Consider the following 57,671-nt stretch of genomic DNA (forward strand, 5'->3'; position numbering starts at 1 on the left):
GTTTGGTCAACTAGTTAACCCTTTCTGGCTTTTCTTCTCCATCCGGGCACTAGTTTGGTCAACTAGTTAACCCTTTCTGGCTTTCCTTCTCCATTCGGGCACTAGTTTGGACATCTAGTTAACCCTTTCTGGCTTTTCTTCTTCATCCGGGCACTAGTTTGGTCAACTAGTTAACCCTTTCTGGCTTTTCTTCTCCATCCGGGCACTAGTTTGGTCAACTAGTTAACCCTTTCTGGCTTTCCTTCTCCATTAGGGCACTAGTTTGGTCAACTAGTTAACCCTTTCTGGCTTTCCTTCTCCATTCGGGAACTAGTTTGGTCAACTAGTTAACCCTTTCTGGCTTTTCTTCTCTATTCGGGCACTAGTTTGGACAACTAGTAATTAAATTTAATTCATAGATAATTTTGTCCAAATTTTACTTTTTCTGGCCTAATCCCAATTAATCTTGCCAAATCCCTTTTTTTTCTGACCTAACTCATAAATAACCCGCTCTAACCTGTGCAAAACAAAGAGGCCGCCCAAAAAGTCACGATCATTCGACTTTCTGGACAGCCTCTATTCAGCCAATTCAACTGGATTTCTTTCCTAAATAAGCTTCCATAATTCGTGAATCATTCAGGAGCTCATTCGCCTTGCCCTCTGCTACTATCTTTCCTGTTTCTAGGACAAATCCGGAATCGGATATCCTTAACGCCTGCCTAGCATTTTGCTCGACCAGCAATACGGTCGTACCTGACCCATTAATCTCTTTAATGATTTTAAAAATATCGGATACGATGAGTGGTGCAAGCCCCATTGAAGGCTCATCTAATAGGAGAAGCTTTGGTTTGCTCATTATGGCTCTGGCGATTGCTAACATTTGCTGCTGACCGCCAGATAGCGTGCCTCCAAGCTGTTTTTCACGCTCTTTCAAGATTGGAAATCGCTCCATCATTTTGTTAAGATCTTTTTCGACTTCGTTATCCTTGCGGTGATAAGCACCCATCTCCAAATTCTCGAGCACCGTCATTCCTGCTAGTATCTGTCGCCCTTCAGGAACAAGAGCAATCCCTTTTCGAAGGAGTTGGTCGGGCCGAAGCCCTGTAACATCTTCACCAAGGAACTCTATTTTCCCTTTTTGGGGCTTCAATAGTCCAGATACTGACTTCATCGTTGTTGTTTTTCCTGCGCCATTCGCACCTAATATGGTTACGATGCTGCCTTCTTCAACTTGCAATGACACATTTTTCAAGACTTGAATCTTGCCATAATAGGCGTCGATACCACTTACTTTAAGCATAAAGCTCATCCTCCTCCTTCCCGAGGTAGGCCTCGATTACATCCGGATGATTTTGAATTTCTTCTGGTGTACCTTCTGCAATCTTTTTCCCAAAGTTCAGTACGGCAATCCGATCGCAAAGCTTCATGACAAGCGGCATATCATGCTCGATTAACAGTACTGTAATGTCTTTACTTTGGATTTTCTTAATTAAATCAAATAAATCACTTGTCTCGGTTTCATTCATTCCAGCTGCTGGCTCATCCAGTAATAGTAGTTCCGGCCTGCTAGCCAATGCCCTGGCAATTTCGAGCCTTCTTTGCTGGCCATAGGCAAGGTTTTCTGAAACGACTTCACTATAATCAGAAAGCCCAACAAATTCCAGGAGCTCTTCAGCTGTTTCTCTTATCTTGGTTTCTTCCTGACGCTGGGACTTTGTGCGAAAAACACTTCTCAAAACCCCGGCATTACTGCGGCAGTGTTCTCCAACCATAACATTTTCTGCAGCTGTCATTTGCGGAAAAAGCCGGATATTTTGGAATGTCCGGCAGATTCCTTTTTCAGTGATGACATGAGACTTCAATCCGTTAATATTCTCATTATTAAATAAAATTTCACCAGAGGTTGGAATAAACATGGATGTGATTAAATTAAACATGGTTGTTTTTCCAGCACCATTCGGCCCTATCAATCCGAAAATTTCTCCTTGATTGATGGAAAAGGTCACATCTGTCAAGGCGCTGAGACCGCCAAAATTTTTACATACCTTTTTGATTTCCAGCACCATGTTTATGCCCCCCTTTCACACGCTTCCTTTTGAACCAATTCAGCATATTTACATCAATTAAACCTTGCGGACGTACAGCCATCATGATTATAATGATCAGACCGTAAATCATGTATCTATACTCACTTATAAACCTTAGGACCTCAGGCATCAAAGTAAGGAAAAATGCACCGAATACTGGTCCCCAAATGACCTCACTGCCTCCGAATACCACAAATATCAAAATTTCAACAGCACGGTGATAGGCAAAATCAGCTGGGCTGATATAAGCAAGGATATGTGCATACATGGCGCCAGCAAAACCTGCAACTAAAGCTCCTTGAGCAAAAGCTAATACTTTATAATAGGTAATATTGATTCCCATTGACTCTGCAGCCTTTTCATCCAGCTTTATTGCAGCAAAAGCTCGTCCCACACGAGAAGAATGCTGTCTTCTGAAGAACCAGATAATAAAGATTGTAACAAGCAAAAGGAGGGTAAATATTGATAAAAAGATAAATTGATTATTCTGCAGCCCCAGCATGGATGGATTGAACCCAAAACCTTGCAAAGTGCTTAAAATTTCCCGGCCAATATGGGGAATTCCCGAAATACCGACAGATCCATTCGTTAACGTTTCCCAGTTGACAAAGACCACCCGAATGACTTCTCCAAACCCTAGGGTAACTATGGCCAAGTATACCCCTTGCAGCCGCAGCGTCGGAATTCCGATTAAAATTCCACAAATTGCAGCAACTAGTGCACCAGCAATGATACCGACTACGATTGGAAGTTCAAAATGAATCGTTAATAGCGCAGAAGTGTAAGCACCGATTCCCATAAATCCAGCGTTTGCTAAGGAAAGCTGACCAGTGGAAAGTGTAATGTAAACACTAATACCAAGAATAATATTGATTAACATAAAGGATGCGACTTGTAAGTAATATGGATTAATAAGTTCTGCAATCATTGTTTCACCTTCTTACGTTGAAATTTTCTGGCCAAATAATCCTTGTGGCCTAATGAGGAGAATAATGATGATTGCTAAGAATGCAATTGCATCACGATAGCCCGAATCTCCGTACACAACGATGAAGGTTTCTGCTAAACCTAAAATAAGTCCTCCTGCCATCGCTCCTCTTACACTGCCCATTCCACCTAGAATAATAATTGCCAGTCCCTTTAACCCCATTGAAAGACCCATTTGCGGAGTGACTGAGTTGAAAGCCATTCCTACGAGAATACCAGCGATGCCTCCCATTGCAGAAGCTATAATGACTGTCATAGTAATCGTTCTCTTCGTGTCCACTCCGAGTAGGCTTGCTGTTTCCAGGTTTTCTGCTGTCGCACGTAAAGCTTTACCAGCCTTCGTTTTACCAAGCCAAAATGAAAGTGTAAGCATCAATATAATCGAAATAACAAAAATGACAATTTGAACGAGGTACACGGTTATCGATCCAATTTGAAAATTAATTTCTGCAAAGCTAGCACGGAATGGGTGATTTCCAGCCCCAAATAAATGATGGGATAAATTCTCCAGCAAAATGGAAACACCAATCGTACTAATGAGCGGCGCTAAATGAGACACGCCTTGTTTATGTCTTAAAGGTCGTAATGCAAATCTCTCAAGCATGTATCCCATAATTGCTGTAATTACAATTGCCCCAGCGAAAGCCACCCAGAGGGGGGCTTTTAGACTGGATGTAATCATGACACCGATAAAGGCGCCAAACATAAAGATTTCCCCATGTGCCATATTAATGATGCCTAATACGCCGAATACAAGAGTAAAACCTAGAGCAACAATTGCATAAATGCTGCCCAGGGTAATACCGTTAATTAACTGTTCTATAAGCACGGTGTCTCACCTTCTAACATGATTTCATCACGATTTTTATTCAAAAACTACAAATTCCCCATCTTCTATAACTAATACTGTTGGATCCATTATTACATCTCCCTCTTCATCGAAAGAGAAGTTTCCTAAAATACCCTCAAAATCTTTTGTTTCTGCTAATGCATCACGAACTTTATCACGATCTGCCTCACCAGCATTTTTAATTGCATCAGCTAAAATATAAAGTGCGTCATAAGCCTGTGCAGCAAATTGGTCTGGATCATTGCCGTACTTTTCTTTGAATTTTTTGACAAATCCTTGTACTTTAGGATCTTCCTTTTCTCCATACCATGGAGTAGCTACGATTAGTCCATCTGAAGAATCACCAGCAATTTTAATTACTTCAGGAGAGTTAAATCCATTTCCTCCTACAAACGGTACATCAATGCCCATCTTTCTAGCCTGATCCATGATTACAGCACCTTCATTATATAAAGCTGAAGCTAGAATCAAATCTGGTTTATAACTTTTGATTTTAGTCAGTTGCGCATTATAATCTGATTGGCCTTTTTGAAATGTTTCAGTAGTTAAGATTTCTAATCCCATTTTTTCAGCAGTTGCTTTCATCGTATCGAATCCTGATTTTGTAAATACATCATCGTTCCCATAAATCAACGCTACTTTTTTCGCGTCATATTTCTCTATTGCTTTTTCCATAGAAGCTGGAATAGCTAATGCTTCTGGAATTGAATTTCGGAAAACATAATCCCCAATTTGCGGAATTCCTTCAGCGGTTGTCGATGTTCCAATAATCGGTACACCGCTCAAGTCTGCTTCAGGACCTACTACATTCATTTCTGTACTTAGCGTTGGTCCAATAATAGCAGTAACATTATCTGAATTAATTAGTTTTTGCGCAGCAGTTAAAGCTTGATCCTGCTTACCAGCGGAATCTTCAAAAATAAGGTTAAGCTCAACATCGCCTTTTTCATTAATTTCTTCTTTAGCCAGCTCGAGGCCTCCCTTAATCGCTTCTCCATAGGCAGCGCCAGAGCCAGTAATGAAAGAAACTACTCCTACATCTGCTTTCACCTTTCCATCGCTTGCGCCTTCGCTATCTCCACCAGCCTGCTCACTGTTTCCACCACATGCGGATAAAAAAAGTAAACTTGAAAACGCTGTTACTCCTACTAATTTCTTAAACATACCTTTCATTGCCTAGCCCCCTGTTGGAAATATTCAAATTTTCAAAACTATATTACTATTAAAATACAAATATATCGCAAAGTAAATAATAATATTTAATAATACAATCTATTCTCTTACACATTCTAACTGTAAAAAAAAACCTTCCTTTGTCCATTAACGACAAAAAAACAAGCTGATAATTGTTTTAAAAATATATTGATATAACTTCAATAACACTTTATTATTAATAAAGTGTCGGTTAGGTGTATTGATATAATTGATATAATTGATTTTTTCATTGCGTATACTATATTTTAACTAGCGTATACTCAGTAGAAAATATATGTCTAATTGGTATAAATAAAATTACATAATTGGTGGAACCTAGAATTGCAGATAACCCGAGTTTTTCTATAATTTTAACTATTCCCACCTAAAGGCGTTCCGAACTGACTTATATTTAACGGACACTTAATTAATTTGAAGGGAGAAACAATATGAATACTGGTATTATTATCTCACTAACGATCTATATGCTAGGTATGCTATGGATTGGATATTATTCTTACAAACGAACATCAAATCTTTCTGATTATATGCTAGGAGGAAGGACACTTGGACCAACAGTTACAGCTTTGAGTGCAGGGGCTTCCGACATGAGCGGCTGGCTGGTAATGGGGCTTCCAGGAGCCATGTATGCTACGGGCTTAAGCGCATCATGGATTGCTATTGGTTTAACAGTTGGTGCCTTATTAAACTGGGTGTATGTGGCACCAAGGCTTCGTACATATACAGAGATCGCTAACGACTCCATCACCATTCCAGGCTACCTTGAGAACAGATTTGACGATAAATCACGAGTTCTCCGCATGGTTTCTGGCCTTGTTATTCTGATTTTCTTCACTTTTTATGTTTCTTCGGGGATGGTTTCAGGCGGGGTATTATTTGAAAGCATATTCGGTATGAACTATACAACAGGATTATTAATTGTCGCTGGTGTCACAATCGCTTATACCCTATTTGGCGGTTTCCTTGCTGTAAGTTTAACGGATTTAGTTCAAGGGTTAATCATGGTTATCGCGCTTGTTCTCGTTCCAATCGTTACTTTATTCCATGTCGGAGGACTAGGTGATGCAGTTGATACTGCACGTTCGATTAATCCTGCTTACCTTGACATCTTCCGTGGAACCACTATATTGGGAATTATCTCTTTACTAGCTTGGGGTCTCGGTTACTTTGGTCAGCCTCATATCATTGTTCGCTTCATGGCAATTAGCTCGGTAAAACAAATTAAAAAAGCTACTGTTATCGGCATGGCATGGATGATTTTCTGTATCGTTGGCGCAATGTTTATTGGGTTTGTGGGAATCGCATTTTTTGCAAATACGAACCATGTATTAGACGATCCTGAAACTGTCTTTATCGTATTAGGGGAAATTTTATTCCATCCACTTATTACTGGATTTATTATCGCTGCTATTTTAGCTGCTATTATGAGTACTGTATCTTCGCAGCTACTTGTGACTTCAAGCTCTTTAACTGAAGATATTTATAAAACATTCTTCCGCAGATCAGCATCAGATAAAGAATTAGTTTTCATCGGAAGAACAGCCGTACTAGTCGTTTCTATAATTGCGCTAGCATTATCTTGGGAAAAGAATGCCACCATCCTTAGCCTTGTAGGGTATGCATGGGCAGGATTTGGTTCTGCATTTGGACCACTGATTATTCTAAGCTTATACTGGAAACGCATGACTAGCTGGGGTGCGCTTGCAGGAATGATTTCTGGGGCTGCAACTGTTATCATCTGGTCAGCTGTCGGTTTATCTGATACATTATACGAAATCATTCCAGGTTTCGCAGTAAGTTTAATTGCTATCGTTGCAGTTAGCTTAATGACTAAAAAACCTTCAAAAGCAGTTGAAGAAGATTTCGATAAGTATGAGAAAGCACTTAAATAATATTGGCAATATACACATGAGAGCCGGACATTCACTGTCTGGCTTTTTTTTTGTATAATAAAAGGTGCGAAAGTTTTTCAGGAATACAGGAGGGTGTCTTTTGGATTATCAAATAGAAAGAATTGAAGGCTCAACAAATATAGAAGAAATCGCAGAAATAGTGAGTATTCAATTAAAGAAGCCCGTCGTCATCGAAGACGCCCATTTTTCATTACTTGCTTACAGCTCATATTATACTGAGGACTATGATGAGGTTAATAAACAGACTATCTTTAATAAGCAATGGCCTGTTTCTATACATGAAAGGTTTATGGATGAAGGTATTATTGATCAATTAAGTCATTTTAAAAAACCTTTTCGAATAAAAGCAATGAAAGACATTCATTTAAATAAACGAGTGGTCGTTAGTGCTGTTTATCAAAATGAGGTATTCGGTTATATTTGGATTCAGGAAACGACTCCCCGTCTAAAAGAAAGGGAGCTCAAATACCTTCAAGATGCATCCTCTCATATTGCTTTTCTCCTTAATCAACAGAAACTTTTTAAGGAAGGGAAAAACGAGGAGGATCATTACTTTTATGAAAAGGTAATTGAAAATGCATTCCATTCCAAACATCAATTAAAGATTGAAGCAGCAAGCGCAAAAGTGACGCTGCCTAAAACTTTTATAGTGAATGTCTTTAAAATTGAGGAAGGCGACGAATCCAGTTTTGAAGAAGTAACCAATTCAATCAGACTCTTGGCAAATAATATGACTCACTCTACTTATATTTTCTTTAATAATCTAGAAATTATTATCCTATTAGCGAGCCATTCTTCTGAAGAGGACAGTCTGGCAAGCAGCGCAATTGAGTTAGCCAAGTCCACTATCGCTCAATATGACAAATATTCGATTCTTGTTGGAATTGGAAATGAATATTCATCTATTTATAAAGTGAGACAAAGCTACACGGAAGCATTGGAAGTAATTAGAACTTCTATGTTTTTTAATAAAGAGAAATCATTGCCGATAGAATATAAAAATTTAAAAACATTACGTTATCTAGAAACGATCGAACAGCATAATAAAGAAACGAATTATACAAATGAGGATATACTGATATTATTTAAAAAGGATCAATCCGATCAAACCAATTATTTGGGCACACTTGAACATTATTTAATGAATAATTGTAAAATAAAACCCACTGCAGAGGACCTTTTCGTTCATGACAACACCTTGAAATACCGTTTAAAGAAAATCACTCAACTGACGAACATCAATTTTGATGACTTTAATACGCGCTGCCAATTGTATATAGACTTACAGTTGCTTAAACGAAAACGCGCAATTGTATCTAAGCAATTATTATAGAAAAAGCCGAGATCCTCTAGGATCTCGGCTTTACCTTCTATTTAGTTCTCTTCATGTAAGTAAGCCCAAGCATATTGTGCATAAAGTTCTGCTCCTGTTACAAGCGCAGCTTCATCAATGTTAAATTTGCCGTGGTGATGAGCCCATTCTGTGTTCTTTTCAGGATTACCGCTGCCTACTAATGCAAAGCTGCCAGGTGCTTCATCTAAAAAGAAGCTAAAATCCTCTCCGCCCATTGTTGGCTTTTCATCGTATAACACTTCTTCTCCAAAGCTTTCCACTGCGACTTGTTGTACAAGTTTAGCGCTGAATTCTCCGTTGATTACGGCCTGGGTCCCTCTGATGTATTCAACCTCTGCTGTTCCGCCATAAGTAGCTGCGACCTGCTTGGCATAATGGGAAATCTGTGTTTCAACATGATCTTGCACCGCAGGATCGAAACAACGAACAGTTCCTTCAATCTTGGCATTTTCAGCGATGATATTAAATCTAGTTCCAACATCCATTCTCCCAACTGTCACTACCGCGCAAGCTTGAGGATCAATGGTTCTTGATACGATTGACTGAACATTCATTACAAAAGAAGAGGCGATCACTGCAGCATCGATACAATCTTGCGGCATCGCTCCATGTCCCCCTTGACCTTTGAAGTGAATATTAAAAATGTCTGCGGAAGCAAATTGAGGGCCCGGTGTACAGGCAACTTTATCGGTCGGCATCTGTGACCAAATATGAATGCCAAAAACATTATCCACCCCTGTCATCGCACCTTGCTCAACCATTGCCTTTGCACCTCTTCCAACTTCTTCGGCAGGTTGAAATATTAGTCTCACATTTCCCGGTAAATCACCCTTGATGTCATTTAAAGCTTTAGCAGCAATAAGAAGCATCGCTGTATGAGCATCGTGGCCGCAAGCATGCATTTTCCCTTCTTCTTTAGAAGCATACGGCAAATCTTTGTTTAACTCTTCAACAGATAAGGCATCCATATCCCCTCTTAACGCGACGGTCTTTCCAGGTTTTCCACCTTTTATCTCGGCAATAACACCTGTAGGCTCGGTCTTTTTATATGAAATGCCCAATTCATCTAAGTACTGACATACAAATGCAGTTGTCTTGAATTCTTCCCAAGATAGCTCTGGTTCACTATGAAACTTTCTGCGCAATGCTGTTAATTCACCACTTAAGCGAATGATTTTTTCTTTTATTTGTCTATTAACCATGACTCACTTTCGCCCCCGTTAATTTTTTTGCCGTTTCAAATAGAATTCTCACTGCAGTTGCAATATCCTTTGCATCCGACCATTCTTCAGGACAATGACTCAGTCCATCCTTACTTGGAATGAAGATCATCCCCGCTGCTGTAACATCAGCAAAAACCATTGCATCATGACCAGCACCGCTATGTATGGAGGTATGCTGTATGCCAAGGTCTGTGCTCTCTTCTTTTAAAATTGAGCGTACTTCTTCATTTAAATATTTAGGTTCCATATACAATTGCTGCTCTATCGATGTTTTAACCCCTGTTTTGTTTGCAGAAAGAATGATTTCCTTCGCCTTTTCCATCACATTGATCATTTTATCCTCAACAGTTGAACGAATGTCGATAGTAAAGACTACTTTATTAGGAATGACATTCGAACCGTTCGGAAAAACATTCAATTGCCCAACCGTTATCACAGTACCTGAGCCTTCTACAATCGCTAACTTCGGTAATTGTGTGATCGCTTCTGCTGCTGCGATGAGTGCATCAGACCTTGCGTCCATTGGAGTTGTTCCTGCGTGACCGGCTTTACCTTCAACCGTTACTTCCAATTGCGTCAATCCTACAATCGATTCGACAATGCCAATCTTAATCTCTTTTTCTTCTAGAATAGGACCTTGCTCAATATGAAGCTCTAGAAAGGCTTTGATCGACTGCGGATCTCTCTGCTTAGAAAGTGCGGGATTCAGTCCGATAGCTTTCATTGCCTCTACTGTTGTGATTCCTCCTTTATCTTTTAAGCGGGCAAAATCTTCCTCGCTTAATTTCCCTGTCATACCCCGAGAACCCATTAATCCTCCACCGAATCTTGAGCCCTCTTCTTCAATTAATGCAATCACTTCGAGTGGATATTCCGGTTTTATATTTTTCTCGAAAAATAATCCAGCGACTTCAAGCCCTGCAATCACACCTGCTGGTCCATCATAATCTCCTCCATGAGGGACAGAGTCAAAGTGAGAGCCGATTAGGACACTTGGTCCTTCTAACTCTCCTTCCAGCTTTCCAAATATATTACCAAAACCATCCTCACGTACGACAAGGCCATAAGACTTCATTACTTCTTTAATATAAGCACGGGCCTGTAAATCTTCCTTGCTGTACGTCAGGCGAGTGGTACCTTCGTCAGGTGTTGCTGTGAACTGACTTAACGCTTTAATATGATCTTCTATCTTTCTTTGTAATTCATCCACGACTATCACTCTCCTATATTTTATAAGAAACCGACGAATATCCCAGCTAGAATAACCGAAACAATGGTTACTGTTACAAATCCACCCACCAGCATAGGAGGAAGCATGTGACTTGTCAGCACTTCTCTTTCTTTTTCATCTTCTGTTAAAGCTTTAATGACCTCATTGGTAATAATATAGTCTGCTGGAAACCCATATAACGCTGTCAATGAAACAGCGAAGGCCATCTCTTTACTCACTTTCAACAACTTCCCCATGAAGAATGAGAACAAATACATGCCGATAACTGCCAGGACGATACATGCTATAAGGGGGTAAAGAATTTCCATCATCATTCCCGGTGTAGCCTGTTTAAGACCATCAAATATGAATAACATGAGCGCCATAATAGCAAATCCAAATCCATTTGCTTTTTGTAAAACTTGCTTTTCCAAAAAGCCAGCACTTGTAGCAATCACACCAAATAATAAGCAAAGAACAAATGGACTGACTGAGACAACCGGAGCGAGAAGCACTGACACTAAATAGGCTAAATAAGCAACTAGTGATAATCTAAAAAACTTAAAGAAATCAGTATTATACTTTTCTGGTAATCTTCTAAACAGCTTCAATTCTGGCTGCTCTGCTGACGCTGCCGTTTCTTTGTCCGCACGCTTTACAGCAAGCTCTCCATTGCGATATTTCTTAAGTAAGTTTTTCCCTTCTTTTTTTAACACAATCGATGTTAAGGGGTATCCCGCAAAGCCTTGCATGACATAAATGACGATAGCAAACACGGATAAAGATATCAGCCCAGCGTTTTGCGCTGCCTCAGACATAATTAAAGCGGAAACGATTCCTCCTACTAGTGGCGGAATGGCGACCACAATCGTTTCAAATCCAAATAAGAAGGTACCAATTCCGAATAAAACAACAATGATGCCCAGGATACCGGATAAAGCAATTAACACAGTCTTCCACTGATTTTTTAGCTCTTGAATAGATAGCAGTGTTCCCATATTGGTAATAAGCAAATACATAAGCATTGTTGCAACCGCTGGAGGTACACCTGCTATCTCGACAATATCACTCGGGAAGAATGTCCAATATCCTAGCAGAAACAGGACTGCACAAATAAAGATAGATGGAACCCATGCCTTTGTACGAACAGCTACTACGTCTCCTATAAACAAAATTCCTACTAAAATAACTAATGCTAATAACTGCGACACTTGCTTCACTTCCTTATTTTCTCTAATTAGTATTTCACTATAATATCACCAAAATTATCAAATTGAAAGATTATTTAATATTTTATCATAATTTTAAAAAATTAAATAAATTGCAAGCGCTTTAAAGCAGTCTATTTGCTTAACACTTGAAAATACAGGGATAAGTACGAAAAACTACCGAATAATTATTCAGTAGTTTTATTTTTTGTATTCATCAAATTACTCCCATTTATATATCATTTATTCCAATAAAAGCATACTTTTTGCAACGACAGCCAACTCCAACTTTTCAAGTGAATGGCAATATTCTTTTTTGATTTCTCCATCCACTTTCTTCTTATCATCCAAGAGATAATCAATTACAGTCGGTTCACCATACCAGTCACCATCTTCTGAAGCGACATGCATCCGATTATTCCATGCATATTGCAGTACTGGGCTATAAAATTTGCTTGCTCCTGTCCTTAATTTACCGTTTGAAAGCTTTAATTGATAAGGAAGGCTAGGATTATTTTCATATAACTGGCTGAAAATATGTGGCCAATAATCTTTTCGGGATCCTGTATGCTCATTGTTTACTGCCCAATGAACTACTTGCCTTAGCCAGGAAGCATTCTGAAACAACAGAGTGTACAGCCTTTTCCCCAATAGAATGCGCTCATTTAACTCATCAAATAAATGGACTGTTTGTCCGGTAAAATGAACGATACCGCTTTTGGTATATGGAAAAAGAATATGATTAAACGAAAAAAAATCTTGTAGCTTAAACTCCATCGTGTGAATCACCTGTTTTTGATAATACGGGTTATTGACTACTCTATCTTCTATATAATTTTGTTCATTGACAATGAGTGCTGTGGTTAATATATAGGGATCATGCCTTTCCCACAACTGATTCCATATAGTTTCCATGAAAGTAGAAACCTTTAAGGAGTGTAGCAGATGGTATAATGGTTTTCCTTTGCGCAAACTTTCCTCATACAATAAAAGTTGCGGAAATGCATCTTGAAAGATAAGCCAGTTCGCTCTTTCCATAAAACTAAAAAAAGCTTCTTGCTCTTTCTCTGATAACATTCTTCTTAATAACTCTCCTTTTAAATCCGTCATATTCCATCCAGCATTCCTTGATACCATATGAGCTAGAAATGACCAATGTATTGTAGGGTGTTTTATGTAAAAATCAAGATATGCTTTTGTTCGAGTGATATTATTTACATTGAGAGAAGCCGTCTTTTCTTTAATTAATGAGATGATTTTTTCCTCTTCTAATAAAAGTGTATCTTTCATCGAAACACCTTTATCATTTCTACGCAGTTCTTTTTTTAGCGCTTTAAGCTGGGGGGAAAGCTGCGAATGATGGAACCATTTTTTCAGAAAAAAGATAACAATTACCTCCTTCGCGAATGATGAATTTGTCCAATGAATAGGAATGTAAAAAGAATTCTTACGTGAAAGAGTGATAATTATATGAAGATAAATGATGGAATCAATCAACTGATAGACCAACTACGGGATGATCAATCACAGTATGGTTCTTGGGATTATCCTTTTGAATTTAGTATATCCCCAGATGCGTATATGATTATTTTATTAAGAACATTAGAAATTAATGATGAAGTCTTAATTAAAGACTTAATGGAGAGGATTTTAAGCAAGCAAGAAGCAAATGGTGCATGGAAACTATTTAAGGATGAACACAATGGAAATCTTTCTGCAACGGTAGAAGCATATTTCGCACTTCTCTATTCAGGCTATATAAGTAAAAAAGACGAACGTCTTAAAAAAGCAAAACGTTTTATCTTAGCAAATGGAGGGATAGAAGAAACCCATTTCCTCACAAAAGTAATCCTTTCAGTAACAGGACAGCATAAGTGGCCATCCTTCTTCCCGCTGCCCATTGAACTCGTCATCCTCCCTCTTGTACTTCCCGTTAATTTCTATAGTATATCTGTTTACGGAAGAGCAAACCTTGTTCCTTTGATGATTGTCGGCAATAAAAAATTTGGAATAAAAACCGAAAATAGTCCTGATTTATCTGATTTATACACGACTAGGGAAGATCCTTTTTTTAGCTGGTCCCGCTCCCATGAATGGCGTACATTGCATTCTGTCATACAAGAGGGCGTCAAAAAATTAATTGGCTTGCCAAAGGAACTGCATTTGCTGGCAATGAGTAGAGCAAAGCAATATATGGTTAATCGCATTGAGCCCGATGGTAGCCTTTTCGGTTATTTCAGCTCCACCTTCTTAATGATTTTTTCTTTACTTTCACTTGGACATCCCAAAAATGATCCACTTATTCAAAATGCAGTTAAAGGATTATATTCCATGCAAACAAAAATTAAGGGTCATACCCATATGCAATTTACAACTCCTACAGTTTGGAATACCGCTTTAATTAGTTATGCTTTACAAGAGGCTGGTGTTAAACCTTCAGACCCAATGATAAAAAAAGCAACATCCTATCTCCTGGAACGGCAGCATAGTAAATATGGAGATTGGGTAATTCACAATAAGACTGCAAAACCTGGAGGATGGGGATTTTCAAATGTAAACACCTTCCAACCGGATATTGACGATTCAACCGCTTCTTTAAGGGCCATCACCCGTGAAGTTCATGTAGACAATAAAGTAAGTCAATCATGGAATAAAGGGGTAAGGTGGATCATTTCGATGCAAAATGAAGACGGCGGATGGCCAGCATTTGAGAAAAATACGAATAGTAAGCTTTTAGCAATGATGCCCATACAGGATAGCGAGTTTATTCTTACCGATCCAAGCTGTGCTGATTTAACCGGCAGAGCAATAGAGTTTCTTGGTAAATATACAGACCTGTCAAAGGATGACCGCTCACTCACACGTGGAATTGAATGGCTAAATAAGAATCAAGAAAAGAATGGATCTTGGTATGGACGCTGGGGAATTTGTTATATTTACGGGACATGGGCAGCGGTGACAGGCTTATCAGCATCAGGTGTTTCTAAAAATGATTCTTCCATACGAAAAGCTGTAAAATGGCTGAAATCTATCCAAAACAATGACGGCGGATGGGGAGAATCTTGTTATAGTGATAAAAAGAAGACCTATGTTCCGCTTACTGTTAGCACGCTCACTCACACCGCTTGGGCACTCGATGCCCTCATTGCTGTCTCGGATAAACCCGATAAAAAGATGCAGGACGCTGTACGCTTTCTTCTGCGTTCTTTAAATCAGAATGATTGGAGCGAGGATTACCCAGCTGGCCAAGGGCTAGCTGGCACCATATACTTTCATTATCATAGCTATCGATATCTTTTTCCACTACTTGCGCTTTCACATTATCAGAGTAAATATAAAGAGATACTCGAATAAAAGCTTATGGAAAAAGAAAAACGACTGTTAAACTAAGTCGTTTAGATTGTTGATATTTGTTATGTCACTGACATCTTTGGTTTTTGAATGAATAGGGCAGTATTTCGATTTCACTTCCCCATCCTCTGCTATTTTTTGTTTGAGGTTGGGCAGTATTTCTGTTTTACTTCCCTTACTCCTCCTATTTTCCATTTAGATGGGGCAGAACCCGCTCTTAACTCTTCTTAATCATTTTCCTTCTCACCAAATGGTCAACCTATTTTTTCAATAGCAAAAACCTCCACTTCAGTTCTACATATTCACTAGCTGACTAACCGGAGTTGCATTCGGAGGCAATAAGTCTTCTAGTATACCGCATTCATATAGTTTACCCTCTGTTTGCTTTATAAATTCCGCTCTTGCTTTTTGGACAATATCTTTATTTTCCAGTAAATCATAAAGTGATAAAGCCATAGATTTTGCAGCCAGATGCATGCCTTTATAACCAATAGTGGAGCCATAAGAAGCTGTCGCTTGCCAAGAGTGCGCTTGAACTCCGACTGGTGCACATGAAAAGGACTATTTTACTGCTTTAGTACAAGCGCTTTCATTGCTTTATTGATATAGTTTTAACCATAAAAAATAACCTCTAGAATAATCTAGAGGCAGGAGGAATGACTTATTTTTTTATTTTAGAAAACAACTGTTTTATTTCCATGAACGATAATCCGATCTTCAACATGCCACTTAACCGCTCTGGCAAGCACACTTCTTTCGATTGAACGGCCCGTTCTTTTTAAATCTTCTACATGATCTCTATGATCGACTCTTTTAATATCCTGTTCAATAATTGGTCCTTCATCAAGCTCGTTCGTGACATAATGCGAGGTCGCCCCAATGATTTTCACTCCGCGATCATATGCGCGGTCATATGGCCTGGCACCAACAAAAGCTGGCAGAAAGGAATGATGGATATTAATGATTTTATACGGGTGGGCAGCTACAAATGCAGGAGTTAAAATTTGCATATATCTTGCTAATATAATCAAATCAATATCATACTCATCCAGAAGCTTCAACTGCTGCTGTTCTGCTTCTAAACGGTTATCCTTCGTAGCCGGAATATGATAGAAAGGGATATTAAGCGATTCCACCATCTCTCTCGCTGTCTCATGATTGCTTATCACAAGCGGAATCTCCATCATCATATCTCCATCTTGCCATTCAACTAAAATTTCTCTTAGGCAATGAAGTTCTTTAGAAACAAAGATTGCCGTTTTCTTTAATTCACTTACTAGTTGCAATCTCCACTCCATCACAAATTCATCTGCAATCGCTTGGAAATTGCTTTTCATTCCTGCAGCTTTCTCTTCCAGGTTGGGACATTCAAATTCAATCCGTATGAAGAAGCTTCCCCCTTCTGGATTAGTGGAGTACTGACTGGATTCAATGATGTTCGCTTCATATTGAAAAAGATACTTAGATACTGCCGCTACAATACCTCTTTGATCATGGCATTTAATGAGGAGTCTTCCTCTATTTTTTTGCCTTTCTTTATAGCGTTCCTTTTGAGCATTAATTACCAAGTTCATTGCTTACCCCTTTTTCTTTTTTATTTTGCATTTTATACTGTATGGTTTCAGGATTCAATGATTATATTCTATACAATCATTAGCCATTACTAAAAAAAAAGGATAGCAAGCAAAAATCACAGCGATAAAGCGGTTTACTTGAAATATATTTCTTTTCACTTATACTTGTATTGGAGACTGTCAACTTTCTCCTATTTTTGTCACAAAAACATGACTTTTGTGGGATTTTGTTAAAATTAATCGAATTCCTTTCCAAAGGAAGGTATAATTAAAAAATCACAGGAAAATAGTTTCATATAAGGGAGGATTTATCGATGGAATGGGTCTTAGCCATTTTACTTGGTTTAGCTGTCGTATTGCTCATTTTATCATTTGTTAAGGCAAAGCAAACGACCTCACAGCAGGAGCTACATATTGACCAAGTTTCTTTTTCCTTAATGGATGAAATTCATCAGTTACAACAGCAAATCAAACGCATGGAGATAGATGCTGAAATTACAGCAAATGAATCCGGAGTTTCTTCTCACACTTCTGATCATAGGATGTTGCTTCGTGAGATCATTGATCTGTACAGACGAGGCTACTCCTATGAGAGCATTGCTTCTAAGAAGAAAATCGCTGTCCAAGAAGCTGAAAGACTTCTAGCTCCATATGGGAAACACAAGGTTGAAAGGAGCAAAGTAGCCCAATGAGTGAAAAAACAATGCGCAGCTTTGCAGGCGGATTAATCGTTGCAGCTGTTATTCTAGGGATTACTTACTTCCTTGAGCCAAATGAATCGAAAAACACAGAAGCTGCTGAAAAAGCACCCGCAGAAGAACCGGTAGAAACAGCCAAAGCTGGTACAAGCATGAATGAAGAAGATATGAAAACATCTCTTCAATCAGCGGGTTTCATCATTCACACTGATGATGAATGGAAAGAAATAAACGATAGTCTTACTGAAGCCGAAAACATCAAGAATGAAAATACAAAGCTAAAAGACGAAGCAAAAAAAGCTGAGAAAAATAAGGAAGCTGATGGAGAAATTGTTTACCGCACAATGCTTACAGTTACATCTGGTATGACAAGTATTGACGTCGGAAAAGCACTTGAAAGCGCTAAAATCATCAACAAAGCAATGGATTTCTTCAATGCAGTTGAGAAAAGAAAGCTTGAAAATGACCTCCGCCCAGGTACTTTTGAAGTAGATAGCGATATGTCAGTAAATGAAATTGTCGATAAGGTATTCAAAAAATAAACGTTTAAGCACCTTTTATTCAGGTGCTTTTTTTATTTACCCTATTTTTCAAAGAATAATCTTATCCAAATAGATAAAAATAAAAAAATGAAATCATATCCTTTGGAGGTAAAGTGATGGCTATTTATGTATATCAAACCTTTGAAATTAAACAAGATCAATTTAAGGAAGCATTGGAAAATCTTCATAAGATGGCAGACTTTCGCCATGAACATTTCAACCATAAAGTTGAATTGCTCACCCCTATCTCCGGACAAGATCATACGTATACCCTTCTTACCACTTATGAAGGTTTAGCTGAAATGGAGCTGCAAAACAAAAAAATGTTTGATGATGAAGAATATCAAAAGATGATTAGTTCTTTCTTTCTCGAACAAATTGTTCAAGGCAGTATGCATACACAACTCTTCAGAGCAATGGCTTCGTCCTCTAATGGCTATGTAAAAAAAGATAGATCTTAATTTAACGATTTCAAGTAATAAAGTGAAAAAGCCCTATACAAAAGTTAGAATATTCTTTATAATATTCACGTTATCTCACAATAGCATATCGTATAGGAGCTGAAATCCCATGAACCCCACACAAGACAAGATGAAGAACAGTCTATTCATCCTTGGAATCATCGTTGTAGCCTTTAATCTAAGACCAGCTATCACTTCTATAGGTCCATTAATCAGTTCTATTAAGGAGGATATTGGATTATCCAATGGAACAGCGGGTTTATTGACCACTCTACCTTTAATTGCCTTTGCAATTATATCTCCTTTCGCTCCTAAAATAGCAAATAAACTTGGCAGTGAGATGGCTGTGCTGATTGGGTTAATGATTCTAGGTTCTGGTATTATGCTGCGCTCTTCCGGCATTCTCATTTTTTTATTTAGCGGAACGATTTTCATCGGGCTGGGCATTGCTATCTGTAATGTTCTGTTACCTAGTATAGTGAAAGAAAAGTATCCACTGAAAGTTGGACTGATGACTGGAGTTTATACTTTATCAATGGGAATCTGTGCAGGGCTTGCACCCGGTCTTAGCATTTCCTTAGTGAACATTGCTTTGGATTGGCAGTCAGCTCTAAGCATGTGGGCAGTCCTAACTTTATTAGCTATTTTTCTGTGGCTGCCACATGTAAAAAGAAAATCACGGACGCAAAAGAAAGCAACAATCCAAACCTCCATTTCGTCTTTATGGGGTTCTCCACTTGCCTGGCAGATTACTTTATTTATGGGTTTACAATCATTGATCTTTTTCAGTTTCTGCGCCTGGCTTCCAGAAATTCTCACTAGTCGAGGTCTTAAGCTTGAAACGGCTGGATGGATGCTAACTTTAATGCAATATGCAGGACTTCCTACGAGTTTCATTATACCTATCATCGCAACGAGGCTCTCTCATCAAAAAGGAATTGCACTTGGGATTGGGACTTTAATGATTGCCGGCTTGACTGGCGTATTCTTCAGCTCCAGCCTTTCTTTTATCATCATCAGCATCATTCTAGTTGGTCTGGCATTAGGCGCTGCGATTAGTCATTCACTCACTTTGATCAGTCTTCGAGCAATTAATGCTAAACAGGCCGCTGACTTATCAGGAATGGCACAGTCTTTTGGCTATTTGCTGGCAGCAGCTGGTCCTTTCTTAATCGGTCTTCTCTACGACCTTTTTCACAGCTGGACCATTCCGCTTGCACTGCTAATTGTGGCGGCAATCATATTTACTTTTGCAGGAATTGGAGCCGGAAGGGATCAGTTTGTTTCTGAAGAAAATAACGAAGCTTCAACGACAAGTGCCTAAAGAAAAAAACTCCTTCCATTTGGATAGGAGTTTTTCACGGACACCTTTCCTTTAAAAAGACGAGGACTAAAGTGGAGCAGTCCTCGTTACATTTATACCTATTTCACTGGAATCCAAATCTCTGAATAAAATTCGCTTGTATCAGAGCCATCCTCAGGATACACTTCCATCTCCGGTGTACCAGCATGTTCATAGCCGCTTGTCGGAAACCATTCAGAAAAGATTTTCTTCCATGTTGTTTGCATTGCTTCCGGCATCGGCCCCTTCACTTCAAATACGACCCATTTAGATGCAGGAATTTCTAATGTTTGGAACTCCCCTCCTCTGCCGTCAGTCGTTTCTACTGCTATCCAATAGTCAATCTTTCCTTCCTGCAAGTCTGGACCCTGGTCCACACATACTCCTAAGACACCCTTTATATGCCCATTATTAAATCGGCATAATTTGTCGATGGTACCATTAGAATTCACTTCATTCCAAAGCTTGGGTATTTCAAGTAGATTCTCACCGTTTTCCAATGAATAGTTCCGCTTCATACCGATTACGTTAAATTTACCCTTTTCAACCACATTAAATTTCACAGGTTCTGCCCCTTTCAATGTCACCTGAATCACCAGGCGTTCAAAAAATTGCTGCCTTCCCCTAAACTTTCTTGCTTCTGTAGGCGTCATATCATGCTGCCTTCGAAAAGCCTTTGAGAAGGCCTCGGGAGTGTCATAGCCGTATTTATAAGCAATATCAATAATCCTCTCATTTGTCTCAGACAATTCCTTGGCTGCAAGCGACAGCCTTCTCCTTCTTAAGTACTCGCTAACAGAACAATCTGTCAGCAGCGCAAAGGTTCTTTGAAAATGATAGGATGAAGAACCAGCCTGTTTAGCAACTTCCTCGATGTCTAAGTCTTCCAATAAATGTTCCTCCATATAATCAATTGCTGTTTGGATAAATTGTAACCAAGCCATAATTGTCACTCCTTGCATTCATCTTATCGTCTTTTATTTGAACAATCCTGTCTTTCTATGCTCACTTTTGTCAGGTTGGATATCACATTATTTAATTCCCTCTAAATTGTCCATTTCCTCTTTTCAACAGACTATATTGGAACAAGCTCAATCCTTAGTATTTCAATGAGTTTTATTATATATTTAGCTTAATATCAAAAGGAGGCGTTATTAATGAGTTCTCTACCTTTAATTGTGGATACAGACTGGCTGGAAGAAAGATTGAATGATCCTAGACTTCGCCTGCTTGATGCAACTACGTTTTTACAGCGTCCTGACAATGGTGAAGGCTATTATAAAATTTGGTCAGGGAAAGAAACATATGATAAAGGCCATATCCCAGGTGCGGTTTATGCAGATCTTTACCAGGAGTTATCCGACCCGAATGGCAAGCATGCTTTCACGATTCCTTCTCATGACTACTTTGCCAAAAAAATCGGCCAACTTGGTATAGGCGACGAGGAGACCTACGTAGTTGTCTATGATCAAGGGACTGGACCATCCAGCTGGGCTTCCAGACTTTGGTGGCAGTTAAGATTTGAAGGCTATGACAATGTCGCTGTTTTAGAGGGCGGTCTTAAAAAGTGGGCTGCAGACGGCAAACCTGTCTCAGATAAACAAGACACCTATCAAGAAGCCACGTTCGATTACAGTCGCAGACAAGAGCTGCTTGCAACGGCTGCAGATGTGAGAGCTGCGATTTCCGATGATAGCAAAGTTATTATTGATAGTCTTTCACCACAGGACTATGCCGGCGAAACGAACACTTATGGAAGAAGAGGCCATATACCAAGCAGTGTGAATATCTTTATTGCGTCACATTTAGACCTTAGTAAAAGCAAGCTCCTGGAAGATAGTCAGTTAAAACAGAACTTGGAACCAGCTCGAGTATTCTCAGACGATAAGCAGGTCATAACTTATTGTGGAAGTGGAATTGCTGCTACTTGGAACGCGCTTGTGTTACACAAGCTAGGAAAGAAAGATGTAGCAGTCTATGACGGATCATTAACAGAGTGGGCTGCAAACCCTGAATTGCCGCTTGAAACAAATAGTAAGTAATTAAGGATAATCCATCATGCATTTTCCTAAAGTTGAATATATCCCATGTAGGCGAAGATTTATGGGCCTCCATGGGATTTTCTATCTATTTTATAATTGGTCAATGATTTTTTTCGCCGTCACTTCTCCATTTTCAATACAATCAGGGATGCCTGAGCCATAATATGAACTCCCTGCCACAAACACTCTTGGATAATTGTTTTTTAAAACCGTTTCCATTCTTTCAATTGTCTGCGGATGATTAATCATATATGTCGGCATTTGGTTGGTCCATTTTGTTACCTCACTCGTAACAGGTTCCGCTGTAATACCTAGGCTTTTCGTAATATCCTGCATCGCAACCTTTAAAAGGTCTTCATCATTCATATGTTTCACTTCTTCAAATGAGGGATGACTGCTCTTATAAAAAAGCCTCACTAAAAGATTTCGTGATTTCGATGTATGCTCCCACTTACGGCTCGTCCATGTACATGCATTACATGACAGTTCGTTATTATTTGCAGTGATATAGCCGGTTCCATCTGCAGGTAGAACTTCATCAGGTACTTTAAAGCCAATATAAACACTTATTAACGAGCTATTATTGAAGTCCGAGAACACCTCGGTTATCCCATCATCATCGAAAAGCTTCACTGCTTCTCCATGTGGAATGCTTAAAATCACATGATCCGTGATGACGGTTTCCCCATTTCGGAAAAGAACGCGATAGCTGTCACCTATTTTTTCGAGCTCTTTCACCTGACTATTTTTTAAAATTTCAACATTCGTTAATTTCTGCTCATAGGCATGGATTAATGTGCTTAATCCATTTTTAAATGATAGAAATTTTTTATCTCCACTGCTTTGATACTTTTCTTTATTTGCTGCAAATCCGCTAATGATACTACCATACTCTTCTTTATACTCAAAGACACTCGGCAATGTGGAGGAGATGGTTAAATCGCTTAACTTTCCTGAATAAACTCCTGATAAAACAGGTGCAATTTGCTTTTCAACAAGCTCTTTTCCGAAATAAAACTCTAAAAACTCACCAATTGAATCATTTTTTGTGAAGCGATCACTTTTTGTATACAAATCCTTAAGTGCCTCCACCTTGCCTTCAGCAGATACAAGTGGACTGCTGGCTAACGATTCGATACTAGTTGGAATGCCAAATACCGAATCAAACGGAATTCCCTTTAATTCCCCATCTGTAAAAATGTATGAACGACCTGCAGAGTTATAAATAATCTCACCCTCCAGGCCAAGCTCTTGAAGAAATTTCATTGAAATTGCTTTTCGCGTAACGATTGAATCGGCACCTGTTTCCATAATAAAGCCTTCTTCTTCAACTGTACGAATCTTGCCTCCTAATTGTGCGGAGCCTTCAGCCAAAATAAGCTTGATATCGGAACGATTTTCAGTTTTCCATTTTTGTAGCTCATACATGGCAGATAACCCGGTCACACCGGCACCAATCACTAATACCGTTTTCACTATGTACACCCCAATTTTCTATATTTATCTTACCTAAAGTGTATCATATATATGATTTTTTTCTTGTTTAGACATTTTGCAAAATGATGAACAAAATCTGCCTATTACACCGTTTGCCTTCTTTTTTTAAGTCTGTTTTCGTATACTTTGTTGCTTTCACGATTGCGGTTGATTGATTTCCACTCCAGAGTGCTCGCTTTCTGCGGGGCGGGCGTTGAACATCCTCGTCCGCTTCACTCCTGCGGGGTCCCATCTGTCCCGCTGCTCCCGCAGGAGTCTCGCACATCCGCTCCAATCAACTTTTTTTCAATGGTTTGACATATCAAAACCTATGAAAAAACAACAATCTTTAGAAAAGATCCATTTTTAAACATACTACAAGCATGAAAAAAAAATATCAAATTATGTGTAGTGGTTTCTCATACTCCCTTCGTCTAATAGATTAGTATAAATATTATTTCAAAAAAGGTGGTCATTTAAGTTGATAGAAATAAAAGACGTTAGTCACTCCTTTGAAATTGGGAAAAAAGGGAGTAAAAATATTATTCCGGTATTAAAGAATGTATCTTTCTCTATTACTAAAGGGGAAATCGTTACTATCGTTGGACGAAGTGGTTCAGGAAAGTCAACCTTGCTTAATATCATTAGCGGCTTTATTAAACCGACAGATGGCGAGGTCTGGATAAACGATACGTTAACTAGTGTGTTAAATGAAAGTAAATTTGCGGATTTCCGCCTAAAAAATGTCGGATTTATATTCCAAAACTTTCAGCTCATCCCAAGTATGACAGCTTATCAGAATGTCGAGCTCCCTCTCATTTTCCAAGGAATGGGTGAAGCAGCGCGCGCAAAACAAACCATGGATACGTTAAAACGAGTCGGACTTAATGAATATAAAGACCATTATCCAAGTGAATTATCTGGCGGGCAGCAACAAAGAGTAAGTATCGCCAGGGCGCTTGTATTAAACCCTCCGCTTATATTAGCAGATGAACCAACGGGCAGTTTAGATAGTGACACTGAAAAAGATTTACTTCAATTCATTAAAGAACTGAATAAAGATCTAGGAATTACATTCTTAATCATTACCCACGATGATCAAGTGGCGCAAATTGGAAATCGAATAATTGAAATCGCTGATGGAAAGGTATTAGAAGGTGTAAAACAATGACTTTTAAAGACCAATTTAGATTTGTAAAACAAAATATGAAGAAAAATAAATCAAGGCTATTTATGACGATTTTGGCAACCTCAATTGGCTGTGCCTTCCTTATCGTTCTTGCCTCAGTAGGGTTCGGACTTCATAAATCGATTATTCAAGATATGATGGAAAACCAATTAGTTACTCAAGTAGAAATATATAATAAGCAGGACAGTGACGGAGTATACAAAGGCCTTGACGATGAAGATGTTGCGTATTTAGAAAAGATTGATGCTGTTAAAGCAGTCACTAGAAGACAAGCACTTCAGCAAATGCCTTTGTTTAAAACAGATGACTATTCCCTTTCTGCAGAGTCAATCGTGGCACATTTCCCATCAGAGTTGAAGGCGGATTTTCAGCTATCTAAAGGTAAATTACCTGAAAAGGAAAATGAGATTATTGTAGGCTACCATTTTTCTAAACACTTGATGAAAGAAACAAAAGGGGAAGATAACCCTTATAATGATGACGGATCAGTCAAGAAAGAATATGCCTATGAAGGCGATCTACTTGGAAAAACGATAGATATGGAAGTTTTGAAAATAGATAAAGGGGAAGAAACCACCGAAACCCTCCCGCTCACAATCGTCGGAATCGCCAAGCAGCCATCACGCGAATGGATGATTGATACAAATGTATTTATTTCCGAGTCAGTATTAGATAAGGTTGAGAGCTTCACAGGTGTAAGAGGTGGAGCACAAGAAATGTATGACGGTGGAGAAGTAACAAAGAATGGGAATAAAACATACGACTATGTCAGAGTTTATGGCAACAATGTTCAAGACATTACAGCCATATCAGAGAAACTGGAAGATAGCAATTATCAAATCTACTCAGTAGTAAGTGAAATGAAACAAATTAATGCAGTGTTTCTCATTATGAAAATTGGTTTAATCTTTATTGGGACAATCGCACTGATTATCGCCTCTATCGGTATTTATAATACAATGACAATGGCTGTAACAGAACGAGCACCGGACATCGGCATTATGAAAGCAATCGGGGCCAATCCGAAAACGATAAAGAATATCTTTTTACTGGAAAGCAGCTATATCGGATTACTGGGAGCAGCGTTCGGAACCATCGTTGCATATGGTATTAGTTACTTAGTGAACTTGGCACTCCCAATGATTGTGAACTCAGTATTCGAAGAAGCGCCTCCAGAAGGATTAATGCTATCCTATATCCCGTGGTCGTTAACCGTTATCAGTGTGGTCATCTGTTTAGCAGTAACAATATTTTCCGGACTGCGTCCTGCTAAACGAGCAACAAAAGTGGATGTCCTAAAAGCGATGCGAAGAGAAGTTTAAATAAAACTATCAAAGGTCACTAGGTTCTTTTATGAACCTAGTGACCTTTTTTCATTACCATAGTGGCTCATCTTCATTACTTAATTTATAAAATGATGGCAGATACGCCATTACTATAATAAAAGTAATGAGTTCAATCAAAATAATATTGGCGACAGGAACTCCGAATGTGATCAATGGAAGAAAAATGACAAAAGGAATCAGCGTACTAATGATCCCTATACATTGACGCGTTTCCTTAGACATGTACTGGGGTTCATGGCAATAAGGGCATTCCATTTTTGTTTTAAATGTGAACATCTTTTTATATGTCGTTGTCCAGTTCCATTCGTTCCCACATCGCTGGCAATTTAGCATCCATTCTCACCTCCCACTATCCACCTGTATTTTATATCATACCAGAATATTTCTAATAATCTCTTAATTTTCCATTATTTTCGAAACCAATTAGCCCCTTCATCCATATGTAAAAATGGGATGGTTGTATCTACCTCTCCTGATATCCGATCCAGCATCAGGTCTTCACCGTTCAACCAGTGTCCGAAGTCAATTTCAACCGGCTCCCTGTCTCCACCAAGTGCCATCCACGCCTTCATGTCCCTAGGAAAATATGCGGCCGTATGGATTGTCCCTGCCCAGCTCCCGTACAAGTCAGAAAATACCCCTTTATCGGTATCATTCATTAAGCGAAAAGCATCACCTGCTCCTAATAGATGTTTCCGGTTTTCTTCTATTATATTTAATCTTCTTTTTGAATCAGTCAACTCACGCCGATTTTCCTCTATCATCTTCTCAAAATGATTCGTGCAGGCTAAAGTCTCCCTTTCAACAATGCCTCGCGGAGATGTTTCAATTGCACAGCTTTTCCCCGTTTTATCATAAACAACATAAGTAAAAGAATGACGATGAGGAATCTCCTTAAGCATCGCAATCGCTTCCTTTGCATCAGCACAAGATTCAAGAATAAGCCTGCCAATCATACAGCAAATAAATCCATCACCAGGATTTTTGCGATTCATAAAATTATAACCTAAGCTTAGCCCCTTCTCATTCATTCCATCCATTCTTCCAGTCACCCGCTGACTTGGACCAATAATGGCATATCCCATATCAGTAGGTTGAAATAGCGTATAGCGGCCTTCATATGTTTTCGGGTGATAGTCATAATTTCGAATTAAGTAATGTTCTCCAATTAAAATCGAACAACCAGACTTCCTATAATTCACACGATATCCGCCAAACTCCTGTAACACTCTTTGAATTGGCCATTCCAACGCTTCTTGCAGTCCCATCAGCTCTTCCCACACACCAGGGGCAAACCTGTTAATGGCTGCCTTCGCTTCTTCAGCATCTATTTGAAATCTTGGCTTTCTTACTTTCCATTGATCTTCACGATTTTTGACAGAGAGCGAATCCTTCAAACGCTTTCCCTGCAGGACTCCAAAGTCATAATGTGATCCGCGAAATTGTAGCACATCACTGTAGATTTGTTTCATGATGATCCTCCTGTCTCAAGTATTCTTTGTTTAGCATACTTGAAACAACTGGGAAAATAAAGGACTCAAAGAATTTGGATTTAACTTGTTTGTGGATTAGGATGGGAGGGTGTTTGCTGTGGGTGTTGGTATCGGGGTGGGTCGGAATATTAATTAAGCCAACTAGTGGTTTGTTCATCGATTTAGGGTCGGTTCCAGCACTAGTTTAACTTTTTTTCACGCTTACGTTTCCTAAAGCTAAAGGTTTAAAATCATTGCAGCCTGCAGATTCAACAAAAAAAACTGCATTTAAGAGTTAAATGCAGCCTTTTACAGTCTGGGTAAAGCTATACTTTCTTCAGTTTTTCCGGTTTTTCCCCAAACATAATGCGATCAAGTACCTGCTCCTCCAATAGTGCCAAATTATGCTCTGAAAAGTGGCGTGGTCTTGGGGCCTGAACTCGGATGTCCACGGCAATATGACCGTCTTCGATTAAGATAATTCTATCTGCCAGCCTGATTGCTTCACGCACATCATGGGTTACTAGCAGCGCTGTAAATCCTAGACCTTCCCAGATTTCTTCTATTAGATTTTGCATTTCTAATCTAGTAAAAGCGTCTAAGGCACTCAATGGTTCATCAAGCATCAGTAAGGAAGGTTCATGAATAAGGGCCCTTGCAAGCGCCACCCGCTGCTTTTGTCCACCAGACAATGTCGATGGCCATTCATCCTTAAAGGATAGGAGACCAACAGAGTCTAAAACTTTCTCTGCCTTGCCCTGCCATTGCCCATCAAGCCCTAAGCCAACATTATCAATTACCTTTTTCCAAGGCAACAGTCTTGAGTCCTGATACATCATCGTCATATTAGCATCAGATTCTTTGGATGGAACATTGTTAAATAATAACTCTCCAGCTGTTAATGTTTCCAAATCTGCTACGAGGCGCAATAACGTGCTTTTACCACTTCCGCTCTTGCCTATAATCGCAACGAATTGTCCTCTTTCAATAGTTAAACTAATATTTTGCAGTACTTGTTTATCACCAAATGATTTACTCCCGCTCTTAATATCTATTTGTATAGCCTGTTCATTCTTGACTCTATTGCTGCCCATACTCTCACCTCCCGTATTATTGCTGCTTATTGTAACTTGCATTCCACTTCAATGCACGGTTCTCTCCAAAAAGGGCAATGACATCAGCCAATTTCCCAAGCAGTGCATAGATAATAATGCTTAGTATAATTATATCTGTCTGCATGAACTCACGGGCATTTGTAGCCAGGTAGCCTATTCCCTGCTCTGTCGGTATCGTTTCAGCCACAATAAGTGTAAGCCACATGACACCTAGGGCATATCTTACCCCTACAAAAATCGAAGGGAGTGCACCAGGCAAAAGAATCTCTTTAAATAGCTTCCAACCCTTTAATTTATACATTTTCCCCATTTCAACTAATCCTGGATCAACCGTCCGGATGCCATGAAAGGTATTCACGTAAATTGGGAATAATACTCCAAGAACAACGAGGAAAATCTTCGCACTTTCATCGATACCGAGCCAAACAATCACAAGAGGCAGCAAAGCTAAATGTGGAATATTCCTGATCATTTGGATCGTCGTGTCTAATAGACGATATGATGTATTGGAAAGTCCATTCATTATGCCGAGTGCAAAGCCAATCAATCCGCCAATTAACATACCGATAACTGCACGTGATAGACTTGCCCACACATGTGTAAATAATTCTCCACTGGCAATAAGTGTCCACCCGCTCATTAACACACTAATTGGTGAAGGGAATAATGATGGTGTCACTATCTCTAACGATGCTACCACTTGCCATACGATTAAAATAATAATCGGGATAATCCACGGCTGAAACCGCTTGAACCACGTTTTTTTCATTTCATCATTTCCTTTTTTAATAAAATAGTCTATTTAACAGGCATATCCTTCGATACATCCAATTCAGCCGGAATTAAGTTTATTTCAAAATACTTATCTGCTTGACGCTGCTGAGCATCAATCATTTCCTGAGTAATATTTGATGCACCAAATGTACGGCGCTCTACTTGCTTGTTAATGACTGATTCATCAATGCCTAGCGCTTTGGAAATTAGTCCTGCTACATCTGCTTTATTCTCATTTGCCCATTGATCGGATTGATCGATTGTTTCTAGCATTTGATCAACTAGTTCAGGTTCATTTTCATAAAAATCCGGTGTAGCAAAATAGAAAGTGCGATTCGGGTAATCATAATCTTCCCCTTCAGTTAATGTAACCACTTCTAATTCTGTCTCAATGCTTGCAAAAAAAGGATCATATGAAGCCAATGCATCCACTTGCTTTGTTTCAAAAATCGCTCTTCCTTGAGCTGCATCCTCAGGGTATACCCATTGCACATCATCTGCAGTTAAACCTACGGAATCCAAAGCTAAGAGAGCTAAATAATGGTGATTCCCACCTTTTAAAACCCCAACTTTTTTCCCTTTTAGCTCCTCTATAGAGGTAATGCCTGAATCTTTTAAAACCATTAACCCAACACCTTCTGGATTTGGCGCATCTGCTCCAACATACACTAATGGCTTGCCGGAAGCTTGCGCAAAAATAGCTGACCCATCAGCTGCATGACCAAAATCAATTGCTCCAGAATATAGTCCTTCTAATAGCGCACCGCCATGAACAAACATCTTCCATTCAATCGTGTACCCGTCTTTCTCTAACGCTTCTTCCAAAAATTTATTTTCCTTTAGGATATTAAGTGTGTTCCCTTTTTGATACCCAATCTTAATAACCTTCTTGCTTTCTTTAGATGTTGCCTCATCAGAACCATTGGATCCGCAGGCAGCTAATACTACAAAAGAAAGAAGCAGGATAATAGCTAAAACTAATTTATTTCTTGCGTTTTTCATGATTAAATCCCCCCTATATTAAATCTCTGTTTATTTAAAACGATATAGCGCCCCAAAAACATTAATGACTTCTTTTTCTGCTGATCCTGAAAAATCAGCAATAAATGGGATCTCTCCACGTTCGTCCAATAAAGTCTTTACCGTTCCTTCACCTAACGGGGAGTAAAATACTAAATTGCCACCATCCAGCAGCAAAGCTTGCCCTTTGGCATTTAGCTCTTTATCCACAAAAATGTCGCTCGCCTCTAAATTGAAGCAGTTACACCATTTTTTAATCGTTTCTTCAACATCATGAACGGTAAAGCCGATTGATGATAATTCGAGGTCACCTCTGCCATGCCCAGCAATAACCGATTGATCAATCAATTCTTCTTTTCGCACTTCATCCTCATCATCCCATTGAATAAAAAATGGCATCTCCAAGTCATGATCCTTCGACCCTATATACAGGAGTCTCCATGTAATTAATTTGCCGTCAGGTCTTTTTCTGCTCAATGGTAAAGGACCATTGACTTCTAGGCCAAGGTCCCGAAAACGCTTTGCATCAGCTTCTATATCTTCTGTCCTAATGGCAACCCTCGTTAACCCCTCGGAATAATTGTTATGCACAAAACTTTCTCTTAAACTATATTCAATCCCAGCAGCCTCTTCGACTAATTCTTGATTGAATACACCAATAATTTCTATATAACTTAAATCAAAGTAGCTTAAAGAATTATAAGTACCATAGCTTTCATGTCTGCCTCCTTCAACAGCATGAAGCCCAATATCTTTCAATACTTTCATCGTCTGTAAAGGGTCTTTAACGAAGTGGACTAGGTGATCAAACTGATATATTCCCATAACTCCTCCTATTTATTGTGAATTTTCTTTATTCTCCAACTATCCATACAATACAAGGCTATAATTATTGTGTCAAGAAAAAAATATAGTATCCTCATCTATATACTTGGTTTAACGCGGTGACATGATTAAAAATCCCATTAAAAAAGCTAACACAAGGAAATAATCGAATTTCCTTCGTTAGCTTTTTAATATCACTTTACTTTTTTACGAACCAGTTATATAAAGCTTCTGATTCTATGGTTAAATACGTATTATTTCCTTTATTGAAATGGATAGTGCCTTTCTTTGACGTATCTACTCTATCCTCGGTCAATCTCCATACTGTTTTATCACTAGCATAGTATTCACTTGCAGTGACTACTCGGTACCATGTTTCTCCGCCTGAGACACTTTCAGTAATTTTAAAGTTACCGACAGTCCTTTCAAAATCACCGTTCCCATCTCCCATTGTCACATCAATTACTTTAAGTCCGTCTGCATTTTTATTGAATACTACTCCCTTATTTGTCGTTGATTTCGCAGATCCATTAGGCGTTGCTTTAAATGTCACTTTTCCAGTGTAAAACGGACCTTTTTCTTCTTCATCTACCTGTGTTGCAATCACTTCCAATTTAATATTTCCTGTTTTACCTTGGAAGGCGATATCATTATTCCCGTGAGGCCAACTAGCAAAGATTCTAAAATCCTCACTATCTGACTCTGGTCTAAATGCAGTTCCATGATTTACTTCTTCCCATGCACCCGCAACCTTACGTTCCATTTTCAATTTAATCGGAGAGCTTCCATCAGATGGGAATAAATCCCCGGACGGAATTAAATCTACATTATATTCTAAAGGTACTTCCGTGTCGTTTTTCTTAATTTGGAATTGATATACTTCAACCGGATCCATACCCGGCTGCAGCTTTCCACCTAAAGCAAACTGTCCATCACCAATCGTTTGCCCTTGTGCATTGACTGTATCCACATTAAACTTTGCTGCTTGAGCAGTATTCCCTGTGCTTGTAAAGCTCTTAGAAAAATAGGCTACTGTTCCAAAAACTGCAACTGCAATTAATACCATAGCAAGTGAACCTAGTGTAAGCTTTTTCTTCAACATTTCTTCCCCCTCGATCCGCTGATCAATAGTAATTTTTATTTACCCCTTTTTAGAAATTCCTTTTGTTTTCTCATTTCTCAGATATTTATCTTTAAATATATTCATAAAAAGGAGTAGCACAAGAATCATACCAATGATAATTATTCCAATCGGACTACTTATAAAATTGGAAACATATCCTCCTTTTGGAATATTAAAAGCTAGTGAGCCAACGATTTGAGTACCAGAAACCAAGCCCTGATCCTCAATATTATTGGCATCTCCTTTTGTTTGGAGAAGGACTTGTCCATTCTGATCTACTAAATCTACTACCCTATGAGTAACTAATGTACCGCCCTTCTTGTATGTAACAATATCATTTTCTTGGATGCTCCCTATATCTACAGTCTTCACTACAACTAAATCCCCTGCATTAATGACAGGCTCCATGCTCCCAGTTAAAACAGACATGGGCATAAATCCAAATACTGCCGGAGGATCACCGGGTTCTTGTCCACCCTGCAAAATAGAATAGATTGAAACTAGACCAAGTACCAATAAAACGACAAATAATAGATTTCCTATTAAGCCTATAAATTTCTTAATAATTCCCCCTCCCTATCTACCTCTTTGTTCTTTAATAAGAACACTTTAGACTATTATATAAGTATTAGGAATAATAGACAAGAGAGTAAATACCTAAATATTCAGAATTATACACTAGTTAATCGATGGCTGTCGATTATTCAGTCTAAAAGAACCAGTATAAAGCTATAAAAGAAAACCAACATCAAACATTAGTCTTATAAGCATTTTCTGGTGTGATCATATGTATATTAAAATAGGAATAAACAAAACAAAGGATAAAATACCCTATTTTCAAGAAAAATAGGGTATTTTATCCTGGGTATTTTATCCTCTTAACAAATATTTAGAGCTTTGTTCGAATGGCCCAAAGCTCAGGGAAAAATTGTTGATCAAGGACCTTTTTTAAGTATCCTACTCCCGAAGAGCCGCCAGTGCCCGATTTAAACCCGATGATTCTTTCAACTGTTTTCATATGGCGGAAACGCCATTGCTGCAGCCAGTCCTCGATATCAACCAACTTTTCTGCCAGCTCATATAATTCCCAATATGCATCAGGGTTTTTGTATACCTTCATCCATGCATGGAGAACGGAATCATTTTGATGATAAGCTTGTGTAACATCCCTATTTAATACTTCAGGGTCTATACCTATTCCTGCCCTGGACAGTGCATGAATTGCTACATCATAAAGACTTGGTGTTTCGTAAGCATCCCTCAATGTTTTTTGCAGCTTTTCATCTTTTTGATAAATCTTTAATACATGTGGCGTCTTATAGCCTAAGGCAAATTCTATCATTCTATATTGATAGGATTGGAATCCAGATGCCTGCCCTAATGACTCACGGAATTCCATATACTCACTCGGGGTCATTGTCGATAGCACATCCCATGCTTGAATGATTTGTGATTGGGTTTTAGAAACACGCGCCAATCTTTTTTGCGCAGCGGCCATATCATCAGTTTTTATTGAAACGATCGCTGCATTAATTTCATGGAGAATAAGCTTCATCCATAATTCTGTGACTTGATGAATAATAATAAATAGCATTTCATCATGATGACCAGAGAGTCTTTTTTGGGCGGATAAAATCTGATCTAACTGCAAGTATTCTCCATACGTCATATTATTTGTAAAATCAGTATGGATATTTTTTTCAAAAGCAGCAGCATCCTTGCTTTGTTTTTCATTAGTCATGCAAACCCTCCTCAGTTAATCGCCTTATCACTGCCCTTACTGGACTGCCATCCGCATTTTTAAGTGGCAGAGGAAGGGCGATTAATTCATAATCTCCTGGCTCCACATAATCAACCATTATATTTTCTAGAATGTGAACGCCAGAATGATATAGAGCATGATGAGCCTCCATTTCTTTACTATCAAGTGAATCAACAGAAGGAACATCTACACCAATTAACCTTACCCCTCTGTCTTTAAGGAATGGAGCAATATCTGCTTCTAGATGTACAATTTTCTCGGGGAATAAATCGGGCTTATTAGGAATCGCCGTTTTTAAAAGAAGCCTTGTTACTCCTGTTAAATCAAATTGACTTAATACCGATTGATTGATTCGCTCATAAGATGATACGTCTATCAATCTCGCTCGGCCAATAAAAACAGCAATATCAAGATCCAAAATTTTTTCTCCTAGATCGTCAAAATGATAAGGAGCATCCACATGAGTGCCTGTATGTAAACTTGTAGTGATCCTGCCAATATTTACTGAGCCTGTTTGTTCTTTTGTAAATGAAGTGACATAGGTAAAAGCGGTATCTCCTGGCCAATGACTAATTTCATTTGTTAAGGGCTGTGATATATCAATCCATTTGTTATTCTTCATCCTCTAAGCCACTACTCCCCGCTTATTTTCAAATTGCTTATATTTCTTTTCTTCCATTATTTTTTTCAAAATTTGCACAGTATGCCATATATCTTCAAATGTATTATAGAGTGCGACTGGTGCCAATCTAATCCCGTTTGGAGAACGAAAATCAGGAATGATTCCCTCTGATTTTAATGCCTTGCAAATCCTAGCGGCCTCGGGATGCTCTAAAAACACATGACCCCCACGCTGACTTACTGCTAAGGGATTTCTAATCACAAAGCCAAAAGGATGCAGCTCATGATTAATCAAATCCATGAAATAGGTGGTTAATCTCAAGGATTTTGATCGAATAGGATCAATTCCCGCCTCAGTAAACATTGAAAGTGCACCAATTAAAGGCGCCATACTTAAAATATGAGGTGTACCGATTTGGTATGCGCCAGCATTTTCTGCAGGCACCATCTCATGACTCATATCGAACTGTCTTCCCTTATGCGAACCAAACCATCCAGCAAGACCAGGTGTAGTGCCTAAATGACGTTTATTGACATACAATCCACCAGTTGCACCGGGTCCTCCATTTAAATGTTTATAACTACACCAGAAGGCAAAATCAACATCCCATTTGCTTAAATCATGAGGGAGGGAACCAATTGAGTGACAAAGATCAAAGCCGATTAGAATATTTCGCCGATGCGCTTCTATTGTGAGCATCTCCATATCCAGTACTTGACCGCTCCGATATAATACACTTGGCAGGATAATCAAAGCGATATCTTCAGTCATCGCTGCAATAATATCCTCTTCTTTTAGAAAATGTCCATCTTCACTTTTCACCCGAACAAAATGATCATCAGGACCAAAACCCTTAACGGCTAGCTGACTTTTCATCGCATAGATGTCAGAAGGGAAATTTAATTCATCTGCTAAAATCTTTGTTTTCTTGTCTGCAGGCTGGTAAAACGTGGCTAATAATTGATGGAGATTAGTTGTTGTCGAACTGCTGACAATCACTTCTTCTTCCTCAGCGCCTACTAAAGAGGCCATTTGCTTCCCAAGTGATTCGGCTAAATAGAACCACGGATGCTCTCCTTCAGTCCATCCGTCGATCGCAAGTGTTTTCCAAGAATCCATGATGGCTTTTACTGAGGCTTCTGCTCTTTTTGAGAGAAGACCTAACGAATTCCCATCCAAATAAACAGTATCTTCTTTTATATAAAACTCTTGACGATATTTGCCCAGTTCATCTGACTGATCCAACTCTCTGGCATACTCAACTGTGTGTGCATTTTCACCCATAAGCCAACAACCTTTCAGAATATTTTTTATATCCGCAAAATTATATATGATGAGTAAACACCTGTCAATGAAGTGTGGTAACGGGGTAATCAACTAAAATAAATGTAAGATGTAAATAAAAAGGCGCCCCACTTTGGAAGCACCTTTATGCATCTGCATAAGCTGATAAAAAGCCTCATCATCTCCTTTTTTAGCTTTTTTAATGAGATTGAGTAAATCCAAGGAGACTCCCCCTCTTTCATTTTTCTATATATTAGACCTAGCTTGTGTAGAAAAAATCTTTTTTTATAATCCGTTTATTTTATTGATAATAATCCGATATTATAGATTAATAATATCCTTATTTTTCCTCACAAACTAAATTAAATCAAAAAACCATTTAATGAATGATCTTTTTATTCCTATTATCATTTCACTTTCCACCTGCTATTTTGCTATAATAATAGTAGAATGATATAGGGGGAAAATAGAATATGAAAAAGATTTTAGCAGCAATGCTGATGGCAACACTTGTTTTTTCACCATTAGGAAATGTGGTTTTCCAAGACCAAACAACTACTGTTGAAGCAAAGGGTTATAAGTCAGGTAAAAAAGGGATTAATTTGAATAAAAGCACCAATTCAAATAACCAAAACAATGTCCAAAAAAACCAAAACACACAAAATAATAAAGCTAATAATACCCAGCAAGCGAATAATAAAGGCGGGTTTATGTCAGGCGGGTTAATGAAAGGCTTAATGCTTGGAGGACTTGCTGGACTATTATTCGGAGGCTTATTCGCCAATATGGGGATGCTTGGTTCAATCCTTGGATTAATGATAAACGTTTTAGCGATTGTTTTCTTATTCATGATTATCCGTAAAGTATTTACGATGTTAAAGGATAAGAAGAAAAAAGAGGAAACGAACCCATGGAGAAATTAATTATTCCAGAACAGGATATTATTAATGCATTATGCATTTCTACTTCACGCAAAAAACAAGTGAAGCTTGAAGAAGTAGAAATAGAACTTATGTATGATGATGAATATGGTTTCTCTGCTGAAGCACATGTACATGGACGTCAACAAATCTTGATTATGGCTAACATCATTGAAGCAATTAGATTATGGCTAGAGGAATTCCTAAATCGTGACCCATATGCCGGCATCGAGCTTGTACTTGATGATGAACAAGGAATTATTGCTGTCGTGCAATAATTATCTAAATATTATCTTCCGGGCCTCTCTACAAAATATAGTAGGAGGCTCTTTTGTTTCCAGTAATTAAAGTATTGCTGGATTAATTAGATGGAAATATTTAATAGTGAATATCGTATGTAGATTTAATTACACCGTTAGAGTATTGCTTAGAGTCCACTAATCCTAGATTAAGGCTAGGTTTCCTGCTACCGAATAGAGAGATACCTTCTCCGACTAGAATGGGATTAACCTTCAGAACTAGCTGATCAATGAGTTTATTTTCAAGCAACGAACCTGCTAATTCTCCGCCGCCACATAGCCAAATTTTACCTTCCTCTTGCTTTTTGAGATCCTCAATAAACCCTAAAGTATCTTCTTGAATGAGTACTACTTCATCGTTCGATACAAATTGCATGGAATTTGAAAAGATATAATGTTTTATTCCTTTATAGCCAGGTTCACCTGGCTTCGCACCCAACTTAAATCCAAACTCATAAAAATTCTGGTACATGTTCACCCTCAAATAAAAACAGAGAGTTTTGAATATCTCCATCCATCATCCCTTGATCTGCAATAAAGTTGTCTAATGAAACCGCAACATGGTAAATCAATTTCGCCATCCTAGCTCCCACCTTATATATGATTTTTGATTGTATTCTCTAGAAACTTGGCAATCTCCTTTAATTGTTATTCCTAAAATGATAAGTTTTTCTGCTATCACTACACTTGTCCGTTTTATTTATAAAAAAGCTGATGAAATACAGCAGCTTAATTAATTGGTTACCGGGTCTTATTAACAGTATGAAAAAAAAGAGTATCAAATTGATACCCCTGGTAGTGTGATTATTTATTTTTTTATTTTACAAAACCGGCCTGTACTTGACCGAACACATACTGTAACATTTAGGATTAATGATTCAAATCATATTTGCGGCCTTTGATTAAATAGGCTGCACTTTCGGCGATATTGGTTATATGATCTGCTGTTCGTTCCAAATAACGATTGACGAATAATAATTGTGCTAATTGGTTTGTTTCTTCTGGGTGTTCACGTAAGTAGCCAGTGATACTTTTGTAGGTCTCATCATAATAGTTGTCAACTAGATCATCCAAATCGCCGACTTCTTTAGCAAGCATGATATTTTCTTCAAAGAATGATTTCACTGCTTTATGGAACATATCAATCGATACATCTTTCATTTGCTCAAGTTTGGTTAGATCCAGCAACGTATTGGCAACCCCTATTTTTATCGTTGCTTTTGCAATGTTTACTCCAAAATCAGCGATACGTTCAATATCCGAAGAAATTTTTAAAGCGCCAATCATAATGCGTAAATCTCTTGCAACTGGCTGCTCTTTAGCCATTAGCCAAATTGCAAATTGATTGATTTCTGTTTCAATAATGTCAATTGCTGTATCTTCCTCAATCACTTTTAAAGCCAGTTCGACATCTTGAGTTTTTAAAGCTGTAAATGCTTTTTCTAAGGAAGAAACAGTTAGCTCACCCATTTCCACCATTTTATCTTGCAATTCTTGCAAATTATTCTCAAAGTTTTCACGAACCACCATTTTTATCACCTCTCCCGTTTAACCGAATCGGCCAGTTACGTAATCTTCCGTTCTTTGATCCTTTGGCATGGAAAAGATGTTGCTTGTTTCATCATATTCAATTACTTCACCATTTAAGAAAAAAGCAGTTTTGTCAGATATGCGTGCTGCTTGTTGCATATTATGGGTAACGATAACAATCGTATAATCTTTTTTCATGTTTGCAATCAATTCTTCTACCTTTAATGTCGATATTGGGTCCAAAGCCGAAGTTGGTTCATCCATTAAAATCACAGCTGGCTTCATAGCAATTGCACGTGCAATACACACGCGTTGCTGCTGACCGCCGGATAATCCAAGTGCGGAGGTTTTAAGACGGTCTTTCACTTCGTCCCAAATTGCAGCGCCGCGCAAACTTTCTTCCACAATTTTATTTAATTCTTTCTTATTTTTGATTCCTTGCATGCGAGGACCGTATGCCACATTATCAAAAATACTCATTGGGAATAAATTCGGCTTTTGAAAAACCATTCCAACCTTAGTCCGTAGTTTTATCACATCACTCGATTGATATATATTTTCATTATCTATTTCAATTTCTCCGCTAATCTTCACACCATCGATCAAATCATTCATGCGATTTAACGTTCTTAAGAAAGTTGATTTACCACAGCCAGAGGGTCCAATTAAGGCTGTTACTTCTTTTTCCTGTATATCTAAAGATACTCTGTAAAGTGCCTGTTTTTCTCCATAGAACAAATCAAGATCGTTTACGCTAATCTTCGCTTTATCCGCTGATTGATCATTCATTTGTGACAATTTTCCTTTCCTTACTTCTTTATTACTCCCCATCACTGTTGTATTCATTCATTACACCTCATTTAGTAGTCAGCCTTATTCAACTTTTTAGATATAAAGGTCGCTGAAAGGTTCAGAACCAGGATGATAACAATTAATACGATTCCAACTGCAGCTGCAAGTTCAATGTCACCGGACTCCTGTGTAACCAAATAAGAATGAACTGTTAATGTTCTTGCCGATGAGAAGATACTATCTGGCATTGCTGCTACCGTTCCAGCTGTTAAAAAAATCGCCGCCGATTCACCAACAATTCTTCCCATTGATAGAATGATTCCTGATAGAATTCCTGGCATCGCACTTGGTAAAATCACTTTATATAAAGTTTGCAGCTTAGTAGTTCCCAAAGCAAGGGATCCTTCACGATAGGCAGGAGGGACTGTTTTTAATGCTTCTTCTGTTGTTCGAATGATTACAGGCAATACGATAATGGTTAATGTTAATGAAGCAGCAATGATAGACATTCCTAATTTCAAGGTTGTCACGAAGAATACAGCTCCAAATAATCCATATATAATAGATGGAATTCCTGTTAAACTCTCCGTAGCAAATCTGATCATTCTTACCAATCGCCCTTGTTTTGCGTACTCTTGCAAGTACACTGCCGACAAAATCCCGATTGGCGTTGCTATTAACAAGGAAATCACGATGGTATAAATAGTAGTTACAATCATCGGCCAAATACCGCCATGGCCTACTGGTGAGTAATCTCCAAAAATAAAGTCGAAGTTAATTAATCTGAATCCCTTGTAAAATATATATCCAACAATAATAACGAGAACGGCAACTGTTAAGAAAGCAGAAAACCAAAGAAGTCCACGTAACAAATTATCTTTAAACCTTCTCAACTTATTTCCCACCCTTCGATCCAATTTTCGCTAATACAAAATTCAACAATAAGATAAAGGAGAATAGTACAATACCGGTTGCAAACAGCATTTCTTGATGCGTTCCGAATGCATATCCCATTTCTAAAGCAATATTTGTTGTTAATGGACGAACACTGTCTGTTAAGCTTGTAGGTAAAATCAGGCTGTTTCCAGCAACTAATATGACTGCCATTGTTTCTCCGATTGCTCGACCCAACCCTAGAACAATCGCTGCCATAATGCCTGATTTTGCTGCAGGTACAACTACTTTAAAGATGGTTCCGATTTGAGAAGCACCTAATGCCAATGATCCTTCACGATACGTTTTTGGAACTGCACGGATAGCTGTTTCAGCTACCGTAACAATGGTTGGTAGCATCATAATGGCCAGAACAATAATGACAGCTAATAAACTCTGACCTTTTGCTAAACCTAAATTATTTTGCAGAAAAGGGACAATTATCGCAAGTCCGAATACACCATATAAAACAGAAGGGATACCTGCCAACAATTGCACGGCTGGTGAAATGAGTTTAGCAATCGTTTTTGGTGCAATTTCCGCTAAGAAAATAGCTGTAAATAAACCGATTGGCACGCCAATGATTAACGCCCCAAACGTGGCAAAGATCGATGCCACAATCATTGGGAAAATACCAAATTTACCTTCACTTGGTACCCAATCCATTCCAAAAATGAAATCAATAAAGCTATAACCCTCGGCTATAAATGGATGTGCGCCTTTATAAAATACAAATCCAATGATTAACAATAAGCTAATGACTGAAAGAAGCGCACAAAATAGAAATAGTCTTGCTGAAAACTTTTCCAATATATATTTTCGTTTATTTGATTTCCCAATATCTACGATTTGTTTTTCACTCAATGGGCTTGGCATGTTGCATACCTCCAAGATCGCTTTTACATTTGTTGTTCATGATTAACGCTTCAGATATTACATCAATAATTAATTAACTGGTATAGCTCCTGCCTCTGATACAATAGCTTGTCCGTCTGGACTTAAAATATAATCAATGAATTGCTGTCCTGCTTGTGAAAGATTCTCTTCTTTGTGAACAAACAAGAATGGTCGTGATAGACTATATTTCTGCTGCAGAACATTTTCTGCTGTAGCTTCCACTCCGTTAATCTTTAAAGTTGAAATCGTATCATCAATATATTCAAAGGAGATAAAGCCTACTGCATGCTTATTGGTAGCAACAGTAGTTTTAATATTTCCGTTTCCGCTTGCAACAATAGAGTTTCTAATTAACTCACCTGATGTATAGCCCACAATTTCTTGGAATGCATCTCGTGAACCTGATCCATCCTCCCGGGATACAACGACAATTTCCATGTCATCTCCCCCGAGTTGTTTCCAGTTCGTAACCTCTCCAGTAAAAATTTGTTTCACTTGCTCCATCGTCAAGTCTTTCACATTATTAGTCGGATGAGTGACCACTACAATTCCATCATAAGCAACGATGGTCTCATTCAATCCAACCTTTTCTTCTTCTTTCAAGTCACGTGATGACATGCCGATCTCTGACACACCGCTTGTAGCATTTGTTATACCGGCAGAAGAACCAATTTGATTGACTTCTATGTTAACATTCTCATTTTTTTCTTTATATTTGTCTGCTATTTTTTCAGCTAAAGGTCCAACTGATGTGGATCCCGAAATCGATATCGTACCACCGCTGCCGTTTGAAGAATCTTTTCCATTCTCATTATTATTCCCACATGCAGTTAAAACGGCAGCTAATGATAGCACCAATAATCCTATCGTTGTTTTTCTAAAAAACCCCATATTTAAACCTCCAAGATAATCTATTGGCAACCTCTCTTTTTCTTATTCTGTCTAATATAAAGAATAAACATGCTTAGTAAAGACTCTATTAATGTTTCGTAAAGAATTTGTAAATTTGATGAATAGTGCGTAAAAAAATGGTATTAATGTAAATTACTTCCTATTTAAAGAAAGCAAAAAATGCCAGATTCTTGCTATGCTTAGAATCTGGCATTTTTTGCTTTCTTAATTTTGAAATCACGATTGTATGTGAGCTCTGCTTTTCTATGCATAAAAAAACGTATTTTCCCCCTACTTGCTGTTCTATGCTAAAACATCAGTTTGAAGACTTTTTATTTGTATCTCGGCTTTTCTTATCTCAAATAGGTGATTTTCGCTTTTTCAGATTAGATTCTGGACTATTCTCATCTCAAATAGGTGATTTTCGCTTTTTTAGATGAGAATCTGGATTTTTCTCATCTCAAATAGATGATTTCCGCTTTTTAAGATTAGAATCTGGGCTTTTCTCATCTCAAATGCATGATCTCTGCTTTTTTAGATGAGAATCTGGATTTTTCTCATCTCAAATAGATGATTTCCGCTTTTTTAGATCAGAATCTGGGCTTTTCTCATCTCAAATAGATGATTTCCGCTTTTTTAGATGAGAATCTGGATTTTTCTCATCTCAAATAGATGATTTCCGTTTTTTCAGATTAGAATCTGGGCTTTTCTCATCTCAAATGCATGATTTCTGCTTTTTTAGATTCTCATCTCAAATAGATGATTTCCGCTTTTTCAGATTAGAATCTGGGCTTTTCTCATCTCAAATAGATGATTTTCGCTTTTTTAGATGAGAATCTGGATTTTTCTCATCTAAAATAGGTGATTTTCGCTTTTTTTAGATGAGAATCTGGGCTTTTCTCATCTCAAATGCATGATTTCTGCTTTTTTAGATGAGAATCTGGATTTTTCTCATCTCAAATAGATGATTTCCGCTTTTTTAGATTAGAATCTGGGCTTTTCTCATCTCAAATAGATGATTTCCGCTTTTTTAGATTAGAATCTGGATTTTTCTCATCTCAAATAGATGATTTCCGCTTTTTCAGATTAGAATCTGGGCTTTTCTCATCTCAAATGCATGATCTCTGCTTTTTTAGATGAGAATCTGGATTTTTCTCATCTCAAATAGATGATTTCCGCTTTTTTAGATCAGAATCTGGGCTTTTCTCATCTCAAATAGATGATTTCCGCTTTTTTAGATCAGAATCTGGATTTTTCTCATCTCAAATAGATGATTTCCGCTTTTTCAGATTTGAATCTGGGCTTTTCTCATCTCAAATAGGTGATTTTCGCTTTTTTAGATTAGAATCTGGGCTTTTCTCATCTCAAATGCATGATCTCTGCTTTTTAAGATGAGAATCTGGATTTTTCTCATCTCAAATAGATGATTTCCGCTTTTTTAGATCAGAATCTGGGCTTTTCTCATCTCAAATGCATGATTTCTGCTTTTAAATGCAAGGATCATCAATTTCTTTGTTTTATCGGTTTTTAAAAATAGTGTACATCATTAATTAATTCAGATACTCTTCTCTTAACACAGCATAATAATATTCATCCCACCAGATATCCCCATGAGGTATGCACTTTTTAAAATAGCCTTCTCTCCTCATGCCTATTTTCTCCATAACTCGATAAGATGGTATATTTTCTGGCTGGCAGGTTGCAACAATTCTATGCAATTTTAATACATTAAATCCATATTCTAAAAATCCTCTAGCCGCCTCAGTAGCAAGACCTTTATTAATATAGTCGGGATTTAATACCCAGCCAATTTCATAAGTATGACTTCCGAAGTATTGAAAAAATTCAATATGGCCAATTAAGCGATTATTTTCTTTAAGGACGATAGCGAATTTCTCAGCTTTATCGCCTATATTTTCCATCACTATATTGATTGTTTCATCTTCATTTAATACGCCAGTGGACATATACTTCATTACCTCTGGATTAGAGGTATACTCATAAATGCTTATCCAATCCTTCTTCTCAATATTCCTAATTAATAGTCTTTCTGTTGTAAAAATTGTGCTCAATTATTAACACCCCTCTATTTTATTATTTTTTTTAAAATGAAATTCGTTGGATAATTAATGCGATTATTATTCTAAAATATACGGTAAGATTACTAGCATCAGTGAGAGCAAAGGTGGCTTTTTCGGAAGTTTATTTCTGCCCTTGCTTATATAATGAAGTTTATTTCTATAATAGACAAAGAATAGTAACAGAATTGCTATTGAACCAAGCCAAGAAAAAGTAACAGTTGCTTCATTAATGGTATAAAAATTTTCTAAGAGGCCCAACCTATTCCACCAATAAAGGCAAAAACAATCAGGAATCGGATCATTTCCAAGACTACTCTCATCACTTCTTACATACACTCCCTAACATTCCTAAAAATTCAAAACTCTATTTCTCTTAAGTTTTTTCATTTGGGATTACTAATCCTTCTAATTATGCCAGTGTTATTCCTGTTAAACTATATGATGATGGCTTTTCATATTTTAATTAATCGAGCGGAGTTTTTTAGCTGAGAGCAAGAAAATGATAAAGAAGCAAATGACGATTGAACCGCTAACTAACAGTATTTGAGATATGGTAATATGAAAAGTTATGGCTATCGAAGTAATCCCATAAGATAACGGAATTAAACCACTGGAAGCTGTCGACATTAACCCAAAAACTCTACCCATCTTTTGCGGATTAGTTTTTTCTTGTATCATCGTTTTTATTGGGATGTCCCCAGCAGTAATTCAAAAACCAATTAATGCGAAAGCTATGACGCCTTGCCATAAAGTTGTAACCATACTCAGCAGAACCATCGTAACACCTAAAAAACATAGTTGTCCCAATACAATGAAGCCCCTTTTCCGCTTTGGATTAAAAAAACCAATTAAAATGGCGCCTCCGATCATTCCAACAGTTATGGCAATTTCTAATACACTAACGTGAAAGCCAGTACCTTGCAGCACATCGTTAGCAATGAGCGGAATTGCCATACTCCCTGGACCCGCAATAAAAAAATTCAATGTCATACTTACACATCAAAGTAAAAATGAGTGTTGTCTTTTTAACATATTGAACTCCTTCCAAGAAATCTTGATAAGGTGACTGGCTTTTCATTGCAACAGCGTTTTTCTCATATTTAATTGCATTTATCACGATACTTGTAATGATTAAGCAAAGAGCAACAATGGGGAAAATGAATTGATAGGAGACCGTTTCAATTAATAGTGCACCGATGATTGGACCTGCAATGAACACTGTTTGATTTGTCGTTTGAAGAATTGAATTTCCCCTTAATAACTGCTCCTTAGATAGGATATTAGGCAGCATCGATTGGTTTCATCTATTATCCCAAAGATTGTGGCAAACACCAACACTGTAGAAATGTTCAGTTGCCCAATATAGAAAACGATTCCCATCCCGATCGAGCAGTACTCCTCTGGTTAAAAGAGAATAAAACATGATTTTCACTCTATTAAGCTTATCGGCATACTCCCAACCAAGATCGCTGATTGAGTTCATTGATGACATTCCATGTCTCAGTCATAAGATAGATAGAAAAAGATAATCCTGAAACAATGCCAGCAATCCATAGTAATAAAAAGTCTTTATTTGCAAATCATGATGGAGCAGCGGAAGGATCTTCAGCTACTATCTTAGCGTCCTGGGACATATTAATCCTCCTTATTCGGTTCGCTTTTCTTATTTTCCTCAAAATAAGGGTCATCGATTTGAAAGCCTAGAGTTGTAAGGTAATAGAAGTTTCCGACTTTATCTTCCATACCTTTGAATTCATCTATTAACTCCCTGTATTTTCTAAGTCATTCAATAAATTGTTCTTCAGTAGCCCTCGTTTCTAGCTGCATCGATATTAATGGCAGTCCTTCCTGCTTAGATCCTGCAAAATCAAATGCTTCTTCTGGTGCAGTCAATGCCCTAATTCGTGCACGTGATTAATTCTTTGTAGTAGTTACCTACATCATCAATATAAGGCAATATTTTCTCACTTGGTATGTAGCCTTTAGCTGTTGCTTTATAATACTTTTGAAGAACACCTCCTTTTTCTTCCGTTCTTATGATTTCCACAAACTGATGCTTTTCTAATTCGAAAGCATAATGCACTTTTGATCTTGGCACTTCTAATATTTCTGAAAGATTTTGTCCCGTATAAGATTGTTCAAGTAATAGAGATATTATTTTGGTTCTAAATGGATCACTCACTGCTTTTAATTGTTGGAGGTCTTCAATAATCATATATGACTTTTGTGATGACATATTTCCCTCTCCTTTACAATAAATTCACATTAGGAAAAAGTTGTCAATTCAATTATCTGATTATTTTTATAAATCAGGATGTATATTGTATAATCTACTATGCTTTCATACGAAATAATTTATATCTAGCTTCACCTTTTTCAGCTTTAAAATCTAATTATTACTCTCATGAAATTACGAAGAATTTCAACAAAATTAATAGAAGTCACAAATTCGGTAACATATTCTCCCTATCCCTATTTCTTAAATTTACGTTAACTTACCAATTTAGCTACAAAAAAACCCTCCAAGTAAACTTTTGAGTACAAGTTTCCCTGTCCTCAGTTTACCTAAAGGGGATTGTGTCATTTATATTAGCTTGTTTTTCTTACACTTGTTTACTATCTCCAACTGGTACATCCACTTTTGCAGTTGACTGATCCTTTACCGGTCTCTTAGCCCAATAGGTAGCTAAGATTGGACCAGAGATATTATGCCAAACAGCTCCTAGTGCACTCGGGATTGCAGCTACTGGACCAAAGTGGGCAGTTGCTAACGCAACACCTAAACCTGAGTTTTGCATACCAACTTCAATTGATATCGCTCTTCTTGTTCCTTCATCTAGCTTAAGTGCAACCGCAGCAATATACCCTAAGAACAGTCCTGCCGCATTATGAAGAATAACTGCTAGAAATACGATTAGTCCTGCAGTGGCGATTTTACCAGCATTTCCTGCAACAACTGCAGTTACAATAATAATAATCGCGGCTACTGATATAAGCGGGATTACATTTAAGCTTTTTTCTACGGTAGTTGGAAGTAATTTTTTCACGATTAAACCTAGAACAATTGGAACGATAATTACCTGAAAAATCGATAGGAACATTGATATTGGATCAACTGGCATCCATTGACCTGCCAACCCTAATAAAATAAGTGGTGTGGCTATCGGTGCAACTAATGTTGATACTGAAGTCATTGCAATAGAGAGTGCTACATTCCCTTTCGCTAAATAAACCATGACATTCGAGGCAGTCCCGCCCGGTACTGATCCGAGAAGTACCAGACCTGCAGCAAGCGCTGCTGGTAATTGCAATAAATAAGCAATGGCAAATGCAGTTAAAGGCATGATGGTATATTGAGCTATTAGTCCAATAATTACTGGCATTGGGTTTGTTAAAATGATTTTAAAGTCGACTGCCTTAAGGGTTAATCCCATTCCAAACATGACAACGCCGAGTAAGATTGTTATATAGCCGCCAAACATTAAGAATGCTTCAGGAACTAAGAAAGCAATAACGGCTGCTAATATTACCCAAACAGCGAAATATTTGCCCGCAATATTGCTAATGGCTTCAAGTATTTTCATTGAGATTCACCCTGTCCTTTGGTTTTAATAATTTTGTTGGGATTTAAGATATTGTTTGGGTCAAGGACTGATTTTATTTTTTCCATCACCCTTAAGGCTTTGCCATGCTCTTTTTCTTGGTACTTTTGTTTCCCAATGCCAACACCATGCTCGCCAGTACAAGTGCCCCCTCTTTCCAAAGCATACATAACGATCATTTCATTGAACTTCTCTGCAGACTTAATTTCTTCAGGGTTATCTAAATCCAGCATAATGAGAGCGTGGAAATTCCCATCGCCGACATGGCCGGTAATGCCTCCAGTAAGGTTAAGTGCTTGCAATCCTTCTCTTGAATGACTGATTGCCCCAGCGAGTTCAGAAATAGGAACACAAACATCCGTTACCATTAGTTTTCTACCAGGATAGCCATGAACATATGCATAGGCTAAGTTGTGACGAGCATCCCATAATTGGTTGCGTGCAGCAGTATCCGTTTCAAACTCGATGCCATCACAGTTGTGATCCGCCACAATTACTTTCATAAATTCTACATCCTGAGTTAAACCAGCCTCATTCCCATGAAACTCTAAGAAAAGTGTAGGCTGTTCCTTATACGATGTTTCGCTGAATAAATTTACCTGATGGATAGACTCCTCGTCTACAAGCTCTACACGCGCAATCGGAATGCCTGCCTGCAAGATACTAACAACCGCGCCTACCGCGTCATCCACTGTTTTGAAGGTCGCTCGACCAGCCATTGTAAATTCAGGAATACCATAAACCCTCAAGGTTAACTCGGTAAAGCAGCCTAATGTACCTTCTGAGCCGATAAATAGCCCGTTCAGATGGTAGCCGGAGGATGATTTAGCAGCTAGGCTTCCTGTATGTATGATTTCTCCATCAGCAAGCACTACCTCTAAATCACGGACTTGATCGCGCATCACGCCGTATTTCACAGATGTTGTCCCACTTGCATTTGTTGCCGCCATTCCTCCAAGGGTTGCATCTGCCCCAGGATCAACTGGGAAAAACAAGCCATATTTCTTCAGTTCTTTATTTAATTGCGACCGTGTCACACCAGGTTGAACCTTCACAAGAAAATTATCTTCTCTTACTTCCAAAACTTTATTCATTAACGAAAAATCTATCGTAATCCCATGCTCATATGGAATTGTATGTCCTTCCAAACTTGAACCAACTCCAAATGGAACAACTGGCACTTGATATTTTTGTGCAAGTCTCATAACGTCGCTTACTTCATCTGCTGAAGTTGGAAAGACCACTAAATCAGGTAAACTTGCAGTATGGTAAGATTCATCCTTACTATGCTGCTCTAAAATGGTCTGATTCGTCGTTACTTGTTCCCTCGGCAAAAAACTAAGTAAAGCGCTTACTAATTCTTCTTTTGCTGCTTCATTCTCATGAGCTGTCTTCATAATATTCTCTCCCTTAACTGAAATGCGGAAGGGCCTTGCTCAGCCCCGACAAGCATAAGGCGCGTAAGAAATGATGGTTGATCTTTATCTTCAATTCTTACGTGACTTATGATCTCGAGGGGCTAGGCCCTGCAGCTGGACAATCTGAAATGCGGAGGTGGCTTGCTCAGCCCCGACAAGCTTAAGACGCGTAGGAAGGGAAGGTTGTTCTTTACCTTTCATTCCATGACCTCGTGGGGCTAGCCACCGCAGCTGAAATCATCAGAGCCTGGACCAATTATTTAAATTTTTTAAAAATTGGTCTAACATGTACTAATTGTACTAAATAATCAGAAAAAATCAATATTTAAAATTTTTAAAATTGAATAGTTTTAACAGTTTCTGTATGATGAATCAGAAGGAGTGACCTTAAATAATGGAACCGCCTAAGAAGAAGATTTACAAAGTTATTGCTGAACAAATTAATCAATATATACTCTCAGAAAACCTTTGTATTGGGGATCGCTTACCTCCTGAAAGAGAATTGGCCATCCAATTTAATTCAAGCAGGACCTCTGTTAGAGAAGCTCTTAGAAAGCTAGAGATAAAAGGAATTCTTGAGATAAAACAAGGAAGCGGCACTTATATTAAATCATTGGACCAATTACACCCAACAGAAAAAATGACTTCAGCTGTCTCTCAGGCAGATAAAACAAATATTTATGAAATGCTTGATTTAAGACGGGTTCTAGAAGTTGAGTGTGCAGGGCTCGCCTCTGCAAGAGCTACCTCCCAAGATCTCGCCAGAATCCGTGATGCATTGTTGATGATGGAGCAATCAGAAAATGATGAAAATGGACTTCATGGTGATTTAATTTTTCATTTAAGCATTGTTCAAGCCTCTCATCATTCTATTTTTATTCAGCTCATCGAAAGCCTGACAAATCATATGAGAGAAACAATTAAAGCTACCCGCAACAACCGATTTGCCGATTCTACCAGGCTGCAAGAAACATTTTATGAACATAGAGAGATTTATTTGGCCATTGCTTCTGGAGAAAGTAAGGCTGCTAAAATACTCATGGAAAAGCACATCACCCAAGTCAGAAAAGAATTAACTGAATCTCTATTGAATCAAAACGAGAGTAAATATTATTCTTTTTAATTCATGTGCAGTAGAATATAGTACAAGCAACAAATCATATTGAAGGAGGTATCTTGCTTTGGCCACAGTATTTGATTTTGAAGTCAAAAAAACGAATGGTGAGATAAAAGCTTTAAAGGATTATGAGGGAAAGCCTCTTCTCATTGTCAATGCAGCCAGCAAATGTGGATTGACCCCTCAATTCAAGGGATTACAGGAGCTTTATGATAAGTATGAGGATCAAGGCTTAGAAATCCTCGGTTTTCCTTGCAGCCAATTCAATAATCAAGAATTTGAAAATATCGATGAAACTACTGAATTTTGCCAAGTCAACTATGGCGTGTCATTTCCGATGTTTGCAAAAATCGATGTGAATGGCGATAACGCTGATCCCCTATTTGCATTTCTAAAGGATGAAAAGAAGGGCGTATTATCAAAAAACATTAAATGGAATTTCACTAAATTCCTCATCGATCAGCATGGTAATGTTGTGGATCGATATGCGCCAACAACTGAACCTAGCAAAATAGAAGAAGATATAGCAAAACTTCTGTAACAGTAAAAGGGACCTACTATTTAGGTCCCTTTTTAGTTGCGGTCATTTTTGGGGTCGATGGTTAAAATTGATTCAGCGACTTTTTCGATATTATCAGCGATAATCCGATTTTATCAGCAACTTTTTCGTTTTATCAGCGATAATTCCTTTTTATCAGCGATTTTTCTTTTACAGCTAAAAACTTGCTATCTTCTATATGTTGTCCGATATCCTTTTTTCGTTAAAATCCCTTACTATTTTTCCAACTGGAACTATATCAGCGATTTTTTGAATTTATCGGCGATAATCCCTTTTTATCGGCGACTTTTTCGATTTTATCAGCGATAATGCGATTTTATCGGCGATTTTTCTTTTACAGCTAAAAACTCGCTATCTTCTATATGTTGTCCGCTACTTTTTTCGTTAAAATCGCTTACTATTTTTCCAACTGAAGCTATATCAGCGATTTTTTGAATTTATCGGCGATAATCCCTTTTTATCAGCGACTTTTTCGATATTATCAGCGATAATCCGATATTATCGGCGATTTTTCTTTTACAGCTAAAAACTCGCTATCTTCTATATGTTGTCCGATCCTTTTTTCGTTAAAATTGCTTATTATTTTTCCAACTGGAACTATATCAGCGATTTTTTCAATTTATCAGCGATAATCCCTTTTTATCAGCGATTTTTTCGATTTTATCAGCGATAATCCGATTTTATCGGCGATTTTTCTTTTACAGCTAAAAACTCGCTATCTTCTATAAATTGTCCGCTACTTTTTTCGTTAAAATTGCTTACTATTTTTCCAACTGAAGCTATATCAGCTATTTTTTAAATTTATCGGCGATAATCCCTTTTTATCAGCGATTTTTTCGATTTTATCAGCGATAATCCGATTTTATCGGCGATTTTTCTTTTACAGCTAAAAACTCGCTATCTTCTATAAATTGTCCGCTACTTTTTTCGTTAAAATCGCTTACTATTTTTCCAACTGAAGCTATATCAGCGATTTTTTAAATTTATCAGCGATAATCCGATTTTATCAGCGATACTTCTTTTTTAAAGCCAAAATGAGTTTCACGGCAATGAAAAACGTCCGCAAACAAAAAAGGAACCTATAATTATAGGTTCCCTCCTGTTTATTGCTCTTTATTTTTTTTAGACAATCTGCCTAAAAGGAACGCACCGGCAGCAACGCCAAGTACTGTGTTTGTCTTTTTATTAAATACTTGTTTAGCAACTAAGTTTAAGTTTTGCGGTCTTTCTGCAAGACGGCGCATGTAGTAACCATACCAGTCGTCGCCAAATGGAATATACGTACAGAAGTTATATCCTTCTTTAGCTAACTCCAGCTGCATTTCTTTGCGGAAACCATAAAGCATTTGGAACTCAAACTTATCATTTGAAATTTCATGTTTTTTCACAAAACGTTTCACATGATTAATTACGTTATGGTCATGTGTAGCAATGGATGTGAACTTACCATTCAACAAATGATGTTCAATCAGTTTGATATAGTTCTTATCGATTTCCTCTTTGGATGTATAGGCAACATCTGCTGGTTCTTTATAAGCACCTTTTACAATGCGAAGACGATAGTTTTTGTACTGCTCGATGTCTTCAGCCGCTCTGTAGAAATAGGCTTGAATAACTGTACCAATGTTGTCATACTCTTTAGATAGCTCGTCCAATAAGTCGAAAGAAGGCTGAAGGCGATCATGATCTTCCATATCGAAATTAATGAAGATACCATAACCATATGCTTTAGCTACAATTTCTTTTAAATTATCCAAGCAAAAGGAGTAATCGATGTCGAGCCCAAGCTGTGAAGGTTTTAAAGAAATATGGGCATCTACTTTACTCTCATGAATAGCTTCAACTACTTCAAGAATTTGTTCTTTTGCTGCTGTCGCATCTTCTTTCTTCATTACGAATTCTCCAAGATTGTCGACAGTGCAAGAGATACCATGAGCATTAAGCTCTTTAATGCTATTAATCGCTTCAGCAATATTCGTCCCTGCAACAACACTTTGAGCACCTAATTTTAGGCCGTATTTTTTTGCAGCTGTATTGAGAAACTGATTTTTGGATAGACCAATAAATAGATCTTTCAGCATAGCGATTACTCCTTATCATATAAAATTTCTACCGTATTAGTATATCATAATAAAATAATAAAACTTATTGTGCGAATTTTTATTTATTTCAAAAAGTCATACTCCTTAAAAGAAGTATGACACCAGAGAAATTATAAATCCTCTATGACTATATAAGTGGCATTGATTGGTCCGTGAACACCGACGACTAAGTTCATTTCTATATCGGCAGAATTACTCGGTCCAGTTATAAAATTAATGCATGAAGCAAGCTTGCCTTCTTCGATTGTCTTTTTTCTTATCAACCTTGCAGCTTGGGTCATCCGCGGGACAATCGAACTTTTAGCTATAAGAATGATCGATTTCATTGGCAAGAAGCTGACTGTTCTTCCTTTGTCTTTACTGCTAAATAGGACTGCAGTTCCTGATTCTGCCAAAGTAATATCACTAATGGTTAAGCCAATATTTGCTTGTTCAGCATATGGAATGTTTTCATGCTCCCTAGAGGCATCCCATTCATGGAACTCCATTCCTTGGCCAGACCATTCTTTAAATAAATTTGCTACTCCATATTCAGTAAAGCGCACATCTCGCCAAGCAACAATTGGCCCCCCGCCATATTCTGATACGCGAGTTTGCAATGTTTCCAATAAACCCTGCTTTGTAGTAACAATTAAGTCAGTATGGATTAGAATACATTGTTTTTTTAATACATCCAACAGCTCATCCTTGCTGGCGTCCTTCAACACTTTATCCTGAGGATGATAGCTCCAGTTTGGTTTGTCAACCTCTGTTAATGGTTGATCTCGGCCAAGCCGACCAGCAATCTTATTAAGAAAAGCCTCTCTATTGTGTATCGTTCCTGTCATGATTTTCTTCCCCTTTCGGACGGTTTTTAAACCAATCACGGAATCTTTCCTTCTGCGGTGCTGGGAATTCCCGGATCTCGGTCCATGCTTTTAGGGGACCTACACCTTTTGAGATACGATTACCATCTGTAAATGGACTGATCGCTGCTGAAGCAACTTTCGATCCCACTTTATAGAGAGAAGGGGATGCTGCGCCTAAGCCAAATGCCTTCATGGCTAACTTTTCTGAGATAGGCGCTTTCCCTTCTTTTTCAACAATGACTTGCCTATGTTTATGAAGCAATTCATGTAAAGGAATTTTCACCGGGCAAACTTCGGTACAAGCACCGCATAAGGTCGAGGCGTATGGAAGCTCTTTATAATCATCATAGCCCCCTAAAAGTGGTGAAAGAACTGCTCCAACGGGTCCAGAGTAAATCGATCCATATGAATGCCCTCCGACATGGCGATAGACTGGACAAACATTCACACATGCTGCACAACGAATACACTGCAGAATTGACTGGAACTCACTTCCAAGAATCTTTGAGCGGCCATTGTCAACAACTACAAGGTGAAATTCTTCTGGCCCATCAACCGCCTCTTCCTCTTTTGGTCCGCTTAAAACTGTCACATAACTGGGAAGTTTTTGTCCAACTGCACTTCTCGATAGCATGCTGACCAGTACTTCCATTTCTTCAAATGATGGTACGAGCCGCTCCATGCCCATAACTGTAATTTGCGTTTTTGGCAGGGCTGTTGAAAGATCTGCATTTCCTTCATTTGTCACAAGACAGATTGAGCCAGTTTCTGCCACAGCAAAGTTACAGCCAGTGATTCCTACATCTGCCGTTAAATAGTCATTTCTCAGCATTTTTCTCGCATGCTTCGTTAGCTCTTCAGGGTCCTCTGTCCCTTGATATCCTAATTTCCTTGTAAAGACGTCCTTCACTTGTTCTTTATTTTTATGAAGAGCTGGTGCAACGATATGAGATGGCAAATCATGATCATCTACCTGCAGGATGTATTCTCCCAGATCGGTTTCGATCACCTCGCAGCCAATGCCTTCAAGGTTTTTATTCAAGTCAATTTCTTCTGTTACCATTGACTTAGATTTCACAACCTTTTTTGCATTTTTCTTCTTCATGACATCAATGATATATTGATTAGCTTCTTCAGCCGTTTCGGCAAAAAATACATGTCCACCTCTTTTAGACACATTTTCACTTAATTGATGGAGGTAATAATCTAGATTAGCTAGAACATGCTGGCGTATCTCCTCACCTAACGATCTCCACTCCTCCCAATTACCGAGCTCTTCTGCAGCATCCTGTCTGCGAATTTCTAAGCGGTCTTGTGCACCTGAAACCGCACTCCGCATAAAAGTATTATTTAATCCCGAGTCTACTCTTTCATTAAATTTATCCGTACCTATCTTCATCGGCATGCTTTGCTCACCTCTTATTAGTTTTTAGCGACTGTTCAATACCTCCGCAATATGCATCACTTTTACAGGTGCGCCGACTCGCTCAATTCTTCCGCCAATATTCATTAAGCATCCAGCATCTGCTCCTATTAAAATCTCCGACTCTGTTTCATTTACATGATGAACTTTTTCATCTACCATTTGCTCTGAGATTTTCCCCATTTTGACAGAGAAGGTACCGCCAAATCCGCAGCATTGACTTTTATTTGGTAATTCACTAAACTCCAAACCTTTCACATGACTCAACAATTTCATTGGCGCTTCCTTTACGCCTAATAATCTCGTCATATGACAGGAAGTGTGGAAAGTTGCTTTTGCCTCAAGACGAGCGCCAACATCCTCAACCCCTAAGACATTGACTATAAATTCAGTCAGCTCATACGTCCTTTCTGCAAGCGCTTTTGCTTTCGGTTCCCACACAGCGTCCCCTTGAAAAACATGCTCATATTCATGAAACATATAAGCGCAAGATCCAGAAGGGCAAATGACATATTCTGAGTCGCTAAATGTTGTAATCATTCGCTTCATCGCTTCCTTGGATTCCTTCACATAACCGCTATTATAAGATGGCTGCCCACAACAAACCTGAGATTCCGGGAAATCCACCTCACAGCCAAGTTTCTCTAACAATTCGACAGTCGCCTTTCCAGCGTTACTATTAAACATGTCTACTAAACAAGTAGCAAAGAGCGTAACTTTCACTGATGCGCCCCCCTTTGTTTTAATTTTTTTTATTATCAGATATATGTAATATACTATCACTCCTATTTATTTTTTGAAATGCTTAGATTCCCAAGTCATTTTAAAACCATAAAAAAAAGACAATTCCATAAGGAAATTGCCCCGTTCATCTATACTCCCCTCCTGGAAACTTTACAATTTCCCATTTTTTCTTTCTAAGCGCTGACATCACTTCTTCCCCTACGTTTAAGTTGCTTTCTACCAATTCTTTAGGAGTGAGAGCTAGCCATTGAGTAAGCGAAACATCTTCATAAATTGGGGCTTTAAAGATTTCTAAGAACCATAACGTTGTATCTCCAGTATTTTGAATATAATGGCCGTTGCAGAATGGTATATATCCTACATCTCCCGCTTTTACATTAAAGGTGCGCGCAGTTCCATCCGCTGCAAAAGCAGTCATTCTTCCTTGGCCAGTTAAAAAATATTGCCACTCATCATTATTCGGGTGCCAATGCATTTCCCTCATTGCACCAGGAAGTACTTCAACTAAGGCTGCAGATATCAATTTGGAGACGGGAAAGTTTCTAGAATCAGCAATACGCACGGAGCCACCAGGCGATTTAAGTGATTCTTGCCCTAGCAATGAATGAGCAAACCTTCTTGTGCCAAATGGACTGGATGGCTCATCTTCCTTAATAGATTTTGGAACTTGTGATTGATAAATATATTTCTGTTCCCTTGGAATTTTGGCAAAGGCTTCTTCACCTACACCAAAATTCGCAGCCAATACTTCCTGCGGTGTATGTGCAAACCAATCAGAAAGAGAAAATGTATCAAGGTCAGAAAAGCCTCCATTATCGAATACGAGAAGAAACTCACAGCCTTCGTCTAACCCTTGGATCGAATGGGGGATGCCCGGCGGAAAATACCATAAATCTCCTTGCTCCACATCTGCAACGAAATTTTTCCCATTTTCATCAACGGCTGTAATCCTCGCTTTTCCCAAAAGCATGTATGCCCATTCTACTTCTTTATGCCAATGGAGCTCCCTCACTCCCCCTGGAGTCAGCCTCATATTGACTCCTGCTAGTGTGACTGCAACAGGCAGCTCCCTAACAGTGATTTGCCTTGACCATCCGCCATTCTTTAGCACCATACTTGTATCAGAAAATGAAAAGGTTAAATTCGGAATCGTACCGGCATCCGTGGTTGGCGGAACAAGCATATCTGGATTTTCAATATCTCGCAGAACATCCCTTGGTCCCGAATCAGTAGCTCCAGCTTGATCTTGTTCTCTGATAGGCTCGGGAATCTTATCTCGGGGAATACTTTTTATCAGTTGAGAAGCATTTAGCTTGTTTTTATCCATTGCATCCACTCCTTCTTATTAGGCCGCCAACTCAATATATGTTGTCTTTTATATGAAATGAACTTTAAGCACGTTAGCTTTTAAAAAAAAACATAAAAAACCCGTTCTATTAATAGAATCGGGGCATTATTGTATGATTTTTGT

58 protein-coding genes and 1 pseudogene (1 of these 59 running past the window's edge) are annotated in these 57,671 nt (G+C 38.2%); 14 read left to right on the forward strand and 45 right to left on the reverse strand.

Features of this window, described 5'->3' with window-relative positions:
- Nucleotides 1-568: 568 nt before the first annotated feature.
- Genes J2S17_RS21020 through J2S17_RS21040 form a run of 5 tightly spaced genes read right to left on the reverse strand, consistent with a single transcriptional unit; the run spans nucleotide 569 to nucleotide 5,076 of the window.
- On the reverse strand, nucleotides 569-1,279 hold the full coding sequence (locus J2S17_RS21020) for an ABC transporter ATP-binding protein (RefSeq protein ID WP_307477799.1): 711 nt from the start codon (nucleotides 1,277-1,279) through the stop codon (nucleotides 569-571).
- Nucleotides 1,272-2,045, reverse strand: a complete 774-nt coding sequence (locus tag J2S17_RS21025; RefSeq protein WP_307477801.1) for an ABC transporter ATP-binding protein — start codon at nucleotides 2,043-2,045, stop codon at nucleotides 1,272-1,274. Before J2S17_RS21025 ends, J2S17_RS21020 begins: the two co-directional genes overlap by 8 nt.
- Entirely contained in the window at nucleotides 2,017-2,994 is a 978-nt protein-coding gene (locus J2S17_RS21030; RefSeq protein ID WP_307477803.1) for a branched-chain amino acid ABC transporter permease, read from the reverse strand. The genes J2S17_RS21025 and J2S17_RS21030 overlap by 29 nt, the downstream gene beginning before the upstream one ends.
- Before the next feature lie 12 nt (nucleotides 2,995-3,006).
- The gene (locus tag J2S17_RS21035; RefSeq protein WP_307477805.1) at nucleotides 3,007-3,882 is read right to left on the reverse strand and encodes a branched-chain amino acid ABC transporter permease; all 876 of its coding nucleotides are present in this window, start codon (nucleotides 3,880-3,882) and stop codon (nucleotides 3,007-3,009) included.
- A 36-nt stretch (nucleotides 3,883-3,918) separates the two neighbouring features.
- Nucleotides 3,919-5,076, reverse strand: coding sequence for an ABC transporter substrate-binding protein (locus tag J2S17_RS21040; protein ID WP_307477807.1), 1,158 nt, complete (start codon nucleotides 5,074-5,076; stop codon nucleotides 3,919-3,921).
- 470 nt (nucleotides 5,077-5,546) lie between these two features.
- Here J2S17_RS21040 and putP point away from each other — a divergent pair, with 470 nt between their 5' ends.
- Both putP and J2S17_RS21050 read left to right on the forward strand, forming a co-directional pair.
- Complete coding sequence (putP, locus tag J2S17_RS21045; RefSeq protein ID WP_307477809.1) at nucleotides 5,547-7,010, forward strand: sodium/proline symporter PutP; 1,464 nt, start codon at nucleotides 5,547-5,549, stop codon at nucleotides 7,008-7,010.
- Between the two features lie 100 nt (nucleotides 7,011-7,110).
- Nucleotides 7,111-8,364 (forward strand): PucR family transcriptional regulator, encoded by a 1,254-nt coding sequence (locus tag J2S17_RS21050; RefSeq protein ID WP_307477811.1) that lies wholly within the window; start codon nucleotides 7,111-7,113, stop codon nucleotides 8,362-8,364.
- A gap of 41 nt (nucleotides 8,365-8,405) precedes the next feature.
- Here J2S17_RS21050 and J2S17_RS21055 read toward each other — a convergent pair whose 3' ends face one another.
- From J2S17_RS21055 to J2S17_RS21070, 4 genes are all read right to left on the reverse strand, one after another.
- A complete protein-coding gene (locus J2S17_RS21055) occupies nucleotides 8,406-9,587 on the reverse strand; it encodes an amidohydrolase (RefSeq protein WP_307477812.1) in 1,182 nt (393 codons plus the stop codon).
- Nucleotides 9,580-10,818 (reverse strand): Zn-dependent hydrolase, encoded by a 1,239-nt coding sequence (locus tag J2S17_RS21060; RefSeq protein WP_307477813.1) that lies wholly within the window; start codon nucleotides 10,816-10,818, stop codon nucleotides 9,580-9,582. Before J2S17_RS21060 ends, J2S17_RS21055 begins: the two co-directional genes overlap by 8 nt.
- A gap of 20 nt (nucleotides 10,819-10,838) precedes the next feature.
- Entirely contained in the window at nucleotides 10,839-12,029 is a 1,191-nt protein-coding gene (locus J2S17_RS21065; RefSeq protein WP_307477815.1) for a hypothetical protein, read from the reverse strand.
- Nucleotides 12,030-12,269: 240 nt separating this feature from the next.
- Nucleotides 12,270-13,316, reverse strand: a complete 1,047-nt coding sequence (locus J2S17_RS21070) for a DUF2515 domain-containing protein (RefSeq protein ID WP_307477816.1) — start codon at nucleotides 13,314-13,316, stop codon at nucleotides 12,270-12,272.
- 180 nt (nucleotides 13,317-13,496) lie between these two features.
- Between J2S17_RS21070 and shc the strand changes: the two genes are divergently transcribed.
- Nucleotides 13,497-15,380 (forward strand): squalene--hopene cyclase, encoded by a 1,884-nt coding sequence (shc, locus tag J2S17_RS21075; RefSeq protein ID WP_307477817.1) that lies wholly within the window; start codon nucleotides 13,497-13,499, stop codon nucleotides 15,378-15,380.
- A 291-nt stretch (nucleotides 15,381-15,671) separates the two neighbouring features.
- Here shc and J2S17_RS21080 read toward each other — a convergent pair whose 3' ends face one another.
- Nucleotides 15,672-15,854 (reverse strand): hypothetical protein, encoded by a 183-nt coding sequence (locus J2S17_RS21080; RefSeq protein ID WP_307477819.1) that lies wholly within the window; start codon nucleotides 15,852-15,854, stop codon nucleotides 15,672-15,674.
- A gap of 197 nt (nucleotides 15,855-16,051) precedes the next feature.
- Complete coding sequence (purU, locus tag J2S17_RS21085; protein ID WP_307477820.1) at nucleotides 16,052-16,951, reverse strand: formyltetrahydrofolate deformylase; 900 nt, start codon at nucleotides 16,949-16,951, stop codon at nucleotides 16,052-16,054.
- 314 nt (nucleotides 16,952-17,265) lie between these two features.
- On the opposite strand from purU, the gene J2S17_RS21090 reads away from it, so the two are divergent.
- The 4 genes from J2S17_RS21090 to J2S17_RS21105 all read left to right on the forward strand — a co-directional run bounded on the left by J2S17_RS21090 (nucleotide 17,266) and on the right by J2S17_RS21105 (nucleotide 19,976).
- Nucleotides 17,266-17,643, forward strand: coding sequence for a hypothetical protein (locus tag J2S17_RS21090; protein ID WP_307477822.1), 378 nt, complete (start codon nucleotides 17,266-17,268; stop codon nucleotides 17,641-17,643).
- Nucleotides 17,640-18,191: a hypothetical protein gene (locus J2S17_RS21095; RefSeq protein ID WP_307477823.1), complete on the forward strand. Its 552-nt coding sequence runs from the start codon at nucleotides 17,640-17,642 to the stop codon at nucleotides 18,189-18,191. Before J2S17_RS21090 ends, J2S17_RS21095 begins: the two co-directional genes overlap by 4 nt.
- A 116-nt stretch (nucleotides 18,192-18,307) precedes the next feature.
- Nucleotides 18,308-18,652, forward strand: coding sequence for a hypothetical protein (locus tag J2S17_RS21100; RefSeq protein ID WP_307477824.1), 345 nt, complete (start codon nucleotides 18,308-18,310; stop codon nucleotides 18,650-18,652).
- 109 nt (nucleotides 18,653-18,761) lie between these two features.
- Entirely contained in the window at nucleotides 18,762-19,976 is a 1,215-nt protein-coding gene (locus J2S17_RS21105) for a CynX/NimT family MFS transporter (protein ID WP_307477826.1), read from the forward strand.
- A 98-nt stretch (nucleotides 19,977-20,074) separates the two neighbouring features.
- Here J2S17_RS21105 and J2S17_RS21110 read toward each other — a convergent pair whose 3' ends face one another.
- Complete coding sequence (locus tag J2S17_RS21110; RefSeq protein ID WP_307477828.1) at nucleotides 20,075-20,938, reverse strand: AraC family transcriptional regulator; 864 nt, start codon at nucleotides 20,936-20,938, stop codon at nucleotides 20,075-20,077.
- A 213-nt stretch (nucleotides 20,939-21,151) separates the two neighbouring features.
- Between J2S17_RS21110 and J2S17_RS21115 the strand changes: the two genes are divergently transcribed.
- The gene (locus tag J2S17_RS21115) at nucleotides 21,152-22,036 is read left to right on the forward strand and encodes a sulfurtransferase (RefSeq protein WP_307477829.1); all 885 of its coding nucleotides are present in this window, start codon (nucleotides 21,152-21,154) and stop codon (nucleotides 22,034-22,036) included.
- Nucleotides 22,037-22,126: 90 nt separating this feature from the next.
- On the opposite strand, the gene hemG is transcribed toward J2S17_RS21115, so the two are convergent.
- Together hemG and J2S17_RS21125 are read right to left on the reverse strand one after the other, a co-directional pair.
- On the reverse strand, nucleotides 22,127-23,512 hold the full coding sequence (gene hemG, locus J2S17_RS21120; protein WP_307477830.1) for a protoporphyrinogen oxidase: 1,386 nt from the start codon (nucleotides 23,510-23,512) through the stop codon (nucleotides 22,127-22,129).
- Nucleotides 23,513-23,579: 67 nt separating this feature from the next.
- Complete coding sequence (locus J2S17_RS21125) at nucleotides 23,580-23,765, reverse strand: hypothetical protein (protein WP_307477831.1); 186 nt, start codon at nucleotides 23,763-23,765, stop codon at nucleotides 23,580-23,582.
- Nucleotides 23,766-23,993: 228 nt separating this feature from the next.
- Here J2S17_RS21125 and J2S17_RS21130 point away from each other — a divergent pair, with 228 nt between their 5' ends.
- Both J2S17_RS21130 and J2S17_RS21135 read left to right on the forward strand, forming a co-directional pair.
- Entirely contained in the window at nucleotides 23,994-24,683 is a 690-nt protein-coding gene (locus tag J2S17_RS21130) for an ABC transporter ATP-binding protein (protein WP_307477832.1), read from the forward strand.
- Nucleotides 24,680-26,023, forward strand: a complete 1,344-nt coding sequence (locus J2S17_RS21135) for an ABC transporter permease (protein WP_307477833.1) — start codon at nucleotides 24,680-24,682, stop codon at nucleotides 26,021-26,023. Before J2S17_RS21130 ends, J2S17_RS21135 begins: the two co-directional genes overlap by 4 nt.
- A 54-nt stretch (nucleotides 26,024-26,077) precedes the next feature.
- Here J2S17_RS21135 and J2S17_RS21140 read toward each other — a convergent pair whose 3' ends face one another.
- The 12 genes from J2S17_RS21140 to J2S17_RS21195 all read right to left on the reverse strand — a co-directional run bounded on the left by J2S17_RS21140 (nucleotide 26,078) and on the right by J2S17_RS21195 (nucleotide 36,266).
- Nucleotides 26,078-26,380, reverse strand: coding sequence for a TIGR04104 family putative zinc finger protein (locus J2S17_RS21140; RefSeq protein WP_307477834.1), 303 nt, complete (start codon nucleotides 26,378-26,380; stop codon nucleotides 26,078-26,080).
- A 74-nt stretch (nucleotides 26,381-26,454) separates the two neighbouring features.
- On the reverse strand, nucleotides 26,455-27,519 hold the full coding sequence (locus tag J2S17_RS21145; RefSeq protein WP_307477835.1) for a C45 family autoproteolytic acyltransferase/hydrolase: 1,065 nt from the start codon (nucleotides 27,517-27,519) through the stop codon (nucleotides 26,455-26,457).
- A 326-nt stretch (nucleotides 27,520-27,845) separates the two neighbouring features.
- A complete protein-coding gene (locus J2S17_RS21150) occupies nucleotides 27,846-28,613 on the reverse strand; it encodes an ATP-binding cassette domain-containing protein (protein WP_307477836.1) in 768 nt (255 codons plus the stop codon).
- 16 nt (nucleotides 28,614-28,629) lie between these two features.
- A complete protein-coding gene (locus J2S17_RS21155; protein WP_307477838.1) occupies nucleotides 28,630-29,403 on the reverse strand; it encodes an ABC transporter permease subunit in 774 nt (257 codons plus the stop codon).
- A 29-nt stretch (nucleotides 29,404-29,432) separates the two neighbouring features.
- A complete protein-coding gene (locus J2S17_RS21160; RefSeq protein WP_307477840.1) occupies nucleotides 29,433-30,410 on the reverse strand; it encodes an aliphatic sulfonate ABC transporter substrate-binding protein in 978 nt (325 codons plus the stop codon).
- 30 nt (nucleotides 30,411-30,440) lie between these two features.
- Nucleotides 30,441-31,253 carry a VOC family protein gene (locus tag J2S17_RS21165; RefSeq protein ID WP_307477841.1) on the reverse strand — a complete coding sequence of 271 codons (813 nt, stop codon included), beginning with the start codon at nucleotides 31,251-31,253 and terminating at the stop codon, nucleotides 30,441-30,443.
- Nucleotides 31,254-31,452: 199 nt separating this feature from the next.
- Nucleotides 31,453-32,352 (reverse strand): hypothetical protein, encoded by a 900-nt coding sequence (locus J2S17_RS21170; protein ID WP_307477843.1) that lies wholly within the window; start codon nucleotides 32,350-32,352, stop codon nucleotides 31,453-31,455.
- Nucleotides 32,353-32,394: 42 nt separating this feature from the next.
- Nucleotides 32,395-32,943: a signal peptidase I gene (locus tag J2S17_RS21175; RefSeq protein WP_307477910.1), complete on the reverse strand. Its 549-nt coding sequence runs from the start codon at nucleotides 32,941-32,943 to the stop codon at nucleotides 32,395-32,397.
- Between the two features lie 322 nt (nucleotides 32,944-33,265).
- Entirely contained in the window at nucleotides 33,266-34,117 is an 852-nt protein-coding gene (gene kynA / locus J2S17_RS21180) for a tryptophan 2,3-dioxygenase (protein WP_307477844.1), read from the reverse strand.
- Nucleotides 34,110-34,760, reverse strand: coding sequence for an arylformamidase (gene kynB / locus J2S17_RS21185; protein ID WP_307477846.1), 651 nt, complete (start codon nucleotides 34,758-34,760; stop codon nucleotides 34,110-34,112). Before kynB ends, kynA begins: the two co-directional genes overlap by 8 nt.
- Before the next feature lie 3 nt (nucleotides 34,761-34,763).
- Nucleotides 34,764-36,044, reverse strand: coding sequence for a kynureninase (gene kynU / locus J2S17_RS21190; protein WP_307477848.1), 1,281 nt, complete (start codon nucleotides 36,042-36,044; stop codon nucleotides 34,764-34,766).
- Between the two features lie 93 nt (nucleotides 36,045-36,137).
- Nucleotides 36,138-36,266, reverse strand: a complete 129-nt coding sequence (locus tag J2S17_RS21195) for a hypothetical protein (protein ID WP_307477850.1) — start codon at nucleotides 36,264-36,266, stop codon at nucleotides 36,138-36,140.
- A gap of 251 nt (nucleotides 36,267-36,517) precedes the next feature.
- Here J2S17_RS21195 and J2S17_RS21200 point away from each other — a divergent pair, with 251 nt between their 5' ends.
- Together J2S17_RS21200 and J2S17_RS21205 are read left to right on the forward strand one after the other, a co-directional pair.
- Nucleotides 36,518-36,967: a hypothetical protein gene (locus tag J2S17_RS21200; protein WP_307477851.1), complete on the forward strand. Its 450-nt coding sequence runs from the start codon at nucleotides 36,518-36,520 to the stop codon at nucleotides 36,965-36,967.
- Complete coding sequence (locus J2S17_RS21205; protein WP_307477852.1) at nucleotides 36,955-37,242, forward strand: YxcD family protein; 288 nt, start codon at nucleotides 36,955-36,957, stop codon at nucleotides 37,240-37,242. The genes J2S17_RS21200 and J2S17_RS21205 overlap by 13 nt, the downstream gene beginning before the upstream one ends.
- Nucleotides 37,243-37,342: 100 nt before the next feature.
- On the opposite strand, the pseudogene J2S17_RS21210 reads toward J2S17_RS21205, so the two are convergent.
- The 13 genes and pseudogenes from J2S17_RS21210 to J2S17_RS21270 form a co-directional block, all read right to left on the reverse strand.
- Nucleotides 37,343-37,844: pseudogene (locus J2S17_RS21210) on the reverse strand (dihydrofolate reductase family protein).
- A 289-nt stretch (nucleotides 37,845-38,133) separates the two neighbouring features.
- Nucleotides 38,134-38,793, reverse strand: coding sequence for a phosphate signaling complex protein PhoU (gene phoU, locus J2S17_RS21215; RefSeq protein WP_307477853.1), 660 nt, complete (start codon nucleotides 38,791-38,793; stop codon nucleotides 38,134-38,136).
- Nucleotides 38,794-38,811: 18 nt separating this feature from the next.
- Nucleotides 38,812-39,639 carry a phosphate ABC transporter ATP-binding protein PstB gene (pstB, locus tag J2S17_RS21220; protein ID WP_442342053.1) on the reverse strand — a complete coding sequence of 276 codons (828 nt, stop codon included), beginning with the start codon at nucleotides 39,637-39,639 and terminating at the stop codon, nucleotides 38,812-38,814.
- 14 nt (nucleotides 39,640-39,653) lie between these two features.
- The gene (pstA, locus tag J2S17_RS21225; RefSeq protein ID WP_307477854.1) at nucleotides 39,654-40,478 is read right to left on the reverse strand and encodes a phosphate ABC transporter permease PstA; all 825 of its coding nucleotides are present in this window, start codon (nucleotides 40,476-40,478) and stop codon (nucleotides 39,654-39,656) included.
- A 1-nt stretch (nucleotide 40,479) separates the two neighbouring features.
- Entirely contained in the window at nucleotides 40,480-41,394 is a 915-nt protein-coding gene (pstC, locus tag J2S17_RS21230) for a phosphate ABC transporter permease subunit PstC (RefSeq protein WP_307477856.1), read from the reverse strand.
- A gap of 69 nt (nucleotides 41,395-41,463) precedes the next feature.
- Nucleotides 41,464-42,306, reverse strand: a complete 843-nt coding sequence (locus tag J2S17_RS21235; RefSeq protein WP_307477858.1) for a phosphate ABC transporter substrate-binding protein — start codon at nucleotides 42,304-42,306, stop codon at nucleotides 41,464-41,466.
- A gap of 1,550 nt (nucleotides 42,307-43,856) precedes the next feature.
- Nucleotides 43,857-44,369 (reverse strand): GNAT family N-acetyltransferase, encoded by a 513-nt coding sequence (locus tag J2S17_RS21240; RefSeq protein WP_307477913.1) that lies wholly within the window; start codon nucleotides 44,367-44,369, stop codon nucleotides 43,857-43,859.
- A 726-nt stretch (nucleotides 44,370-45,095) separates the two neighbouring features.
- The gene (locus J2S17_RS21245) at nucleotides 45,096-45,341 is read right to left on the reverse strand and encodes an MFS transporter (RefSeq protein ID WP_307477859.1); all 246 of its coding nucleotides are present in this window, start codon (nucleotides 45,339-45,341) and stop codon (nucleotides 45,096-45,098) included.
- Complete coding sequence (locus J2S17_RS21250) at nucleotides 45,319-45,678, reverse strand: MFS transporter (protein WP_307477862.1); 360 nt, start codon at nucleotides 45,676-45,678, stop codon at nucleotides 45,319-45,321. The genes J2S17_RS21245 and J2S17_RS21250 overlap by 23 nt, the downstream gene beginning before the upstream one ends.
- Nucleotides 45,679-45,687: 9 nt before the next feature.
- Nucleotides 45,688-45,879, reverse strand: a complete 192-nt coding sequence (locus J2S17_RS21255) for a hypothetical protein (RefSeq protein ID WP_307477864.1) — start codon at nucleotides 45,877-45,879, stop codon at nucleotides 45,688-45,690.
- Between the two features lie 405 nt (nucleotides 45,880-46,284).
- Nucleotides 46,285-46,623, reverse strand: a complete 339-nt coding sequence (locus tag J2S17_RS21260) for an ArsR/SmtB family transcription factor (protein WP_307477866.1) — start codon at nucleotides 46,621-46,623, stop codon at nucleotides 46,285-46,287.
- A gap of 367 nt (nucleotides 46,624-46,990) precedes the next feature.
- The gene (locus J2S17_RS21265; protein ID WP_307477867.1) at nucleotides 46,991-47,971 is read right to left on the reverse strand and encodes a bile acid:sodium symporter family protein; all 981 of its coding nucleotides are present in this window, start codon (nucleotides 47,969-47,971) and stop codon (nucleotides 46,991-46,993) included.
- Nucleotides 47,968-49,386, reverse strand: a complete 1,419-nt coding sequence (locus J2S17_RS21270; protein ID WP_307477869.1) for an FAD-binding oxidoreductase — start codon at nucleotides 49,384-49,386, stop codon at nucleotides 47,968-47,970. The genes J2S17_RS21265 and J2S17_RS21270 overlap by 4 nt, the downstream gene beginning before the upstream one ends.
- A 415-nt stretch (nucleotides 49,387-49,801) precedes the next feature.
- Between J2S17_RS21270 and J2S17_RS21275 the strand changes: the two genes are divergently transcribed.
- Both J2S17_RS21275 and J2S17_RS21280 read left to right on the forward strand, forming a co-directional pair.
- A complete protein-coding gene (locus J2S17_RS21275; protein WP_307477871.1) occupies nucleotides 49,802-50,530 on the forward strand; it encodes a FadR/GntR family transcriptional regulator in 729 nt (242 codons plus the stop codon).
- 58 nt (nucleotides 50,531-50,588) lie between these two features.
- Nucleotides 50,589-51,065 carry a glutathione peroxidase gene (locus tag J2S17_RS21280; protein ID WP_307477873.1) on the forward strand — a complete coding sequence of 159 codons (477 nt, stop codon included), beginning with the start codon at nucleotides 50,589-50,591 and terminating at the stop codon, nucleotides 51,063-51,065.
- A 1,121-nt stretch (nucleotides 51,066-52,186) separates the two neighbouring features.
- On the opposite strand, the gene J2S17_RS21285 is transcribed toward J2S17_RS21280, so the two are convergent.
- The 6 genes from J2S17_RS21285 to J2S17_RS21310 form a co-directional block, all read right to left on the reverse strand.
- On the reverse strand, nucleotides 52,187-53,164 hold the full coding sequence (locus tag J2S17_RS21285) for a proline dehydrogenase family protein (protein ID WP_307477875.1): 978 nt from the start codon (nucleotides 53,162-53,164) through the stop codon (nucleotides 52,187-52,189).
- A 131-nt stretch (nucleotides 53,165-53,295) separates the two neighbouring features.
- Nucleotides 53,296-54,012, reverse strand: coding sequence for a LutC/YkgG family protein (locus J2S17_RS21290; RefSeq protein ID WP_307477876.1), 717 nt, complete (start codon nucleotides 54,010-54,012; stop codon nucleotides 53,296-53,298).
- Entirely contained in the window at nucleotides 53,990-55,438 is a 1,449-nt protein-coding gene (locus J2S17_RS21295) for a LutB/LldF family L-lactate oxidation iron-sulfur protein (protein WP_307477877.1), read from the reverse strand. Before J2S17_RS21295 ends, J2S17_RS21290 begins: the two co-directional genes overlap by 23 nt.
- Before the next feature lie 24 nt (nucleotides 55,439-55,462).
- Nucleotides 55,463-56,179 carry a lactate utilization iron-sulfur protein LutA gene (gene lutA / locus J2S17_RS21300; RefSeq protein ID WP_307477879.1) on the reverse strand — a complete coding sequence of 239 codons (717 nt, stop codon included), beginning with the start codon at nucleotides 56,177-56,179 and terminating at the stop codon, nucleotides 55,463-55,465.
- Between the two features lie 145 nt (nucleotides 56,180-56,324).
- Nucleotides 56,325-57,527 (reverse strand): oxalate decarboxylase family bicupin, encoded by a 1,203-nt coding sequence (locus J2S17_RS21305; RefSeq protein ID WP_307477880.1) that lies wholly within the window; start codon nucleotides 57,525-57,527, stop codon nucleotides 56,325-56,327.
- Nucleotides 57,528-57,670: 143 nt separating this feature from the next.
- On the reverse strand, nucleotide 57,671 holds a 1-nt sliver of the coding sequence (locus J2S17_RS21310) for a hypothetical protein (protein ID WP_307477881.1). The gene runs 371 nt beyond the window's last position; just 1 of its 372 coding nucleotides falls inside the window; its start codon lies beyond the right edge, outside the window — the gene reads right to left on this strand; only part of the stop codon is in view: it crosses the right edge, with 1 base visible at nucleotide 57,671.

This window comes from Cytobacillus purgationiresistens (genome assembly GCF_030813235.1).
Taxonomy (GTDB): domain Bacteria; phylum Bacillota; class Bacilli; order Bacillales; family Cytobacillaceae; genus Cytobacillus; species Cytobacillus purgationiresistens.

Coding starts and splice junctions, on each gene's coding strand:
- J2S17_RS21020 (WP_307477799.1), bottom strand. CDS start 1,279: ATGCTTAAAGTAAGTGGTATCGACGCCTATTATGGCAAGATTCAAGTC.
- J2S17_RS21025 (WP_307477801.1), bottom strand. CDS start 2,045: ATGGTGCTGGAAATCAAAAAGGTATGTAAAAATTTTGGCGGTCTCAGC.
- J2S17_RS21030 (WP_307477803.1), bottom strand. CDS start 2,994: ATGATTGCAGAACTTATTAATCCATATTACTTACAAGTCGCATCCTTT.
- J2S17_RS21040 (WP_307477807.1), bottom strand. CDS start 5,076: ATGAAAGGTATGTTTAAGAAATTAGTAGGAGTAACAGCGTTTTCAAGT.
- putP (WP_307477809.1), top strand. CDS start 5,547: ATGAATACTGGTATTATTATCTCACTAACGATCTATATGCTAGGTATG.
- J2S17_RS21055 (WP_307477812.1), bottom strand. CDS start 9,587: ATGGTTAATAGACAAATAAAAGAAAAAATCATTCGCTTAAGTGGTGAA.
- J2S17_RS21070 (WP_307477816.1), bottom strand. CDS start 13,316: ATGAAAGATACACTTTTATTAGAAGAGGAAAAAATCATCTCATTAATT.
- shc (WP_307477817.1), top strand. CDS start 13,497: ATGAAGATAAATGATGGAATCAATCAACTGATAGACCAACTACGGGAT.
- J2S17_RS21080 (WP_307477819.1), bottom strand. CDS start 15,854: ATGCATCTGGCTGCAAAATCTATGGCTTTATCACTTTATGATTTACTG.
- purU (WP_307477820.1), bottom strand. CDS start 16,951: ATGAACTTGGTAATTAATGCTCAAAAGGAACGCTATAAAGAAAGGCAA.
- J2S17_RS21090 (WP_307477822.1), top strand. CDS start 17,266: ATGGAATGGGTCTTAGCCATTTTACTTGGTTTAGCTGTCGTATTGCTC.
- J2S17_RS21095 (WP_307477823.1), top strand. CDS start 17,640: ATGAGTGAAAAAACAATGCGCAGCTTTGCAGGCGGATTAATCGTTGCA.
- J2S17_RS21100 (WP_307477824.1), top strand. CDS start 18,308: ATGGCTATTTATGTATATCAAACCTTTGAAATTAAACAAGATCAATTT.
- J2S17_RS21105 (WP_307477826.1), top strand. CDS start 18,762: ATGAACCCCACACAAGACAAGATGAAGAACAGTCTATTCATCCTTGGA.
- J2S17_RS21110 (WP_307477828.1), bottom strand. CDS start 20,938: ATGGCTTGGTTACAATTTATCCAAACAGCAATTGATTATATGGAGGAA.
- J2S17_RS21115 (WP_307477829.1), top strand. CDS start 21,152: ATGAGTTCTCTACCTTTAATTGTGGATACAGACTGGCTGGAAGAAAGA.
- J2S17_RS21125 (WP_307477831.1), bottom strand. CDS start 23,765: ATGGGACCCCGCAGGAGTGAAGCGGACGAGGATGTTCAACGCCCGCCC.
- J2S17_RS21135 (WP_307477833.1), top strand. CDS start 24,680: ATGACTTTTAAAGACCAATTTAGATTTGTAAAACAAAATATGAAGAAA.
- J2S17_RS21140 (WP_307477834.1), bottom strand. CDS start 26,380: ATGCTAAATTGCCAGCGATGTGGGAACGAATGGAACTGGACAACGACA.
- J2S17_RS21145 (WP_307477835.1), bottom strand. CDS start 27,519: ATGAAACAAATCTACAGTGATGTGCTACAATTTCGCGGATCACATTAT.
- J2S17_RS21150 (WP_307477836.1), bottom strand. CDS start 28,613: ATGGGCAGCAATAGAGTCAAGAATGAACAGGCTATACAAATAGATATT.
- J2S17_RS21155 (WP_307477838.1), bottom strand. CDS start 29,403: ATGAAAAAAACGTGGTTCAAGCGGTTTCAGCCGTGGATTATCCCGATT.
- J2S17_RS21160 (WP_307477840.1), bottom strand. CDS start 30,410: ATGAAAAACGCAAGAAATAAATTAGTTTTAGCTATTATCCTGCTTCTT.
- J2S17_RS21165 (WP_307477841.1), bottom strand. CDS start 31,253: ATGGGAATATATCAGTTTGATCACCTAGTCCACTTCGTTAAAGACCCT.
- kynA (WP_307477844.1), bottom strand. CDS start 34,117: ATGACTAATGAAAAACAAAGCAAGGATGCTGCTGCTTTTGAAAAAAAT.
- kynB (WP_307477846.1), bottom strand. CDS start 34,760: ATGAAGAATAACAAATGGATTGATATATCACAGCCCTTAACAAATGAA.
- kynU (WP_307477848.1), bottom strand. CDS start 36,044: ATGGGTGAAAATGCACACACAGTTGAGTATGCCAGAGAGTTGGATCAG.
- J2S17_RS21200 (WP_307477851.1), top strand. CDS start 36,518: ATGAAAAAGATTTTAGCAGCAATGCTGATGGCAACACTTGTTTTTTCA.
- J2S17_RS21205 (WP_307477852.1), top strand. CDS start 36,955: ATGGAGAAATTAATTATTCCAGAACAGGATATTATTAATGCATTATGC.
- phoU (WP_307477853.1), bottom strand. CDS start 38,793: ATGGTGGTTCGTGAAAACTTTGAGAATAATTTGCAAGAATTGCAAGAT.
- pstB (WP_442342053.1), bottom strand. CDS start 39,639: ATGAATACAACAGTGATGGGGAGTAATAAAGAAGTAAGGAAAGGAAAA.
- pstC (WP_307477856.1), bottom strand. CDS start 41,394: ATGCCAAGCCCATTGAGTGAAAAACAAATCGTAGATATTGGGAAATCA.
- J2S17_RS21235 (WP_307477858.1), bottom strand. CDS start 42,306: ATGGGGTTTTTTAGAAAAACAACGATAGGATTATTGGTGCTATCATTA.
- J2S17_RS21245 (WP_307477859.1), bottom strand. CDS start 45,341: ATGGCAATTCCGCTCATTGCTAACGATGTGCTGCAAGGTACTGGCTTT.
- J2S17_RS21250 (WP_307477862.1), bottom strand. CDS start 45,678: ATGCTGCCTAATATCCTATCTAAGGAGCAGTTATTAAGGGGAAATTCA.
- J2S17_RS21255 (WP_307477864.1), bottom strand. CDS start 45,879: ATGTCATCAATGAACTCAATCAGCGATCTTGGTTGGGAGTATGCCGAT.
- J2S17_RS21260 (WP_307477866.1), bottom strand. CDS start 46,623: ATGTCATCACAAAAGTCATATATGATTATTGAAGACCTCCAACAATTA.
- J2S17_RS21265 (WP_307477867.1), bottom strand. CDS start 47,971: ATGAAAATACTTGAAGCCATTAGCAATATTGCGGGCAAATATTTCGCT.
- J2S17_RS21270 (WP_307477869.1), bottom strand. CDS start 49,386: ATGAAGACAGCTCATGAGAATGAAGCAGCAAAAGAAGAATTAGTAAGC.
- J2S17_RS21275 (WP_307477871.1), top strand. CDS start 49,802: ATGGAACCGCCTAAGAAGAAGATTTACAAAGTTATTGCTGAACAAATT.
- J2S17_RS21285 (WP_307477875.1), bottom strand. CDS start 53,164: ATGCTGAAAGATCTATTTATTGGTCTATCCAAAAATCAGTTTCTCAAT.
- J2S17_RS21290 (WP_307477876.1), bottom strand. CDS start 54,012: ATGACAGGAACGATACACAATAGAGAGGCTTTTCTTAATAAGATTGCT.
- J2S17_RS21295 (WP_307477877.1), bottom strand. CDS start 55,438: ATGCCGATGAAGATAGGTACGGATAAATTTAATGAAAGAGTAGACTCG.
- J2S17_RS21305 (WP_307477880.1), bottom strand. CDS start 57,527: ATGGATAAAAACAAGCTAAATGCTTCTCAACTGATAAAAAGTATTCCC.